Raw genomic sequence first — 57,671 nt, forward strand, 5'->3', positions numbered from 1 at the left:
ACGGGCGGGGGATCGGCCTCCTTGTGCACTCCGCATCCGGCCAACAATAAAAGACCGGTCCATATCACCATCGCACTCCATTTCGATTTCAATTGTCAACACCTCCTACTGTTGTAGTGGGTTTAGCATTGGAAAACGTTACAAAAAACGGCAGCAAAAAAAGCTTATCCAATGCTGGATAAGCTTTCTGTTACTGCGCTCACTGTCCTTTAACAGCCAGTTCGCGCAAATCTTTTTTGACGATTTTGCCGAGCCTGTTTTTCGGAAGGCTGTCGGTAAAAACGATTTCAGGAATTTTATAGTCGGACAGGCGCTCTTTGCAATACGCGATAATGTCCTCCTTCTTAAGGCCGGAGCTTTCGTTTTTCACCACATACGCCCTCGGAACTTCCCCGTACATTTCATCCGGGACGCCGATGACGGCCGATTCGACGACTCCGGGCACTTGATCGATGATCTCCTCCACCTGGTCAGGATAAATGTTGTCGCCTCCGTAGACAATGACGTCTTTATACCGGCCGGTAATATATAAAAATCCGTCTTCATCAAGTTTGCCGGAGTCCCCCATATAAAACCAGCCGTCTTTCAGCACCTTTTGCGTGGCGGAAGGATTTTGGTAATACCCTTCAAAAACATACGGGCTTTTGACGACGACTTCTCCGACTTCGCCCCTTGGCAGCTCTTCATGTGTATCAGGGTCTTCGATTTTTATGCTGACTTGCGGAATCGGCTTGCCGGCTGAATTGACTTTATCCCAGCCCATGTCAGGCCGCCATACGCTAACCGTCCATGCTTCTGTGCTGCCATACCCCTGCACCATCAGGATTCCCATGTCATTGTACTCCTTAATCAGCCGCGCCGGCACCTTGGTGCCGCCGGAGACAAGCATTTTCACAGACGACAGATCGAATGGATGTCTTTTCATTTCCTCCAGCATGTAAGTGTAGACGGAAGGAAACGCCATCATCATATGAATGTGTTTCTTCTCGATCTCCTGCAGGATTTCAAACGGTTCGGGGTCCCATAAGAAATGAAGCCCAATTCCTTCAAAAGCCGCCTGAAAAACATGGTTGAGCGAGCTCATATGATAAAGCGGATGGCTCGCTAAAAAGCGCATGCCTTTCAGCTTTTTCGATTTCACGTTCACCTCTGTCAAGTATGCGGCCAGACTGCCGTGGTTGACCATACAGCCTTTCGGATTTCCGGTCGTGCCCGAGGTGAACAGCATTAAAGCCAAATCATGCTCGGTCACCTGGTCGGCCTCCACCTCCAGCGGCCTGTTTTTAAATAGGCTCTCAAACTGTTCAGTCGTGTTCATTCCCGCACCCGCTTCAATCATCAGGCAGAACTGAAGCTGTTCGCGGAGCGGCGTTAGTATATCGGCAAATTCCAAGTCATAAAACATCACCTTCGGCCGGCAGTTGTTCAAGATTCCTTTTAATTCATACGATGTCAGCTGCCAGCTTAACGGCACGACTGTCGCCCCGATTTTAAGAGACGCCAGCAAAATGACGGGAAAATGATGATTATTTTTACATAAAACCGCGATGTGGTCTCCTTTTTGAACACCCTCCTCCAGCAGATAATGAGCCAGCTGGTTCACCCGTTGATGATACGCTTTGAACGTAAACGTTCGATCTCCTCCGGACAATGCTTCCAACCCATCTGACGTTTCCATATGATGATTGATTAATTGCTGAAGTGTACTCAAAATTTTCATCTCCAAATTTTCATTGTTTCTCACAAAACCTGGTGAGATTATGTGACGCACAAATTCATTCTAAAACAAAATATATCCATTGTAAAACTATTTCATAATAGAATTATTATCTTTATGAATTGATAACAAAAGAAATTAAATGACTCATGTTAAAATTCATAAAATCGTTTTTTGCGGAGCATTCGCTTATGATAAAATAGACCTATGTTTGTTTGACCAGCATAAAATTGCTGATCTACTACACGATGTCGGAAATGAGGAAACCTTCATGAATCACCATCGGATTGAAGCGAATCTATTGGATCATGCTTTCACGAAATATTTGCGGTCTTCAAAGAAATTGGACGAAGAAACGATTCCGAAAAGTATCACGAGCGGCAAAGGGTTTATTTTGCGTATCATTTACAGACACGGAACATGTACGATAAAGGAGATTTTACAGGAGGTCGCCCTGTCTCCATCAGCAACGACAACAGCTCTGAACCATTTGGAGAAAGAGGGCTTTGTGATCAGATCGAGAAATAACGATGACCGGCGCACCGTCTGGATCGAACTGTCGCAAGAAGGAACGAGGATCGCCGCACAAATGGTGGAAAACCGCCAGGCCTTGATCGACAAGCTCTTCGGCAAATTGTCAGAGGAAGAAAAAAAGGTTTTTTTTGCTATAATTGAAAAAATTATGATGTGAAACGGGCCGTCGATCGAAATCGACAGCCCTTTTTTTATTGTCTGACCCCAAGCGCGTCCAGCGCCATCTTCAAGTGCTCTTCTTGTTTTGTCTGCAGGGCGAACATGCCGATTTCGATGCCGTAGGCGGCCTGCAATTCCGTAATATGCTCTTTCATCCGCGGCCAGACCCGGCCCCCTTCTTTTTCATAATAAGAGATGAGCCGGGCGGTTTCGGCTTCTCCTAAAATCGTCTCGTATAATAGAAAATCTTTTGCCGGGTCGGCGATTTTCGCTTCCGTCCAATCCAACAGCCCAGTTATGCTCTGATGCTGGTCAATTAAAATATGCGGGGGATGCAAGTCGCCGTGGATAAACGCAGTATGTTCAGGCCAATACGAGTCGTCGGACAGCCACTTTTGCCATCTTTCCCAGAGCTCGCCGCTAACCCCGAGCTCTCTTTTGATCTGTTCCATCTGCTCTGCTTTTGACCGCCTGACGCCATCCGGATTCATCACATGCATGCCCGCTTCTTCTGCGGCTTTATGATCAATGCTGTGCAATAGCGCGAGCGTTTTCGCCAATGACTTGACAAAGGCTTCAGCCGGAGGCTCATGATCCATGTTCCATACGTAATTCTTCACCTCCATGTCAATGACCGCGGCAGGAACCCCCGGAAGCTCCGGATATGCAATCAGTTCGGGAGTATGAATGCGCCAATCCGGCACAGCGGCGGGAAGATGGTTTTGCAGCAGCTTCAGTACTTTCCCTTCATACACTGCTCTTTCAATCACATCGTCGCGCCGCGGTTTTCTCAAGACCCATCTCTTGCCTGCTTCATCTTCGGCAAAGACGACTTGAAAATCCATGCCGGACTCGTTGATTTCCGCATGCTTTCGTTTCAGCCGAAGGCCGTGTTTTTCCGCAAGTTTTAATATTTGTTCAATTTGTTCATTTACAATTGTCATATACGATTTTCCCCTTTACTGAAGGTTTTTAATAAAAAAAAGCACAGGTCGTCTGCCTGCGCTGGAAAGTAAACGGAAAAAGATATGACAAATAAACTGAAGGCAAGCTTCAGATAAGCTATTTTTAAAGGCAAAAAAAGAGGCGCTGGAATCCGCGCCTCTCCCTCTGTTATTGCATAAAGGGTCCCCTAAAAACAGGCAGACTGATCCCGATTACCCTGCACACAGGCAGAGACTTTGTTCACGATTTAGTTAGCGAGGACAAAGTTCAATCGGAATCTGATGTATGCCATTTGGGAAATCCCTCCGTTCTTTAAAGTTATCCTTATTTTAACAGGTGGCAGGGTGACCCGCAACGCAAAATTCAATTATTAAGAAAATCAACCTGATAGAGGAAACCCATATGTTCCTGCCTAACTAATAATTAACACCCGTTCGGCGCTTTAATTCTCTTAGCCAAGCCGTATCCCCGGTTCCATAGCTTTTCTTTTGCCCTGTATCCCGCAAAGATCCGTTGCTGTAGTCAATAGATAAGATAAAATCCGGAACAGAATCATATCCGGCTTCTGCAAGTCTGTTCAGCTCTGCTCCATAATGAGCGATTGCGAAATGAGCCGTTTTCTTTTGGACAGGGTCCTTCTCCAGCTCTTCTTTATACACATCTAACAAATCACGGCCGTCAGGTGTTACATATCGGCCATCAACCACTTCCAAGTCCTTCAGGTGATAGCCTGTCACCTCATATATCTCGCGAACCGTGTGATATTTTTGCTGCGCTTCTTTGGAATATTGGGCTGAATCGCTGCTCAAGCTTTTCATGATATGCAGAAATAACTGTTTGCTGTTTTCTCCTGATTGCAATATATGTTCAAGTTGATGGATGAGCTGCTCATCATCTGTTCCGCTCACTTTTACTTGATAATCAATCGGTGAAATTGTAAAGGTGAGCGCCGTATCCGCAGGAATGGCAATATGATATTGATCCAGCAGCGCTTGAAGCTGTTTGTTGACTTGGCTGCGCTGATATATTTTCTCATTCTCCGCCTCTACTTCCCCATTAAAATTCACATTTCGAAACGCGGCATCCTGCATATTATAGTTTTGCGCTTTTCCTTTGAACAGCCACTCAGTTTCATTGTCATATGCAGCTTGTCTTTCTGCTGCCGACAGGTCATTTCTGAAATAAGGGGAATTGGAATTTTTGTATTTATCCTTAATATAGCCTAAAGGATCAGGTTTCGTTTTGTTCATTGCATTGATTTTGCTGTATTTTTCATCTAAGATTTTTTTCCTGATATCACTTTCTGACTCATAGGGGTTTTGGGCATTGATCTTCGTTTCTTCCACAGTTTGATCATTTGCTGCTTCGTATGCCCGCCTGAAAGCTTCGGCATGATTCACAATACTGTCCTTTGAGTAGTTCAGCTTACTCAAACTTTCCTTCGATGGTCTTCCCGCTTGACTGCTGGCCTTCTTCGCAAAGGCAGTGATATCGGAAGAGACATTTTTTACAGTTGGATCAGCCGCATTCCTTTTCAACATATTCTGAATCATCAGCTGTGTACGGATGTATTGACTATTGAGACGCATTGGGTACCTCTCCTCAATTCTTTCTATAATCCCTATATCGGCTTGATTATGTTTATATTAACCTTATTAAACAGTAATTTACATAGCACCCTCATCAATTTGGATGAAAAATCAAAAGGCATCCGAAAAAACGGATGCCTTTCCTTATTTCTAATCTTCCCTATCACTTTTATTCCGTATCCGCTCAATCACCTCATGCAGTCCCTCAGGTTTATAAAATTCCACCGGAGAACTGCCCTTTTCAAAGGAAATCGTCTCGGCTTCTATCAGCGCGACATAGCGCCCGTTTACCTTGGCAAGGTGGATCGAATCTCCGAATTCAGCCAGCAGTCCTTTAATCTCGGTTGCTCCCAGCTTCATTTTCAGCTCTGCCTCAGGCATATGCTCAACGATCTGGGCGGAGGCTTCGATGACTTGATGGGTGTCGAGGCGTTCCTGAATCTCCCGCTTTTCGCTCGCTTCCCAGATTTCGAGATCATGTTCAAATTGCTGGAGTTCTTCGCTTTTGTCTTCAAATGCTTCGTACACATGCTCCTGCACCATGTTCATCACTTGGGACTTCATGATTTCCGGCATCGACTCGCCGTACTCGACGAATTTTAAGAAGTCTTCAAAGTAGCGGGCGTGCGAGGCCTGGTGGATTTTCACTTCGCTTTCCTCTGTCATGCCCTCTTCAGGCATGTGCGGATACTGGATCGATTTCATGTTTTTCGTCGTGATCGCCATTTCGACCTTGCGGATCAGCGATGATTCATCGGCGATCGAAGCGACCTTCGGTTCAAAGTCGCACTTCATGACAAAGACAAATGTATCATCGAAGTATTTGCGCGGTACGGCTGTCGCCACCAAAAAAACGCCTCCCCTGACGGCGCTCGTGTCGAGGTATGTGCGGACGAACTGTTCGCTCAGCTCATTGAATTCTTCCTTTGTCTCCGCCAGTTTTGTTTTGTGAAACAGATTGTAGTTCGGATTAGAATCAAGCTCATGCCCCGGTTCTGTGATGAAGCGGCCGATTTTCGTCGGCACCTGCTCTGATTTCGGATGGCGTTCGGCTTTCCGCTTCACGATTTTTTTCAATTCCCCGTCTAAGAAATCCTTCAGTTCGCTGGTTTCAAATTCCTCTGTATCCAGCGTCTGAAAATGTTTATATTGCTTGTTGGCCTGCTCATCCTTGCCGTCGACCTGAATGACGTAAAAAGAAATATAGCGAATTTCAAATTCCATGACATGTTCACCCGTTTTCCTTGTTGTTTCAGTTCTTCAAGTATAGGTAAATGCCTGGAATCCGTCAATTTGCACCTTCACTATATAATTGATCCATTATAATACATCTTCCCGGTCAATTTTTCGGATCGACCAAAACGCAATAACAATCCCGATTACAGCCAATGAAACAGGAATATAAATAATAGATGCAATTGAGAATCCAGGACTTTGCTGACCGATCAGCGCAATCAAAATGCAGGATGTCACAATAGTGGCAGGAACGGATTGTTTGCGCATCCCAAAGTATAATGGAATAAAACTCAACCCTGTCGAAGAAGCAGCGTAAATGAGCATACTGCCAATCTCATTTCCAATGGCTTGCAGCGTCAGTTTTTCCGGGCTGAATTGATAGATATCATTGAGCTGCGAGAAAATAAACGCAAGAATCAGTTCGGACACGATCATTGTCAAGAAGGTCAATCCGCCGGTGAGCAGCAGTTTTGCGGCGATCAGTTTTTTTCGGCTGACCGGATATGTAAACATGACCGTGATGGTTCTGTTTTTATACTCTCCGATGATCAGTTTGGCAATTAGCACGCCTGCAAAGACAATAAACACAGACCTTACAAAAGTTCCGAGAAGCAGCAGCGTGGATCCCGCGTCAGCCATCGCCATTTGGTCTTGAGTAAGATTTTTTTCCTCCGATCCGATCAGGCATAAAAAACCCAGTATACATAGATTTGCAATCACTGCACCTTTGTAATACCACCCTAGTTTCGTTTTTTTAAACTCCAATTTAATTAAATTCAGCATTGAACTTCAACTCCGTTAAAATACATCTATTTTTTCGATCCGCCTTACTGCCAAAAAGGAAAAAATCAGACCGACAGCGGCCAGAGATAAAGGAATATAAACAATTGAAGAAATGGAAAAGTCCGGGCTTGTGGAACTGATCAACATGCTGATCACGACAGACGAAATGATCGTTGCCGCAGCGGAGTGCTTCCGCATTCCGAAAAAGATGGGCACTAAACTCGTTCCTGCGGCGCCAAAAGCAAAAACGATCATTTTCAGAGCCTGCTGAGAAACCATAGAAGCTGTTAATTCGCCGGGGATGACCCCATAGATTGAATTCAGCAGAAAAAAAGCAGCGGCAACGCATGCATTTGATATCAATATCGTAATGAAAGTCAGCCCGGCTGCGATCAGCAGTTTAGCAGCCAGCAGTTTTTTTCGGTTGATCGGGTACGTAAACATCACAAGTATTGTCTTGTTTTTAAACTCTGAAATGATTAATTTTGAAATCAGCACGGCTCCGAAAATGATAAAAACCGCTCTGACGAAAGTGCCGATCACAAGAAATGTTTCATCAATCGTTTGGAACGTATCCTTGCCTTCTGTGAAGGTCACCATCCACAGAAAACCGAGGATGATGAAATTGGCAAAGGCGGCTCCGCGTACATACCAGCCAAGCTTCATCTTTTTCATTTCGATTTTCAATAAATTCAGCAAGTGTCTCCGCCTCCTTATGCGCTGGCCGCATTGCCGTTGATTAAGCTGAGGAAGTAGTCCTCAAGCGAAGTATGCTTTTTATTCATGGACTCAATTTCTATATCATTCAAAATCAGAGCTTTAGAAATGGCTGTTTGAGAAGCTTCGGCATCATAAATTCGGATCGTTTTATCATTTAGTATTTTAAAATTAGCAATCTGAAGCTCATGTTCAAGCACAAAGCAAGCCCGCAATTGATTCGGGGTCACGAGTTCAATGTACTCTGTGTTCCGGCCTCTTACGCTTTCCATCGATACTTCTTCAACAAGCCTGCCGTCCCGAATCACTCCGATTGTATCTGCAATCTGCTCTACTTCGTTCAGGATATGGCTTGAGATGAGCAATGTCATTCCATATTCTTTGCTCAATACTTGAAATAAGTTTCTGATTTCTTTAATCCCGATGGGATCAAGGCCATTAATCGGTTCATCTAAGATGAGCAAGTCGGGTTTGGTAAGAATGGCACGCGCGATTCCAAGACGCTGCTTCATACCAAGCGAGAATGTTTTTACAGGTTTGCTGTCGATATTTTTTAAATTCACCATGTCCAGCACTTCCTGAATCTTGGCTTTATTGTGATATCCCATATACTCACAGTGCAGATTTAAATTTTCATTGGCTGTCAGATTTTCATAAAAAATCGGGTATTCGATCATGCTGCCTATTTTGCCGAGAATCTCGTATGATTGATTTGTCAGCTTATGCCCGAGAATATTGATTTCCCCGCTTGTCGGTTTTACGAGGCTCGTCAGCATCTTCATGACGGTCGTTTTCCCGGCTCCGTTCGGGCCGAGAAAACCGTATATTTCTCCCTTTCGTATATGCATGCTTACATTTGACACAACTTCTTGACCTTTGAATGTCTTGGTAAGCCCGCTTGTTTGTACGATGTAAGTCAACTCTGTTTCCCCTTTCCTGTCTTTCTTATGTGTCTATTGTAGCGATGGACGCTGTCTTTTTTATTTCTTGTTTCTTAAGAAATTCTTACGTTTGCTAATAGGTCATTCGTTTTAGCGTGATGGAAAACGCTGTCCGTTCATACGGCTTGCTTTGGAGAGAGATGTCCCCTCCCATTTTCCCAATGAGCCTTTTTGTAATTGTTAAGCCGAGCCCGCTTCCCTGGAACGCTTTATTTCTCGATTCCTCAAGGGTGTACAGCCTTTCGAACACCCGCTGCTGATCATACTCGCCAATCCCTTTCCCACGGTCCCAAACCGTAATAACAATCTGCGTGTCATCATATGTAAGGGACAATCCGATCAGCTTTCCATCTGCACCATATTGAATCGCATTTGATAAAAGGTTTTGCAGAACCCGGTCAAGCGCTTCTTCATTTCCGTGTGCATAAACCGGGGTATCCGGGATGTCGATGACAGCTTTAAAACCTTTTGCCTGAACGGCATCATAGTGTTGGAGAATGTTTTTTCTGCATATTTCGTTGATATGTATTTTCGTGAGCAGTATTTGCTTATCTTCTGATTCGAGTTTGGCCAAGTCGAAGAAAGAATTCATCAGCTGAATGATTTCTCCTGTTTTTTGATAAAGTTTTTCCAGCAGCCTTTCACGCTCTTCTTCCGCCATATCCGAGTTATTTTGAATCGCCTCGATATATCCGAGCACAACAGTCAGCGGGGTTTTCAGATCATGGGACATATTGGTCAGCATTCGTTTCATTGACTGCTCCGTTTTTGCAAAGCGGGCTGTTATGCGTTGACGCTCCTCAACAAACAGGTTCATTTGCACGAGCAGATCCCGCAGTACTTTATCATCCGTTCCTAATAAAATTTGATCAGCCGCCTGCTCATTTAGCATCATACTGAGCTTTTCCGTGATGTACTTCAAGTTTTGGTCCCGCTGTTTTTTCATTTTATATTGAACGATATTGAGAGACGCCAAAATCATCAGCATGCCAATCCATAACATTGTCATGCTAAAACTCTCCTAATTTATAACCGATGCCCCAAAGCGTTTTAATATATTGCGGAGAGGAAGGATCATCCTCTATCTTTTCCCTCAAGCGCCTCATATGGACGTTAATAATATTTTGATCGCCAAAATAATCCTCATTCCAAACCGAACGATAGATTTGTTCTTTTGTGAATACTTTTTTAGGGTTTGTCACAAACAAGGTCAGCATCTTCCATTCCGTTGATGTCAGCTGAAGCGGTTCACCATTTTTTTGTACGGATACATTTTCTATATCAATCGTAAGCTTGTGAATACGTAGTTTTTGATTTGCCGGCTCACTGGCGGAATACTGCGTTGCGCGCCGAATGGCGGCTTTTATTCTTGCGGTCAGTTCGATCATCGAAAACGGCTTGGCAATATAATCATCCGCACCAAAACCCAGCCCCAGCGCTTTATCGACATCCCCGTCTTTTGCAGAAATCATTAAAACCGGGACCTTGCTCTGTTCACGGATCAATTTCAGAAAATCCATCCCGTTCAGTTTAGGAAGCATGATGTCGAGCAGAATCACATCATAATTGCCCTGCTGAAACAAGCGAACGCCCTCTTCTCCGTCAAAAGCAAGCACGACCTCAAACCCTTCTTTTGTTAAATAATGATCGACCATTTCACTGATCGAATGATCATCTTCAATAAGCAATATGCGCTGCATCTTGTTCACCTATCCTTTTCAACATAAAAACACACGTGCAAGTACACTCATTGTAATTGAAAAACGTGTGTTTTTTACAAAAATTATTTATATTTCTAGTTGAATCCTCTTGTAGCTTCCGGATCTATTGACGGATACCAATCTACTTTCCCACTAACACGGATCAAGTCACAGGCGCGGGGTTGTACAAACACAAGTCATTGGAACAAAAAAATGACCTCTGATGTCAGGGGTCATCTTTTATTGATCAAGGGGCTTATTCTTTTTATAGTAAAGTGTTACGTTTTGCTTCCGCAAAGTTTCAATCATGTCATGATAACTGTTTGCAAACTGCTCGTTGTCTGATTTCATCCGGGTGATGACGGTTTTGCGGTTTTCACTTTTGTGATCTAATTCTTCTTTAATTTTCGTGATCATCATACCTTTTTGCCCTTCGATTTCGCTTTTTAGCACTTTATCAAATTCTTTCAGTTCTTTTAAAACGCTTTTCAGCGGCGCGTTCAGCCGGGCCGCTTTATCCTTTGCTGAAATACTGCTTAAAAACATATATGTCGCTGAAACTGTTTCAGTTTCCTCCAATAACGGTTTTATCATCTTAATCCCCCTCCCCTATGCCTTAAAATCAAACAGCGCCGAAATTTGCTCATCTTCATCGAACAATTTTTCAATGCTGGCGCGAATGCTTTTTACAAATTTCTTTTTGCTGGAGGTTTGTTTTTTTAATTCGCTGACGACGCCGTCGCACTGAGGAAGCGGGGCCGTGTGGTACGAGTCGTGGACGACGATTTTATTCAGCTTTCCGTTTGATCCGGCGAAGCCTGAGGCGAGCTTGAACTGAATGTCGAATTGGTAGCGGGAAGGATTGGCTTCCATGTCATGAATGGCTTTTGTCAACTCAGATTTTTTAATTGCGAAATGATCGTGGATTTCATGGTGGAAAACACGTTGGTAGCGTTCAATTTCAGCCTCAATCTTTGAAATGGCAGCCATCCCCGCCTGGTAAATCCTGATGGCAGATGACAGATTGACCTTTATCTCTTTTCCGTCCTTGCCTTTCTTAGAAAAATAGATGTCTCCTCCTTTGTAGCTGATGCCTTTCTTTTTGGATAGGGCGTTTAGAAGCGGGGTGATGCTGTGGCCTTCGCCAATAAGATTGAGAAGGTCTTTTGTGTCTTGATCCAGTTTGCCTAAGGCTTCTTCCAATGCTTTATAAGTTGAATAAAATTCGATTAAATTTTTCATTAGTGATTGAGAGAGTTGTCTATTATTTAGAGTAAATATGACAGTCTTCCAGTCGACAAGAAATTTGATCTTTTCATATAAAACGTCAAGCCTTCCTGTCAGTCGCTCTACTTCGGCAATGTCTTTTTGAATGGTCTTTTTTTTCGCTTCATCAATATAACCGTTTGCTTCAAGCTGATTGAGAACAGGGCCGCTGTAGGCCTTGACTTTCGCAAAAAATGCTTTAAACTCTGGCAGCTTTTTATCAAGTGCACCCACCATATTCAAGAGGCGGGCCGGATGTTTCAAGCAATATGCTATTTGCTGAGCTGTACCCTCTTCATTCATTATTCCGTTTAAAAAATCCATATCTACGCCGATTGCTTCCATAGCAAAACCCTGAATGCCGCCCTTTCGATAATCAGCAGCATATTTTTGAAAGTACCCTTTCAGTTTGCTCACATCTTCATCAGGAATATGATCAATGACACTTCGGAATCCTTTTATATCCGGGTGTGTGTTCGTCATCTTCACATCGCCGAACGTAATAAAATCAGCCTTCCCGCTGACACCGTAGAGCGGATCGTCACTGGAAATGCGCTGGGTGATGTTGGCTGTGACGCCTTTGTCGTTGTAGTATTTGATGATGGCTTTTTTGAGTCTTGGGATTGTTGATAAATCGTTTACTTGATACTTCTTTCTTAGTTCCCTTGCCATTTTCTTATCAATCAACAATAAGTGATCTACACTTATTTGGGCCCCATTTACACCATAAACCTCATCAAATTCACCATTTACTAACTGCACTAAAACTTGGTTATTGTTTGCGAGAGAATGGCCCATAGCATAAGTTTTTAACTCTTTAGAGTTACCGACCTTTCTCTTGGAGGCCCTTGAAAATTCCCTTGTAGCCTTATATTGTCTGTTATCCATTCCCAAAAACAATCCAAAGAAATTATATTTCCAATCTTCATTATCGGCGCTGCCCTCGGAAATAATGTGGAGCTGATCGATATGTTTTGTCTTATCCTTTAGATGAATAGCTGTTCCATCATAGCCTGATTGACTGATTGTTTTATCCTTACTATGTTCTAGAATTTCTTTTGACGTAAAAATCTCTATATTTTCTTTAAGTTCATGATTTGTTTCCTCTTTATAAATTCTGCGGACATCTGCCTCGAAATTATCTTTAGCTTTTTTCACTTCATTTGGATTATTTGAAGCAAACCTATTTTTATAGCTGTATTCCAGGTTTATTATACGAAGTTTCACATTTTCATTTTCAAATATATTTTTAGTTGCCATCCTATTTCTCCTTACCAGTTAAAAATACGATGGATTTGACTAACTTCTTAGCTTTCTTTTCAGCAGAATCAACATCAAGTGAACAAGGTTTAGAACTTTTTAGACAAGTAAAGTCAAATGTAAATTGTATGCCAACATAATTCTGTTTATTTACATAACCAATATAGGAATGAGTCTCATTATTTTTTTGATTTGTATCGTCGTGAACAGTTTTCATATACGCAAAATAAATATCCTTATCTTTTTCCTCGAACTTTTCAAATTGTCCTTTATATCCATTTTCCTCCCTCACTTGTTCTAACATTTCATTTGGATTATTGATGAAAGATTGATTTAGGTAATATTCTACAGAAGCATTAAGAGAAACATTCGTTTTTTCATCGTAGCTATAAAAAGAGATTATCTCTTCATCTTTTCCGAGAGAGGATAAATTGTCATCATATCTCCCATTCTCCGGAAACAACATCGTAAACCCTTTCAGTTTAGACTCAAGCAAATAATAGCCCGGCTCGACTTCCTTTGTTGATGCCATGTATTCTCTTGTTTTCTCATCCTGGAACGCCGGAACCTGCGGGAGGTCTTTCGGGTCCATATTTTTCGGCTTGACCGCTTCTTCTTGATTGCCGTTCTTGCCGTTTTGGCTGTCGTTCATACTGCATCCTCCTGTAAAGATTAGTATTATAGAAAAACACAATATCATCATCTTTTTCATTTTATTAAACCTCCAAGGGCTTTTAAGTTAAGCTGCAAGCACTTCATTTTAATGCGAATGACATGCTTGAAAATGATACTTTTTTATGTTACAACATGGAATAAATTAGATAAATAGGAAATAAGAATCACCACCCTGCAAATCGTATGCCGGCCCTCTGAAAAAACAGGCAGTATGGTTGATGCGCCAAGGCTCCGAAAGGTACTGCGGTTTAGTTTACCAAAGAGGAAATATGAAAAAAGAACCACTTTATACTTCTTGTTAAAAACGAGTTCACAATTAAAAAAGCACCTTATCAAGGTGCTTTTCGATCAAGTCACAGGCGCGGGGTTGAACAAACACAAGTCATTGGAGAGCCCCCAATGTTCCGCCCATGTTTTCCTTCCGCTTGCGACGTTAAGGATCGTCCTGAAAATTTCCCAGCCGACTTCTTCTATTGAAGCTTCACCTGTTGCGATCCGTCCGGCGTTAACGTCGATTAAATCGCGCCAATCTTCTGATAATGACTGCCGGGTTGCCACTTTCATAACCGGAGCCATTTCAAGGCCGTACGGCGTTCCTCTTCCGGTTGTAAATACTTGCAAATGCATGCCCGAAGCCAGTTGCAGGGTGCCGCATACAAAATCGCTTGCAGGTGTCGCTGCAAAAGTGAGTCCCTTCTGTACAGCCCTTTCACCTGGCGCGAGTACGGCATTGATCGGGCTGCTTCCCGATTTCGCGATCGAGCCGAGCGATTTCTCAACCACGTTTGCCAGCCCGCCCCTTTTGTTCCCTGGCGACGGATTGGCGCTTCGGTCTGATTCGCCTCTTTCCAGATAGCGGTCATACCAAGCCATTTCCCGAATCAGGGCGCGGCCGACTTCTTCATTGACAGCGCGCGGTGTTAAGAGATGAACGGCATCGCGGACTTCGGTGACTTCCGAAAATAAAACCGTGGCCCCTGCCCGGACGAGTAAGTCGGCCGCATATCCCGCCGCGGGGTTTGCGGTCACTCCTGAGAAAGCGTCGCTGCCACCGCACTGAAGGCCAATCACCAGGTCTGAAGCGGGACATGTTGTCCGCTTCCGTTCATTCAGCCTTTTTAAGCGCTCTTCGGCCATTTCCATAATCGATTGTATCATTTGCTCAAACCCTCGCCGTTCCTGCAATGAAAGAATGTTTTCAGCGTCTCCTTCCGGCTCTATCCTCGTCGGAAGGAGCTTCTCGCAGCCGAGTCCGATCACCATCGCTTCCCCGCCGAAATTAGGGTGTCTGGCGATATTTTGAATCGTTCGGATCGGGATTTTGGCTTCCGGTGCATTAATCGCCACACCGCAGCCGTACTGATGATTTAATGCAGCGACACCGTCAACGTTCGGATATTTTGGAAGCAGTTCCTCTTTAATTCGTTTAACTGCGTAATCGAGAACGCCTGCGACGCATTGCACGCTTGTCATAATGCCAAGCACGTTTCTCGTGCCGACGCTCCCGTCTTCATTCCGGTATCCTTCAAATGTGTACCCTTCAAGAGGGGGAGCGGGTTTTGGAACTTTGTTGGCGATGGGCAGTTCATCGAGCGGCGGAGCTTCCGGAAGCATGATATGCGACTCGGAAATCCCCCCGCCTTTTTCGATTGGTTTGACGGCATAGCCGATAACCTCACCGTAGCGAATAACGGCTCCGCCCTGTGTAATGTTCGTTAAAGCCACTTTATGACCTTGAGGTATCCGCTCCTGCAGTTTAAGCCCGCAAGGAAACACCGTCCCTTTCGGCAGTCCGCCGGCATTGACGATGATTGCGGTATTGTCTTTTTCGTTCACCTTAATGTACAGCGGGGTTTCAGTTTGATTGACAAGCATAAGTATTGATCAACTCCCCTTTTCGATCAGCGCCTTTCCACAGCCCTTCTCCCGCTGCGGCACATGTTAGAAAGCGCTGTCAAACAACTTAATGATTGTTTTTTTCATCACGAAGACCATTCAGTATTTTGTCACGTACAAATTTTAAGTGCTCATACATATGGTGATAGGCTTGATATGGGTCCCTTTGTTGAAGGGCTTTCAAAATATTCGTATGATATTCGACAGTCCGGTCCCTTTCCCTGTATGGAATCTGGCTGTCGATTTTGGCGTGTGTGATCAAGAGTGATTGAATCATGCCCTCAAGCACCGGGTTGTTCGCGCTCAAAGCGATAATCCGGTGAAATTCTTTATCTGCTTCTCCATAATGATTATCCGTGCTGTTTGCAATGATATCGATCGTTTCCTGCAGCCTTTCGAGCTGACTGTCATTGATCTTTTCTGCGGCGATCGTGACAAGCCCGAGTTCCAGCGCCATCCTCGCTTCAATAATGGCCGGCAAATTATCAACCGCCAAAGCCAGCATGACAGAAAACGGCTGGATGCCAATTTTATCATTAAAATACGTGCCGTCCCGGGTTTTTCTTTTAATAATTCCGAGCGTTTCGAGTGATATTAAAGCTTCGCGGAGAACGGGTCTGCTCACATTCAGCTTTTCCATGAGCTCGATCTCCGTCGGCAGTTTGTCCCCCGGTTTCAATTGGCCGCTTGATAATAAATGGACGATTCGTTCTACAACCTGTTTCGCCAATGTCTTGCGATTGACTGATTCGACCTGCAATGTTTCCATATCTTCTTCCACGACTGTGGGCCCCCTTTCAGTTGTTCATATTGTAAGACAAAATATCGCGTATGACAATGTCGGCTAGGGGCCTCTCAAACCGTTGTTTCCGCAATTAACGAACAAGACAGGGACGTTTAGGGTCGAAACGCCAATTTTCAATCAAAAACTGCATGGCAACGGCATCATTCCGCTCGCCTGCTTTCATTTTCTCATACCGTTCATTTGCTTTTTCCACCTGTTCCATGTCGATTTCAATGCCGAGCCCCGGCTGATCAGGAACTTGGACATATCCGTCAGCAATTGAAAAAGGCTGTTTTGTCAGACGCTGTCCATCCTGCCAAATCCAATGCGTATCAATCGCCGTGATGTCGCCGGGAGCTGCTGCGGCAACGTGGGTGAACATGGCCAATGAGACGTCAAAATGGTTATTGGAGTGAGAACCCCACGTCAGCCCCCATTCATGGCACATTTGGGCAACGCGGACAGATCCCTGCATCGTCCAGAAATGCGGATCTGCCAGCGGTATATCAACAGCGTGCAGTTGTATCGCGTGCCCCATTTGCCGCCAGTCTGTCGCAATCATATTCGTCGCTGTCGGAATGCTTGTCGCACGGCGGAATTCGGCCATGATTTCCCGACCCGAGTATCCGGCTTCCGCTCCGCAAGGGTCTTCCGCGTAGGCGAGCACATCCCGTTTTCCCTTACAAAGCGCAATCGCTTCTTCCAATGACCACGCGCCATTCGGGTCAAGGGTGATTCTCGCCTCGGGAAACCGTTTTGCCAAAGCGGATGCCGCCTCGATTTCTTCTTCTCCCGAAAGGACGCCGCCTTTTAATTTAAAATCATGAAAACCGTATCGTTCTTGAGCTGCTTCAGCAAGACGGACGATCGCCCCGGGTGTCAACGCTTCTTCGCGGCGGAGGCGGAACCAATCGTCACTTGCCTCTTGCTCACTAATATAGGGAAGCGTTGTGCGCTTTCGGTCGCCGATGTAAAACAAATAGCCGAGCATCTTCACTTTTTCCCGCTGCTGGCCTTCCCCCAAGAGCGACGCTACAGGGACGCCGAGAAATTTCCCGAGCAAATCGAGCAAAGCCGCTTCCAATGCGGTCACTGCGTGTATTGTCGTCCGCTGGTCAAAGGTCTGCACCCCGCGTCCTCCGGCATCCCGGTCTTTAAAACGACGCCTGACAGACTGCAAAATCGATTGAACAGCGCCGAGCGGCTGACCGATGACAAGCGGCTTCGCCTGCTCCAGCGTCTGGCGGATCCGTTCGCCGCCCGGAACTTCGCCGACACCGAGAGCGCCTGATGAATCTTTTAAAATCACGATATTCCGTGTGAAAAAGGGGCCGTGAGCTCCGCTTAAATTCAAAAGCATACTGTCGCGCCCTGCCACGGGTATGACCTTCATATCAGCAATTGACGGTGTTTGCGATGCTTGCTCCTCTTTTACATGCTGGTGGATGTTTGTATTCATATCGATTTAGCCTCCCTCTTGTTAAAGCGCTTACATTTCATATGGATAAAGTGGTGTCCGCAGGGTCTTCCTCTTTCTGCAGTTCGATGCGCTTGATCGGCCCGACGAGAAACAGATAACTTAATACCGCGGCAATCGCGTTGGCACCGACAAACACAAGCGCTCCGTTAAATGAGCCTGTCGCATTCACGATATATCCGATGATAATCGGTGTCGTGATGGACGCAATATTTCCAAAGGTGTTGAAGATGCCGCCGCTCAAGCCGGCACACTCCTTTGGCGAGGTATCTGACACAACCGCCCAGCCCAGCGCGCCAAATCCTTTTCCGAAAAAGGCAAGCGACATGATGGAAACGACCAGCCAAGATGAATCTGCATAGTTGCATACGATCATCGAGCAGGACATCAGCATGCCGAGGATGATCGGTGTTTTTCTGGCAACCGTTATCGAGCAGCCCTTTTTCAAAAGGAAGTCTGACACGAACCCGCCCAGCAATCCTCCTAAAAATCCGCAGATTGCAGGAAGCGATGCGACAAAACCCGCTTCAAGGATCGACATGCCGCGTGCCTGAACGAGATAGACCGGAAACCAGGTCAGAAAGAAATAGGTCAACGTTGTGATGCAGTATTGGGCGATATACACCCCGAGCAGCATCCGGCTTCTTAAAAGCTGCTTAATGTAAGGCCATTGGGACTCCTTTTCCTTCTTTTCCGCGTTCTTTCCCTCATCCATCGAGACAAGCGCGCCGCCTTCTTCGATGTACGCCAGTTCGGCGGCATTGATTCTCGGGTGTTTTTTGGGTTCGTAAATCGTTTTCAGCCAAATAAACGACATCGCAATCCCCAGAGCACCCATAATGACAAAAACCGTATGCCAGCTGAATGAGTGGGCGAGCCACCCCATCAGCGGTGAAAAAATGACAAGTGCAAAGTACTGCGCCGAGTTGAAGATCGCCGATGCTGTTCCGCGTTCAGAGCTTGGAAACCAGGAAGCCACCACCCGGCCGTTGCCCGGGAAGGACGGCGCTTCTGACAGACCGACGAGAAACCGGAGCGCAAATAAAAGGATAACGGCCGTTCCCGCGGCGAAAAAGCCAAGCGTTCCCTGCAAAAGGGTAAACAATGACCAAAAGAAGATGCTGGCGGCGATGATGATTTTCGACCCAAAGCGGTCGAGCAGCCAGCCTCCGGGAATTTGGCCGACAACATACGCCCAGCCAAATGCGGAAAAGACATACCCCATCGCCACCGAACTCAGCCCAAGCTCATGCTGCACAGAATCGCCGACGATCGAGAGTGTCGCACGGTCGGCATAATTAATGGATGTGACGAGAAACAGCATAGACACGACAAACCAGCGGACAGAACTTCTTTTCCCCGCGGTATGGGGGGAGGCTGCACGATTTTTTTTCATAGCATCTTCTCCTTTATTCATTTGTACCGAAACGATTGATTTACGGTTTGACAAATACGGTTTTCACAGCTGTAAAAAATTCTTTTGCTGCCTCCCCCTGTTCCCGTGAATGCGAGCTCGATTGTTTAACGCCGCCGAATGGCGCCTGCAGTTCGACACCGGCGCTTTCGGCGTTGACGCGAATGAGCCCCGCTTCAATTTCATCTATGAATGACAGCATCCGGCCGATGTTTTGCGTAAAAATGGAGGCGCTCAGGCCAAATTTGACGTCATTGGCCGTCTCCAAAGCTTCCTCAAGTGTATCCGCCTTGATTAATGCGATGACCGGGCCGAAAATTTCTTCTTGGGCAATCGTCATGCCGGAAGTGACATTGTCAAAAATGGCTGGCCTGATATAATAGCCGTTTTCGTATTTTCCATCTGCCAGCCTATCGCCGCCGAAAATGAGGTCCGCTCCTTCTTGCTTTCCTTTTTCAATATAGGACAGGCAGTTGTCAAGCTGCTGTTTGTTCGCAATCGGTCCCATCCAGACATCTTCTTTTAAGCTGTCGCCGATTGTAATTTCTTTTGTTTGTTGAAGCAGCTTTTCTTTAAACCGGTTATAAACACCGTTTAAGACGATGACGCGGCTTGTCGCCGTACACTTTTGACCCGTCGACCGAAACGCTCCGCTGATGACCGCTTCAACCGCACTATCAAGGTCGGCGTCATCTGCTATGATCACCGGGTTTTTGCCGCCCATCTCAAGCTGATACTTCGCCCCTCTTTCAAACGCCGTCCGGCCGATAATTTTTCCGGTTTGGTTCGACCCTGTAAATGTAATTCCGTTCACATCCGGGTGTTCGGCAAGCCTTTGGCCGGCCGATGATCCCGGCCCTGTCACCGCATTGACCACGCCTGACGGAATCCCTGCTTCTTCAAAGCACGAGATAATTTTAAGGCAGGTGACTGCGGTTTCTGTAGCCGGCTTGATGACGACCGTGTTTCCATAGATGAGGGCAGGCGCCATTTTCCAAATTGGGATGGCAATGGGAAAATTCCAAGGCGAGATGACGCCGACGACACCGAGCGGCACCCTGTCGGTGTACATGAAAGCGGATGTGTCGGTGGAGGGAATCACATCGCCCGTTTTCCGCATTCCCTCTCCGGCATAGTATCTGAGAATCGCGATTCCCCGCGCTGTTTCTCCTTTTGCTTCAGGCAGTGTTTTCCCCATTTCACGCGTCGCACACTCGGCAATTTCATTGAGGCGCTGTTCCATGATATCAGCGGCCTTGTAAAGAAATTGACCGCGCTCCGCTCCCGACAGCTTTCTCCAAGCCTTTTTGGCCTGCTTGGCCGCTTCAACCGCCCGGTCTACATCCGCAATCGAAGATTTTTGCACAAGCCCGACGATATCCCGTGTATCTGCCGGGTTCAAGCTCTGTTCCATCCCGCCCGATTCAGCCTTCACCCAGCGGCCGTTGATAAAGTTAAAATACGTTTTATTTTCAGCTGCAACAGACATCTTCAAATTCCTCCTTTTGTTTATAGGGCAGCGGTCGTTTTCGGATAACGCCCCATCGCGTTTTTCAGAATGTTTTCGAGCTGCCGGCAATGTTCTTTTTCCACCGGAACGATCGGCGGTCTCGCCGTGTTTTTCACATGAAGGCCCATGATTTCCATACCGGCTTTGATCAAAGACACGGCATAGCCCTTCCGAAGTTTGCGGATCTCGTTAATCGGCATGATGACATGCTCATAAATCTCTTTGACAAGCTGGTCGTTGCCGTTTAATAATGCCTCATAAAACATCCTTGAAATATGAGGAATATAATTGGATATCGCCGAAGAATACGACGTGAAGCCAATCGGAGCATAGGCCGGCATCGTGACTTCAGCCATCGGCATTCCGTTGAGCCAGCCCAGCCTGTCTCCTATCGTATACGACAAACTGATATTCAACGCCATATCTCCTATGCCGTCTTTGAGCCCGACAAGCTGCTCGAGATCGGTCAGCCGCTGAATCTGTTCAAGTGTCAAAACCGCATTGTCTCGCTGATAAATGATGGCGTTTAAATCCGTGCTTTCAATGATTGTTTTCGTATACTGATAGAGGCCTTCCTGCTCTCCGTGTATCAAGTATGGCGGGAGAATCAGATAGCCGTCAGCCCCTTTTTCCTCGGAAATCCGCGCCCATTCCAAAGCGGTGCTCAAGTTGCCGCCCACTCCTGTGTAAACAGGCACCTTCCCGCCCGCCGCCGAGACGGCAATTTCGACCATTTGCTCATATTCCTTTGCGCTGAGAGACTGAAATTCTCCTGAGCCGCAAGCGATAAAAACCGCCTCAAGCCCTTCATCCAATAAAAAGCGGATGTTTCCGTAAAGTGCTTCTTCCTCCAGTTTTCCTTCCTTGTTGAAGGGTGCCACCGGGAAACCTAATATGCCTTCCGGCGCCTTCCGTAATTGACTCATCTCCGTCATCCCCCTGTCGTTCATTTCCTGAGAAAGCGTTATCATTCAGTTGAAATGCGATGTTTCTGTTTTAGAAAATCCCTCCATTCATCTTTTTGTTTAATTGTAAGACAAATAAACAAATTGTCAATATCATTATTTTCTGATTTTTTTATATCAAGCAAAAAAAAGAGACTGAAGACACGGTCCGTCTTCAGCCTTGGGCCTCAGCCCCTGGTTGCACAGCGGTTTTTTTCCGGTAAATAAATGCCGATAAAGAGATGCTTAATTCGTATAATACAAGCAGCGGGACGATCACCAACACATCCGAGATAAAATCGGGCGGCGTGATCACAACTGATACGACGATCAGCGCAAAATAAGAAATTTTTCTCATTTTACTGAGCTTGGCCGGATTTAAAATCCCGAGGCTCGTTAAAAACATCACGATGAGGGGCATTTCAAACAAAAACCCGAATGGCAGTGTCAGGTTCATCATAAAGCGAAAATAATGCTCCGCCGTAAACATCGTTTGAAAATGGCCGGCGGATAATCCGATTAAAAACTGAAGAACGAGCGGAAAGAGCACAACATAACCGAATACAATCCCCAAAATAAAAAAAGTGAACAGCCCCGGAATATAAAATAATGCCGCCCTCCGTTCGCGGTCGGTCAGCGCAGGCGCCACAAACCGCCATGTCTGAAAAGCGGCTACCGGTATGGTGGCTGCGATCGCCAGCACCCCCGCAATCATCATATATACCCAAAGAATATCCCCCGGCCCCAGTACAGCAAGCTTTTCATCAAGGTCTCTGATCAGCCAGTCATAAATGTCCTGAACAAACAAAAAGCCGGTGATGAGAAACAGAATAAACGTGAGAAGCGTTTTAATGATTCGCTGGCGCAGCTCTTCAAGATGGGCAATCAAATGTGTTTCCCTTTTTTTCACCTTCGCCTTCCTCCCCTTCACATGCTAAACAGAAAAAAAGAACAGACGGGTTCACCCGCCCGCTCTATTGATCATCTATTTTGCCGATGGATCGCTTTGCTTTTTCACATTAGTCTCTTGTCCGATCTCATTGTCATCGGCAGATACTAAAGACTTTGTCGCACTTTTGAATTCGGTCAGCGTTTTTCCAAAAGCCCGCCCGATTTCCGGAAGCTTTGAAGGCCCGAAAATGATCAGCGCAATTACCAGAACCAGGATGAGACCAGGAATACCGATATTTGAAAGCATTTGTTGTCATCCTTTCATTGATTACTGGGTTACTTTTTTCTCTTTTTGCTTCACTTGCTTCTGATGGGCTCTTGTATGTGCGAGGAAACGGTCTTCTTCGACTTCGTTTGACTTCTTCACGCCTCCAGGCACAATGTTGGAAGCGGTCCGTTTCAGCCCTGTGTAGTCTTTATGATAAACATAGGAAGCTCTTGTCGAAATCGCGGCACCCGGTTCTGTCACATATGGGACCACGCGGTAATCTGTCCGCCATTCTTCCGGTGTGACCGTACAGCGCACATAGCCGCGGTAATCATTGAAAAACTTGATATGAGGATTGTTCGATAAAATCTTATCCGTATCCGCTCTTTTATCAGCGCCGTTTCCTCCAGATGTAATCGACGTCCCGACGAATTCCACACCGAAGATGTCCGATTTTGGATTGTCAAAGTCAACGAGCAGGTTATTTGCCCAGCTGGCATGCACATCACCGGTGAGGACGACGATGTTGTTCAGTTTTTGAGATTTGATGAAGTCGATCACCCGCTTGCGCTGAGCGGGGTATCCATCCCACGAATCCATGCTGTAAATCGGCGCCGCGCTTGTTCCAAAGTTCCATTGCGCAAAGAAAATCTGCTGTGCAATGATGTTCCATTGCGCCCCAGAACGACTCAGGTTGTCAAACAGCCAAGCCTCCTGTTCGGCTCCAAGCAGTGTCCGCTTCGGATCATTCGATTCATCAGAAGGAGGCTTATTGCCATCTCCATTGGCTTGGTCATCGCGATACTGACGGGTATCAAGCACGCTAATGTCCGCCAGATTTCCGTAGGAAAAATTCCGGTACAATTGCATATCAGGACCGTTCGGCAGGGATTTGCGGCGGAGCGGCATATGCTCGTAATAAGCTTGGTATGCGGCGGCGCGCCGTTTAATAAACGCTTCTACTGACTGGCCTTTTTCAGGGATGACATTCGCGTAGTTGTTCTCCACTTCATGGTCGTCCCATGTGACAACCCACGGGAAGGCGGCATGCGCGGCTTTCAAGTTTGCATCTGAACGGTATTGGGCATGGCGGTTTCGGTAATCAAGCAGCGACATGATTTCAGGACCGCTGTGTGTCCTGACATTGCCTGTTTTTGAAACATATTCATTCGGACCGTACTCATAAATATAGTCGCCGAGATGAAACACAAGATCGAGCTTTTCCTTCGCCATATGCTGATAGGCGGTATAATAGCCGTGTTCGTACTGCTGGCATGAAGCAAAAGCGAATGTGAATGTAGCAACATCTGCCCCTGCCGCCGGAAGCGTTTTTGTCTTGCCGACGGGGCTCAGCTGGCTGCCGCATTTAAAGCGGTAATAGTACACATGATTCGGTTTCAGTCCGGATACCTCAGCATGTACCGAATGTGCAAGGTGCGGTGTCGCTTTTTCGGTTCCCCGTTTGACGATACGGCGGAAGCGTTCGTCTTCCGCGATCTCCCATTTCACGGATACAGCTTCATTCGGCATCCCGCCCCCGTTTAGCGGATCGGGCGCCAGCCTTGTCCACAACACGACGCTGTCAGAAAGCGGATCTCCCGATGCTACGCCAAGTGTAAACGGATATTCGGAGAATGTCGGTGCTGCATTGACTTCGATTGCCCCCATCGATTGCGCAATTGCAAGTCCGAGCGAAAGCCCGGCTATTTTGCCGGCCCCTTGAATAAAACGGCGGCGGTCAAACGTATTGTCCTTGAGGCTTTCCTCGCTCAGCTTTTTCATCCATTCCTCCAGCGGTCCTTCATGTGTCATTCGTATTACCCCTCTCTATACAAATGATTGATCGGGTTCTATTATAGGCAGAGTTTATTAACGAACTGTAAAGTATTGTAAACAGGAGGAGAGACGCGGTTGATGGTCCATCAAGTCGCACCGCCAGTAGATGTGTCGAATTTTGTCACAATCCAACCCATTCGCCTATGATTTCGACAAAAACCCGGTCCTTTCCCGCAGACCGATTTTCCCGTTTTTCTTCACATGATCTTTAAAGATAGAAAACAAAAAAAGCCCACACCATTGCCGGACAATGATATGAGCTTGATCACCAAGTGACTTTATGTAAGATGATGTTTTGACGGATTCATCGCAATGTTTTTATTTGCCGTTCATGTTTAAGGCTTTCATTACCACCTTTGTTGCCTCTGCAATAAGTTTATCATCATACTTGGCGTCCTTTTTATCCCTGCTGGATAATACTGCAAGAACGACAGGATCTCCTTTTGGCGGCCAAATGATGGCAATGTCATTCCGGGTTCCATATGATGCCGCTCCAGTTTTATCAGCCACTTCCCAACCGTCCGGCACACCGGCACGGATTAAGGCGTCTCCAGTGGTATTTCGTTTCATCCAATCGATTAAAAGCTTGCGTTTTTCACTTGGAAGTTTATCTTCAAGAGCAAAAGCTCGAAGGCTTGTGACAAGTGCTCTTGCTGTACTGGTATCCTGAGTTTCACCCGGATTCACTTCATTTAACTCTGGTTCGAATCGTTCGGGATTTGTAACCTCATCACCAATCTTCCTCAGTTCCTTTTTCAAACTTTCAGGTCCGCCAATTTGTTTAAGAATGAGATTCTGTGCCGCATTGTCACTATATCGAAGCGAAGCATCCGCAAGCTCTTTGAGCGTCATTCCCGTATCAACGTGCTTTTCCGTAATCGGGTTGTAGTTTACAAGATCATCACGTGTATATGTTATTCTCTGGTTCAGATCTTCTATTGATTTCTGTTGCAAAAGCACGCCTACAGTTAAAGCCTTAATCGTCGAAGCAAAAGCAAAACGCTCATCCGGCCGATACGCTACCGTCCGGTTTGTACCTGTATCCAATGCAAAGATCCCGAGTTTTGCATCAAATTGTTCCTCAAGTTTTGCAAAATCATCTTTCATCTCCGTCTTTTCATTCTTCTCGGCAGGTTGCGAGGCATTCGTTTGATTGTTAGCGCATCCTGCAAGCGCGACGCAAGAGAAAAGCAACACTGCTGCAGCCTTTTTCAGTTTTAAAGTACTGAACCATAATTTCATCAAAATCGTCTCCCTCCGTTTGAATATTTGATTGATCGTAACCAGATGAAGCACTCTTTCCACTATCCCTACAGTGTTATGGCTTGAACGATCACGAAACAATAATTGGTACGTACGATCTTTCAGCCGACTCAAACATCAAATCTTACAAATGTAGTCTTTGAAAGTATTACATATGTAAGATTTAAATGCAACCGTTTTTTCGGAAGGAAATGATGACCTCGTTTCCACCGGGGACAAATGAACGGAGGGAAGTGATGGAATTAAAAATGCAGAAACTGCATGTTCACTCCAGTTAAATTGACTTCTTAAAATGGCAAACCTATAATGAGAGTATTACATTTGTAAGTATAGGATGATTAAAATGAAAAAAATACCTCAAATCTCTGATGCGGAATTAGAAGTGATGAAAGTCATCTGGAAGCATTCTTCGATCAATACCAATGAGGTAATTAAAGAGTTATCCAAAACCAGTACATGGAGCCCTAAAACCATCCAAACCATGCTGCTGCGCCTCATTAAAAAAGGCGCATTAAACCACCATAAAGAAGGACGGGTTTTCGTTTACACACCAAATATAGACGAAAGTGATTATATAGAGGTTAAGAGCCACAGTTTTTTAAACCGGTTTTACAATGGAACTCTTAATTCGATGGTATTAAACTTTTTGGAGAATGATCAGCTGTCAGGTGAAGAAATTAATGAATTGTATCAAATATTAGAAGAACATAAGAACAGAAAGAAGGAATGAAATGAGCAGTTCTTTCTTTATTCCCTTTTTGGTTAGTCAAATTCTATTGTCTCTGTTTTTTTCTATCATCATACTCATTAAAAAACTGCTCAGGACTCAAATCACTGTAGGCACCCACTATTATATTAGCGTGATTTCTCTTTTGGCATTGATCGCTCCTTTTATCCCCTTTCATTTTCTAAAAAGCCATCATTTTGACTGGATTCTGAATTTAGGAGGAGCTCAATCGGCATTATCCCAATCCCACTCCACAGACAAGACGACAGAAGCAATCGGCCAACATGTAAACTGGGTGCAGGACTTTTCGATGTCGATTGAACAATCGTCTTCCAAAATGATAGATTCAGCCTTTTTCGCAGTTTGGATATTGGGCGTTGCCGTTATGCTTTTGGCTACTCTTTATAGCAATCTAAAAATCGGCAAAATAAAAAAGAACCTGCAAATTGTTAACAACAAAGAGCTATTATCCCTTTTTCACACATGTAAAGAGGAAATACGCTTTCATCAAAAAGTCATTTTGGGCCGTTCTCCATTGATAAAATCCCCCATTACATTTGGGGTCATTCGTCCATATATTATCTTGCCAAAAGATATTTCAATGTTTTCAGCCGACGAAATGAAATGTGTTTTGCTTCATGAACTGTACCATTGCAAACGAAAAGATATGCTTATCAACTATTTTCTTTGCCTGTTGAAAATCGTCTATTGGTTTAATCCTCTCGTATGGTATTTATCAAAGGAAGCGAAAACGGAGATGGAGATTTCTTGCGACTTTGCCGTATTAAAAACGCTTGATAAAAAGTTGCACCTCAAATATGGCGAGGTGATTTTAAAATTCACTTCAATTAAGCAAAGAACATCGTCTTTGTTAGCCGCTTCTGAATTCAGCAGCTCATACAAACATATCAAAAGACGGATTGTTACAGTTGTCAACTTTCAGACGGCATCACCTTTGCTAAAGGCGAAAAGCGCCTTAGTGTTCACTCTTGTTCTTGGGGCCATATTAGCCGGTACTCCTTCTGTGTCTATATTGGCCATGCAAAAAGAAACACGCTTTTTACCCGGCACCAATGTAGAATACGAAGATTACAGCACTTTTTTTGATAAATTTTCAGCCTCAGGGGGCTTTGTCCTGTTTAATTCTAATAGGAAAAAGTATACAATATACAATAGGAAAGAAAGCACCTCCAGATTCGCACCTGCTTCCACCTACAAGGTGTTTAGCGCATTGCTCGCACTGGAATCCGGGATCATCACGAAGAACGACTCTCACATGACTTGGGATGGGACTCAATATCCGTATAAAGAATGGAATCAAGACCAGGATTTATTCTCTGCGATGAGCAGCTCCACAACATGGTATTTTCAAAAATTGGACCGGCAAATTGGGGAGGATCATTTACGTCATTATCTCAAATCTATACATTATGGAAATGAGGATTTTTCAGTCCCAGCCGATTATTGGCTGGATGGCTCTCTTCAAATTTCCCCACTTGAACAGGTCAATATATTAAAAAAGTTTTATGATAACGAATTTGATTTTAAACAGTCTAATATTGAAACTGTGAAAGATTCAATACGTTTAGAAGAATCAAATGGCAGGGTTTTATCCGGTAAAACCGGAACCTCGGTAATCAACGGGGAACTCCATGCCGGTTGGTTTATCGGGTATGTAGAAACTGCCGATAATACTTTTTTCTTTGCTGTTCATATTCAAGGTGAAAAACGGGCTGCCGGAAGCTCCGCTGCCGAAATTGCACTTTCCATTTTAGATAAAAAAGGGATTTATCCCTCCGTTTCCCGATAACAGTTTACTTTTTATTCTATGAACATGAATGATGCGCAAATCGATGAATGGTCCTTTCACATTCCTAATAATACGGAACTTGGAGGCAAGAACATGGAAACCCTTTATACAGAAAGATTGACTTTGAGAAAAATGGAATTGGAAGATGCAGATGTCCTCTGTCAATACTGGTCAGATCCGGAAGTCACAAAATATATGAATATCACGCCTTTTACAGACGTCTCACAGGCGCGGGACATGATCCAAATGATCAATGATTTAAGCCTTGAAGGGCAGGCAAACCGCTTTTCAATCATTGTGAAAGAAACGGATGAAGTCATCGGGACGTGCGGTTTTAATATGATCGACCAGGAAAACGGCAGAGCTGAAATCGGCTATGACTTAGGGAGAAATCATTGGGGAAAAGGCTTTGCTTCCGAAGCTGTTCAAAAGCTGATCGACTACGGCTTTACAAGCTTGAACCTCAACCGGATCGAAGCGAAGGTAGAGCCCGAAAACACGCCTTCAATCAAACTCCTCAACTCGTTATCCTTTCAAAAGGAAGGACTGCTAAGAGATTACGAGAAAGCGAAAGGAAGACTGATTGACGTATACATGTTTTCGCTGCTGAAAAGAGAATACGCTGGGTAACCGGCATGCAGAAGAGCTTCCTCTAAGGTGAGGAAGCTCTTTTTAACCCCTTTTTCCGGCGCTTTCGCTCAACCGCTTGGCTTCCAAAAAGAAAACCTGAATAAATTTCTTCGTGTTGACGCGGGCGGACGGCAAGGCGGCGGCAGAGTCTTTCTGCAGCTCTTTCATTTTTTTGCTGATGACAGTAAAGTCAAAAAAACGGGACGCATAGCTTTCAAACCGCGGATTTGAAAAATCTGTTAAACCGAGTGATGCGAAATGGTTTAGCGAATGGCTGACCGCCCGCCGTATCCGCTGCTCAGACGCTTTAATCTCCCTGTTGATCTCCACGGGTGAAGCAGCCGGCCCGAGCTTTTGCTCGGCAATCTGATGAAAAATCTGTTTGAGCGGCGGAAAGTCCTTTTCATATAATGAAGTCTGTTCATCATCAAACAAATACTGAAGGATGGCGAGTAAATCCTGGGACCCGCTCTCCCCGACGATTCCGAGTTCAGAAAGGAGAAATTCGCCCGTTTCCTGAATGCTTTTTTCCCTAAAGCCGTTTTTTCGTCCGCTGCCGAGACTCACGAGCCGGTTCAGCGAAGATTGTATGTCATGGATCGACCTTTCCAGCTCGATGCGCTCCTTGACTTTTTGAATGACGTTCAAGATTTCAATGCGGTTAATCGGTTTATGTATATAATATTCAATCCCCAAAGAATAGGCTTCACCGATCATTTCCTTCGATTCCACCTGGGAAATCATGATGATCTTCCCTGAGAAAGCGCCATACAAATGACGAACCGTCTCAATTCCGTCGCGGAGCGGCATTAAAAGATCGACAAACAAAATATCAATTTGCTGCAAATTCAGGACGTGGCCTTCCAAATCGCAGCCGTCTTCCGCTTCTCCGGCCACTTCTCCCAAATCTTCGTCTTCAATGATTTGTTTTAAAATCGATCGCACAGCACGGTCATCATCTGCAATAAAAAAACGCACAGGCCTTCACCCTTTCTGAATCAATTGTTGGACCGGAAGTCTGATCGTAAACACAACACCGCTTGCATCACTCTGAAATCGAATGCTCCCCCCGAGCTCCTCGACAGTTTCCTTCACATAAGACAAACCGATTCCGGTTGAAGGGGTTCCGAATTCATCATATTTTGACGTGTATCCCGGCTCAAACACCACATCCCCGACTTTCTCTGGAATGCCCGGTCCGTCATCTTCCACGCGGCATTCCAGCATGTCATCGGCGCGCCTATAGAGGCTGAGGCGGATGGAGCCCTGTCTTTGAATCGCTTCCACCGCATTCGCCATAATATTATTAATCACGGATAATACAGTATACACGTGGTATTTTGGATGTTCTCCGCCTATCGAATAATGAAAGTCAATGTCTTTTTCGAGCGATTCGGCATACTTTCGATTAATGCCGGTCACAAGCCGGACCAGATCTTCTGCCGCCATGTAGTCTCTGAAGCTTTCTTTCGAAATTAGTTTTGAAAGCCCGGCGAAAATGCGCTGGTTGTCTTTTTTGACCTCGTGGATTTCACCGGCGAGGCGCAGCACCTTCTGGCTGATCTGCCGGACAGAGGAATTGTTATCGCTCTGTCTATTTAAGAGCCTGTACAGCTGATAGGATTCGTTCGTAATCTCTTCAGTATTCTTCAACGTCTTTTTCAAATGAACGGTTTCTTCGTATAAATTTGAAACGATCATCAGCATGTGCTCATTTTGTTCGCGGATCTGCTTTTCCCGCGATTGCGTTTCATACAGCTTCATGACATTAAAAAAGCTCAGCACAATAAAGCTGTGGGAAAAAGCAATCGCCATCATGTCGCGGATCTTTCCCGGGGTGACGGTAGACTCGAACATCATATATTGAACGACCAGTTCGGCTCCATCGGCAATCAGTTCAATTCCGAAGCCCAGAAACCCGATGTAGAGCGGGCGAAATTGAAATCGCTTCACTTTTGCCAAGTAGAATAGAAACGCATATGTGAAATAAAAGAAAAAAGTCGGATAATGGTGATAAAAGGATGACAACCAATCGATCTGCCCCGGGCCGAATGCATCAAGCAGCACCCGAAACCCGACGACGGCCGCTCCCGTTAAAAAGCCGGACAGCACAGCCGGGACATTCCGCAGCAGCAACAAAAGAAAGAAAAAAGTTGGAACGCCGAAGCTGACCCGGAAGGTCTCGTTCAACGGATAAAACTTCAGCTCTCCTGCGAGCGGCACCGTTAACATCATCACTGTTAAGATATAGCCGTCTTTCTTTACAAGCCGGGCCGCCTTTTTCATCACGCTTCCCCAATTTCCACCCATCATGCTGATCCTCCATTACAAACGTGTTGCTTTATTTTGACTTTAACCGCACGTTTTCCGCAACTCCCATTTTACCCACAGTCGATTTGATTTTTAAATCAATTGGCTTATTTTTTAAATATTTTTGTCGCTTTTTGTAGGTTTATGTAGGTTCTATTATAAATTGAATGTATATTTTCTCTATTTGAAAACGCTTATATTTTCCCGCAACTCACTCCCTTGCGCAACCCAAACCCCTTTTCCCAGGAAAGAACAGGCTTTAAAACAACTTGTGCGGCAGAGGCTTATACCCCTTTGCCTTCTGCCGCCATGCCCTAATCACCGCTTTTTAGAGCCTCGTATTTTTTCAGCAAACCTGCAAGCTTTAACAGGTCAGATTGGAGGAAATTCGATGAATGAAGTATTGGAAGAACGCTATGACGCCCGCTTCTGGCAATCCCGCCTTGAAGATTTGGTTGAACATTACCGTCCTTTTTCCGCAAGCGGACGCAACGCCGAATACATTCCCGCTTTAGGAAAAATCGACTCTAACCAGCTCGGCATCTGTGTGATCGGTTCTGATCAAACGGTGATCAAAGCAGGAACTTGGGACGTATCATTCACACTCCAGAGCATCTCAAAGGTGGTCAGCTTTATCGCAGCGTGTTTGACGAAAGGGATTTCTTACGTATTAGACCGTGTTGATGTAGAACCGACGGGAGACGCGTTCAATTCAATCATCCGCCTTGAAATGCACAAGCCGGGAAAGCCGTTTAACCCGATGATCAACGCCGGAGCGCTGACCGTTGCGTCGATCCTACCCGGTGAATCGGCACTGGAAAAAATGGAGTCGCTTCATGAAGTCATTGAAAAAATGATTGGAAAACGGCTTGAAATCAATGAGGAAGTATTTCGGTCAGAGTGGCAAACCGCCCATCGGAACAGAGCATTGGCCCATTATTTAAAGGAAACCGGCTTCCTCGAAGCAGACGTCGAAGAAACGCTTGAAGTCTATTTGAAGCAATGCTCCATGGAAGGAAGCACTGAAGACATCGCCTTGATCGGCATGATTCTCGCAAATGACGGATATCACCCTCTCCGCCAAGAGCAGGTGATCCCGAAGGATGTCGCCAGGCTGACAAAAGCTTTAATGCTGACGTGCGGCATGTACAATGCTTCAGGAAAATTCGCGGCCTTTGTCGGCATTCCGGCAAAGAGCGGCGTCTCCGGCGGAATCATGTGCGCGGTGCCTGCCAGCATGAAAAGAGAACAGCCTTTTCGGCATGGATGCGGCATCGGCATCTACGGTCCGGCGATTGACGATTACGGCAACAGCATGACGGGCGGAATGCTGTTAAAACATATAGCCCGTGAATGGGATCTCAGTATTTTTTAAAATCACAAAAAAGAGGTGAAAGCATGCAGCAATTCCTTCAAGAAGTCATTGTTGTCACAAATGATTTTCTTTGGTCAAAACTATTAATTATTATGCTTCTGGCTTCAGGACTGTTTTTTACTTTTAAATCGAAGTTCTTTCAAGTTCGCTTGCTGAAAGACATGTTCCGGGTTTTAAAGGAAGGAGCACCCGACAAAAACGGAATCTCTCCTTTTCAGGCTTTTTGCATTAGCATGGCCGCGAGAGTAGGCACAGGAAATATTACGGGGATTGCGATCGCCATTGCCTTGGGCGGACCCGGCGCTATCTTTTGGATGTGGATCATCGCCATCATCGGTTCGGCGTCAAGCTTTGTCGAAAGCACGCTGGCGCAAATTTATAAAATAAAGGATAAAGACGGCTTCCGCGGCGGCCCTGCTTACTATATGGAAAAGGGTTTGAAAAAACGCTGGATGGGTGCGCTGTTTGCCGTCTTGATTACATTATCCTTCGGAATCGTGTTTAACGCGGTCCAGTCCAATACGATAACGGTCGCTTTTGAAAACTCATTCGGCACAGACCGTCTTACACTGGGGATTATTATTACCATTGCCTTCGGCATCATTACCTTCGGCGGTATCAAACGGATCGCCAAGCTGTCCGAATATATTGTCGTATTTCTCGCCGTCTTATATATCGGCGTCGCCGTTTTTGTCATGCTGATGAACATTACGAAACTGCCGGACGTCATCTCTTTGATTGTCGGTCATGCGTTTGGCCTTGAACAAGCGGCAGGCGGAGCCATCGGCGCAGCGCTAATGAACGGAATCAAACGCGGCCTCTTCTCGAATGAAGCCGGGATGGGCAGCGCGCCGAATGCAGCAGCCGCAGCGACAACGAGCCATCCTGTCAAACAGGGTCTTGTCCAGGCTTTAGGGGTTTTCACGAGCACTTTGGTGATTTGTTCAAGCACAGCTTTTATCATTTTATTTTCCGATGCGTATCAAGAACCGGGGCTGAGCGGAATCGAGTTGACGCAAGCATCGCTCAGCACGCACATCGGAGCATGGGCCTCAGGCTTTCTTGCCATTATGGTGTTCCTGTTTTCTTTCAGCACCTTAATCGGAAACTACTACTATGGAGAAACGAATATCGAATTCCTGCACACGAACAAAGCATGGCTCTTCATTTACAGAATCTGTGTGCTTGCGATGGTTATCTTCGGATCGGTATCAAAAGTCCAGCTTGTGTGGGACCTCGCCGACTTGTTCATGGGCTTGATGGTCATCGTCAACTTAATCGCGATTTTCCTGCTGTCAAAAGTGGCATTTGCCGCCTTGAAAGACTATGTGAAACAGCGAAAAGCTGGAAAAGATCCGGTCTTTTATAAAGATGTTCTTGAAAACCATGAAGGCGTCGAATGCTGGGAACGCTCCGGCACCGAACAAAAAACCGAAAGCAAAAATGCGATATAACACAAGCCGCCGTATCCGGCGGCTTTTTTCGTTCATTTTAAACCGTCCAAAATAATAAAACGTTTTTCCTCTTGTATCCGTCATGTCTCCGAAGATTTACTTCACCTGCTTTGGCAGAAAAGGGGTCCAGCCATGAATATGAAAAGAAGCCGTATCCGCCGGCTTGCGCTGATATTCGCAGCGATGGCGGCGGGGCTTGCTTCAAGAAAGGCGGCCGATATGCTGCCGGACATCGTGAATGCCTATTTAGGGGATGCGCTGTGGGCGCTGATGATTTTCTTCGGCGCAGGCTTTTTGTTCAAAAACGCGAAGACAGCTTCAGTGGCGCTGATTGCGCTCGCATTTTGTTTTTTAATCGAATGCAGCCAGCTGTATCACGCTCCATGGATTGATGATATCAGAGCCGTTCCGCTCGGCGGACTCATTCTCGGTTATGGATTTTTGTGGAGCGATTTATTGGCTTATGTGCTCGGCGTTTCCGCAGGTGCCGTGGGCGAAGTGCTGTTCCGCAAACGAAAAAGACAGCCGTAACGCTGTCTTTTGGGGAATATTTACGCACTTTGATTTTGAGTCTTTTTACAGTTTAAAACAAACATAGCAAGTCCGATAATAAGAAGGATGGGTCCAATGAGTAAAGCACGGTACAGGCGATTATTTCCTGTATTCGGCAGCGGGTTGCCTCCTGTTTTTTTTGACATGTCCAATGTCTCTATCCTTTTTGGCAGGAGGAGCTGCGGTATTTGTCTCTTCCTTATGATTTTCTACCGCATGCTTTACGATTTGCCCATCTTTTTTGAGTTTCAAATTCGAACGTCTCTTCATTTAAAATAGATCTCTTCGGGGCAATCGTTTCCGTGTGTGTCAAAGCGAGCGATCCCGTTTTCATCGTTTTTTCTCCTTGCAATTTCTGCGCATTTTTCGTTATGACTGTGGCAATAATAAAAAGCCGGCAGCAGAAGAGAAGCGCTAATATTATTCGTTAAGCTGTATGATAACGGTTACTAATGCAGCCAACATTAAAAGAATGATAATGGCGAAATAAGTCCAAATAATGGAAGTAAAGGGATTGAGCGGCCTTTTTGTCCTCTCATTCCAGTTTGCGTTTTTACGGTTATTGGATTTGAGTTGTGCCAGCTGAAATATATTTAAAAACACAGATATAACTAATGCAACTGCCAAAGATAGATTCAAAGTTTCAACCTCCCTTAAAATAGAGCTCTGTCGAGGAGTCAGCCAAGGCAAGCTGACCGTAAATTTCCTCCTCTAAATGAATCATTTCCTTTGTTTTTTAGAGATGAAAATGGTAATCGTCTTGAACGCTTCCTAAAACCTATTCCATTGCTTTATTAGCCGTTATCTCCCCATATCCTCTTTTTTAGTTTCAGACCGTCGCCCATAAATATTATCCCGTTTTTTAGACAGACTACCTGAATAAAGGAGGCAGGTCATATGAAATTAAGCAACAAACTCATCCTCGGGTTAACGGTTTCGTCACTCGCCGGGAAGTTTCTTGAAAAGCTGCTGATCCAAGACAATGTCAGTCCCAATATTACCGCGTCATTTAATCAAGAAGCAGATATTCCGGATATTGATGCGTCCTCATACATCCATCATTTCGCCTCGGTCATCGGCAGTGTGGTCATCGGGCGAAACGTTTTCATCGGGCCTTTCTCTTCGATCAGAGGAGACACGGGATTAAAAATCTACATCGGCCATGATTGCAATATCCAGGACGGAGTTGTCTTGCACGGTATGAAAAACTATGAGTACAACAGCCCAGTTACTGAACAATCCGTTTTTAAGGATCGTGAATCGTATTCCATTTACATAGGCGAGAAAGTCTCACTTGCCCCGCAATGTCAAATTCACGGCCCCGTACGAATTGACAACAATGTTTTTGTCGGAATGCAAAGCCTTGTTTTTGATGCCTATATCCAAGAGAATACGGTGATTGAACCGGGAGCAACAGTAATCGGTGTTACAATTCCCCCAAAACGGTTTGTTTCGGCGGGTCGTGTGATTTCAAACCAGGAGGATGCCAACCGGCTTCCTGAAATAAGCGATTCTTATCCATATCATGACCTCAACTCGAAAATGACGGCCGTCAATCTTGAATTGGCAAAAGGCTATAAAAAGGAAGCGAGAAAATGGAAACTATGAAAGAAATTTTGGTTGTCTACGGGCGAATCATCACCATCCTTCCGCTTTTATTGGCTGTTACATTGCTAATGGGAAAACGCTCAATCGGCGAAATGCCTGTATTTGATTTTTTAATCATTATTACATTGGGGGCTGTGGTCGGAGCTGACATAGCCGATCCGAGGATTGAACATTTGCATACCGCCGCTGCGGTGGCTGCGATTGCCCTATTGCAAAGACTCGCTTCAAAAATCATGATCAAAAACAGAACACTCGGACGTCTGATTACATTTGAACCGACCATCGTCATCAAAAATGGAACGTTTATTGTCGGCAATTTAAAACGAATCAGATATTCGGTGGATAATGTTCTGCAAATGCTTCGTGAAAAAGATGTTTTCAATGTCAGCGACGTAGAAATGGCGTTTATAGAGGCGAATGGAAATTTAACGGTATACAAAAAGCCAAATAAAATGGAAGTCACGGCTGAAGATATGGGGATTCAAAAAAGCGGCGGCGAATTTTCATATCCGGTCATCATTGAAGGGAAAGTGTACACATCTGTCCTTCACCAATTGAATGTAACGGAAAACTGGCTCAAAAACCAGCTGAAGAAGAAAGGGCTTGAACGAATGGATGAAATCTTTTTCGCTTCTGTTAATCAAAACCATCAACTGCATGTTTCGCTTGATAATGAAACGGCGAAAATTGAGCCGGAGCTTTTGCATTAAAAGCTCCGGCGGATTTTTTCATCGGCCGTTTTCGGGACAGAAATCGTTGTGAATCATGTAATATTCGAACACCTGCTGCAGCCACTCATCCTCTTCTTTTGTAAAAGGTGAAGAAAACTTCTCTGCCAGCTGCTGCGATTCGATTGTCTCCATCTGTCCTAAAGCCGACAGCACGCCCTCTCCGACAAATTCCAAACTCGTCTTCATATATCGGTCCGCCATTTCCTGCACTTCGGGGTCATCAACCGGTTTTCCCATGAGCCGCTTGGCTTCCTTAGATAAACGAACATACTCTTGATCCAATTTGGCCATCTCATCTTCTGATTTGCCGAATACATCATCGGCAAAACGTTTGGACACCTGCTGTTCAAGCCATATGCGCTGCTCCTTCTCAGTCTGGATGCTGTTCAGCAGGCTCATGAAAACAGAACTGTCGATTTCCTCTTCCTCCTCCAGAAGACCGATTGTCCTGTTTATCGCTTTCAGCCCTGTTTCAATATGTTCCTTTTTCTCCTCCAGCACCTTTTTCTGCTCCTGCAGCGCCTCAATCAGACCGGCATCAAAGCATGCATCCTTCATGAAAGCACGAATTTGTTCAAGACTGTACCCCAGAAACTTAAAACATGTGATTTTCTGCAACTCTCTCGCATCTCTGTCTGTGTAGAAACGGCGGCCTGTTCCCGGCTGTTTTTCAGGCTTCAACAGGCCGATTTCATCGTAATAATGGAGCGTCCGAATGGATGTCCCTGTCATTTCTGAAAAAACACCGATTGAATAATATCCGTCATTTTCCATAAAAATCCCCTCCAACTGACGATTTATTCCTATCATAACGCCTCACGCTGCTGGAGGTGCAAGCTTATTTTTCGCAGACTCGTGATTTTTCCAAAAGGTACGGGACAATCAACTCCAGTTTTTAATCCGGCGGAGTCTCCCCGATTAAGTTCTGCAAATCTTTTTTCACATTCCCAGCATCCGTTCCGATCACAATCTGGATATGATGCTGGTCAATTTTGACCACACCGTGCGCTCCTAATTGCTTTAATTGCGCTTCATCCGCAAAGGACGTGTCTTTTAATTTCATTCGCAAACGGGTTATACAGTTTTCGCAAGTCACGACATTCTCACGGCCGCCGATATGCTTAAGAATGCCTTCAGCCATAGACTGATGCAGCCGGTTTCCTTCAGGTGTTTCCTGTTCCCTTCCGATCACCGGAATGTTTCGCTTTATAATCACAAAGTAAAACGTAACATAATAGAGAGCAAAAAAGGCAAGGCCGACGGGTATGATCCATAATCCGCCGTCTGATAAATTAAGGTTCAGCAAATAATCGATTGCGCCTGCTCCCCATGAGAAGCCGTGACGAATCCCAAGCAAACAGAGCGCCGCTCCGGCAAGTCCCGTATAGACCGAGTGAAGAAAGTACAATAAAGGCGAAGTAAATAAAAACGTGAATTCAACTGGTTCCGTAATCCCGGTGATCAGTGATGTGGCTGCTCCTGAAGACATGAGCGCTTTCGTTTCCTTTTTTCTCGTTCTGGCTGCATGCGCGATTGCCAAAGCGATCGCCGGAATGCCAAACATCATCGTGATAAAAAAGCCGCCGAGAAAGTAGCCGGCTGTCGGGTCTCCATTCAAAAACCGCGTAATTTCCCCTGTCACCGCTTCGCCGGATGCCGTCTCATAGCGCCCAAGCCCAAAATAAATATACGTATTCATGACATGGTGAAGGCCGAACGGCAGCAAAAACCGATTCAGAAATCCGAATACAAACACCCCGAAAGCGCCAAGACCTACAAGCGACTGGCTAAAAGTGTCGATCGCCGCTTCTGCATAAGGCCAGACGATTGAAAAAAAGCCTGCCACCGGAATCGTCACCAATACGATCATCGTAATCGGAAACTTCTCTCCGCCAAAAAATGAAAACATGCTTGGCAGTTTCGTATGTTGAAACCGGTTATAAATGAAAGCCGCCATCAGGCCGGCGAGCACCCCGCCGAAGACGCTCATATCAAGATCAGGATTCAAGATGCCGAGCCCCTCTTTTAATACGGTTATCGCTAAATATCCTGTCAGCGCAGGAATTCCTTTATCTTTTGAACGGGCAAAGCCCATGGCGATGCCGATTGCGATCAGGACATCCATATTGTTCAATATCACGCCTGACGCTTGAAAAAGCGGTATATTCAGCATATCTTCCGCAGAAAGACGCAGCAGCAGGCCGGCGATCGGAAGAACGGTAATCGGAATCAGCAAAGACTTTCCCAGCAGCTGAAAAATATGTTTCATTCCGGCATTCTCCTTATGTCAAATTCCTAAATGATACGAGCTGGACATCAGTAAGCTTATTCAAACGGATGACAACGTCCGGATCGGTTAAAAATTCAAGTTCATCGACTCTCGGATAAGTATAAGAAGAGTTCGTCAAAAGCTCCTTATCGAGGTATGCCGGGTGGGTCATGACCTCCACAGTATCATGCTCTTCAAACAGTTCAGAGACGGCTTCTTCATCCTTTAAAGCCGCTTCGAGGACAGGTGAAAAAAAGTCTGTTGTTTTCACTCCTTTTTCCGTGATCACAGCACTCTCCATATTGCGCCTGACAGGCAAACGGTACTCTTTGGCGAGCGTCAAAAATGCGTCTGAGATGCCCGGGGAAGCGTTGATATGATGGTGGCTGTCCAAATGATCGGGTTCCAAGCCCATGTTGATGCATGTTTCAATCTGCGCTTTCCACTCGCGGTATACTTCATCAGTATCAATTGTAAAAGCACCTTGATAAAATGCGAGATTGCGAAAATTCCCCTTTGCATCGACGATCGTCCGGTGATCAGACAAAAGCGGTCTTCCGCAGGTCAGCACCAAATGTACGCCGATCCCGAGCCCGGGCGATTCGCGAGCCAGCCGCGCCGCATGACCTGCGCCCGGCATATTTGTCATGAACGTCGCTGATGTTAAAATCCCCAGCTTATAGGCATCAATAATTCCATAGTTCACGCCTCTTGAATATCCAAAATCATCAGCATTGATAATCAGTTTTTTCATCCATCCAATACCCCTTATCAGTCTTTTTTTAAAAAAATATGCGGAGACGTACCGTTTTACCCTAAATAGAAAACGACAAAAGCTACTAGTAAAAAATGATTTTTGGTAGATTGACAAAAGCTACTGAAGTCTTTTAAACTATTTTTCATATATTTTTAAAAACTCTAAAAAAGGAGGCCGGGGTCTCAAACGACAGATCCTCAACAATGAGATGACCAATCCGATCCAATCGATTTTAGAACAATTTCCTATCATCACACTTGACGGCGCGATGGCCACCGAGCTTGAACGGTACGGCTGTGATTTGAACGACAGCCTGTGGTCTGCAAAAATGCTCATCGAAAACCCCGAGCTTATCAAACAAGTGCATCTGGATTATTTCCGTGCGGGCGCCGATTGCGCGATGACAGCCAGCTATCAGTCGACGGTTGAAGGTTTCACAAAACGCGGCCTCAGTGAACAAGAAGCGCTCCACCTTATCCGGGAGTCTGTACGTCTTGCTGTAGAAGCACGCGATGAATTTTGGGCGGTTCCGGAAAACCGCAAAGGCCGGCCCAAACCGTTTGTAGCCGCTTCAGTAGGCCCTTACGGCGCTTTTTTAGCGGATGGTTCCGAATATCGGGGGGATTATGACGTCACAGAAGACGAATTGGCCGATTTTCACAGGCAGCGAATGGCCGCTTTAATCGATGCAGGCGCCGATATGTTAGCCTGTGAAACAATACCGTGCCTTTCAGAAGCAAAAGCAATCGTTCATTTATTGAAAGAATTCCCTGACACACATGCGTGGATCAGTTTCAGCGCTAAAGACGGACGTCATATCAGCGACGGCACGAAAGCCGGCGAATGCGCGAAATGGCTCGATCAGCATGACCAGGTTGCGGCAGTTGGCGTAAACTGTACGCGACTGGAGCATGTCTCTTCGCTCATCGGCGGCATCAAAAAGCATACAGCTAAACCGATTATCGTCTATCCGAATTCCGGTGAACAGTATGATCCGGAGACAAAAACATGGCATGGTGCGGCATGCAAAGCTTCCTTCGGAGAAAGCGCCCGCAGCTGGTACAACCAAGGAGCACAGCTGATTGGCGGCTGCTGCAGAACAACACCTGAAGACATAAAAGCCGTCGCCGACTGGGCGAGAAAGCTGGAGATATGATGGAACAGTCAAACAACAATCGTCAGAACTTTCAAAGAAAAATGCAAACGAGACACCTGATCATGCTCTCCCTGGGAGGCGTTATTGGCACGGGTCTTTTCTTAAGTTCCGGCTATACGATCTCACAGGCGGGTCCTGCCGGAACGATTTTAGCCTACTTAGTCGGGGCTCTGATCGTCTACCTTGTCATGCTCTGCCTCGGCGAATTATCGGTTGCCATGCCTGTCACCGGATCGTTTCATATGTATGCCTCTAAATTCATCGGGCCGGGCACCGGATTCACCGTCGCCTGGCTTTACTGGCTGACCTGGGCTGTCGCGCTGGGTTCGGAATTTACCGCTGCCGGGTTATTAATGCAGCGCTGGTTCCCCGATACTTCGGTGTGGATGTGGAGCGCGGTTTTCGCTGCACTGATTTTCGTGTTCAATGCTGTCTCAGTGAGATTTTTTGCCGAGTCCGAATTTTGGTTTTCGAGCATTAAAGTGCTTGCCATTATATTGTTTATTATTTTAGGCGGAGCGGCGATATTCGGCATCATCCCGTTACAAAATACAGATTCCGCACCGCTTCTTTCAAACTTTGCAGGAGAAGGCGGGCTCTTTCCGAACGGTTTCCTTCCAATTTTTATGGCGATGCTCTCCGTGAATTTTGCGTTTTCGGGTACGGAGCTGATCGGGATTGCCGCCGGAGAAAGCGCCGAACCGGAAAAGAACATTCCAAAAGCGATCAAGACAACACTCTGGAGACTGGTGCTTTTCTTCATCGGAACGATTTTCGTGCTCTCATGCCTCATTCCGGTCAAAGAAGCCGGTGTGATCAAAAGCCCGTTCGTCGTCGTTTTTGACCGTATCGGTGTTCCTTATGCGGCCGACATTATGAATTTTGTGATTCTGACGGCTCTGCTTTCCGCGGCCAACTCAGGCTTATATGCTTGCTCCCGGATGCTCTGGTCACTGTCAAAAGAAAAAACGTTACACCCCGTTTTTCAAAAGCTGACTTCACGAGGAATTCCGTTGAACGCGCTGATTTTCAGTATGATCGGCGGCATTCTGTCGCTGCTCTCCAGTGTTTTTGCACCTGATTCCGTCTATATCGTTCTTGTATCAATTTCAGGCTTTGCCGTTGTTGCCGTCTGGATGAGCATTGCAGCCTCGCAGTTCATGTTCCGCAGACGCTTTTTGGCTGAAGGAAACACCGCAGACGGCTTAAAATACCGGACACCGTTTTATCCGGCAGTACCGATTGCCGCTTTTCTATTATGTCTGGCATCCTGCATCGGCATTGCCTTTGATCCGAACCAAAGAATCGCCCTTTTTTGCGGTGTTCCATTTATGGCGTTATGCTATATCATCTACTATGCAAGAAACAGAAAGAATGGCGGAAAAATGTCTGAGCCCGTTAAAAAAGCAAGTTTGCATGTTTCGTTTTCTGAATACGAGGAAAAGAAAAACTAAAATCTCGTATAAAGGAGCGAATTGTTATGGAACATGTGAAAGCCCTTGCCATTAAAGGCATCATGACAATTGTGATACTGTACCTTGTTCTCGGGCTCGGGTTTAGTTTCAGTTTTGAAAAAACCCTCTTCATCACAATTGTTCTTGGCGCGGTATCCTATTTGCTGGGTGATTTGTTTATTTTGCCGAAGACCAATAACATCACAGCCACTTTAGCCGATTTAGGCGTCGCTTTTCTTGTCGTTTGGCTGATGGCTCTTGCGACGGGAACGGCTGCAAACACCGCTGCATTGGCCGCGTTTTTTGCAGCAGTCGCTATGGCAATCGGTGAATACATTTTCCATTTTTACTTGATGAATAAAGGCCTTGGCTCTCCCAACCGCAGAATGGAAACGAGAACGGAATAATATATAAAAAAACGTCCAGCAAACTGGACGTTTTTTAATCAAGAATAGAGATTTTCCCAATACGGCCGCACTCTTCTGCAAACCAGATCGATTGGGCTGGTCCGGCCGCTATCCCGTGCGGTTCAGACTCGGCCGTCGGAATTGGATATTCCGTAATATCCCCGTTGACTGTAATGCGGCCGATTTGACCCGCACCCCATTCCGTAAACCACAGGGCACCATCGCCGCCGGCGGTAATCGCGTGCGGGCGGGCATTGGCTGTCGGAAGCGGGTATTCGCTGATCTTCCCTGAGACCGCAATTCTCCCAATTTGATTTCCGTTTATTTCTGTAAACCACAAAGCTCCGTCCGGGCCTGCAGTGATTCCGACCGGTCCGGATTGTTCTCCAGGAAGCGGATACTCGCTGATGTCTCCATCTGCCGTTATTCGCCCGATGGAGCCGCTTTGATTTTGTGTAAACCAGAGTGCATCGTCTGCTCCCCTTGTAATAAATGACGGGAAGGCTCCCGGTTTGGGCAGTTTATATTCAGTTATTTCGCCTGAAGATGACAGCCTGCCGATTTGATGTCCGGCCATATCGGTATACCACATGGCATCGTCACAGCCTACGGCGATCCCAAACGGGGCAGTACCTAGAGGAAGGGCATACTCGATTATTTCCCCTTGAGGCGTCATTTTTCCGATTTTCCCCGCTTTATACTCCGTAAACCATAGCTCACCGCTAATCCCGGGAGTAATAATCGAGGCGCCTGCGCTCTTCGTCGGAATCGTATATTCGGTAATATCTCCAGACTCTGTGAGCATACCGATCCGGTTTCCCTTTTGTTCAGTAAACCAAATGCGCCCGTTTGCACATACGGCGATCCCGTACGGACCCGACTCGGGGTTGGGAACATGATATTCAGTCATGCGAATCTGCATGAGCGACCCTCCCTTTATTCCATTTTCCTTGAGCATCTGATCTTTCAGAACGCTCCCAGGCATTTCTCATTTTCATGTTACCTCAGGCGGAGTATGCAGTGAAACAGAAAGTTCCATTAAATATAAACTGTACAGGCATGCTCTAGTATCATAAGATTGTTTTAAAGCATAAACTTATTTTTCTATATATGGTTCAATAAGGAACCGCCTTCCAGATCTTATCATTTTGAAATATATTCATATTATCGCCCTATCAATTCATTGGTGACGGCATACTTTGTGTATAAAGGCAACCGCTGTCTCAGGCGGACCAAAACAAAGAAAGAAGTGGATGTGTTCTGCATGTTTGAAGATGAGAGACTGAATCGCTTGATTTACCTTTATACCCCTCTTTTTGCGAAAGATTTTCCGATCATTCTGTTCTGGATTCCAAAAAGCGGCTGCACGACGCTGAATCGCTGGTTCTTTTTCCAAAACGGACTGCTTGAAGATGTTGGCCGAAGATGCGCGGGGGAGGTTCATCACTACAGAAATACGATCTATACGCAGCAGCCGGATTATGTGAAGGATCTTCTGGCAGAATTAAGAGAGGGAAAAAAGGACACTTACAAGCTTGTGCGTAACCCTTTCCGGAGAGCAGTCAGTTCCTTTCTGGCGGCAATTTGCTCCCCGAATTTTATCTGTCTGTTCAACAGTGACATGAATACAGGGCTGTCTTTCACCCAATTCTTGCATCATTTAAAAGATTTGGGGCCGGAAATCAGCGCCATTGACCGGCACCTTGGTCCTCAGTATCTCGAAGGAGAAGAAGAGTTTGTCACCAATTATATTTACCTCGAGCAATTCAGCGCGCAAATCAGAGAGATTGAAAACAAATACAAATTATTGAAATCTCCGATATCACAGCTGTCGAAATCACCGCACCATCTTTCCGATACTATGCTCAAAAAAGGAAAATTCGCGGACACCGTTTTCACCATGTCATCCTTCGACTGGGTGTTACCGACTTTTGAGAGCTTTTACAATGACGAAACAAAAGAGCTGGTGCAGGAGATATTTGCGAAGGACTTCGAAGTCTACGGCTTTGATCCGAAACATATCAAGTAAACCGGAACTCGGCCATCACATTACGATCTCCTTTCAATTCGATTACATTTTGGAAAATTGATTCCAAATGGTTTCTTTTTTAGAGCCGATCGTTTAGAATGCCCACTAAAGGTCATTTTAAGATTCACTTCTGTTTGAAGAAAGGAGATATATTATGAAAAAAGGCATATCATCTCTCATGATCGGATTATTGGCTGTCGTATTGGGCGCCTGCACTTCAAATCATGATGATCAGCAATCCAAGGCAAACAATCAAGAAAAAACAGCCCAAAGCGGGCAGCAGGATCAAGAAAAGCAAATGAAAGCCATGCAGAAAAAGCTTGATCAGCAAAAAGTCGATGAAACAAAAACAGTGGCTGTCGTTAACGATGAAAAGATCACAGGCAAGGACTATAACAGCGTATTATCAACCGCACAAATGCAGTATCAGCAAACAGGACAGGATCCGACTTCAAAAGATGCGGCACAGCAAATCAAAAAGCAGGCCATCGACAGCCTGGTCGGACAGGCTTTAATTACCCAAGAAGCGGACAAAAAAGGCTACAAAGCATCTGAGAAAGAAATTGAAAAACAGCTGGACGAAAGCAAAAAGCAGTATAAAAATGAACAAGATTTTGAGGAAGCTGTCAAGAAAGCCGGCTTAAACATGAACACGCTGAAAAGTGACATTGCCGACAATATCAAAACAGAAAAATATATTGACAAAGAACTGCCGGCAGATCAGGTCACAGACAAAGAAATCAAAGATTACTATGATCAATTTGCCGCACAGCAAAAAGACAGCGGACAGAAAAACACACCTGCGTTTGACGATGTCAAGAAACAAATCCAAGACATGCTCAAACAGCAAAAAAGACAGGAAAAACTCGGACAGCAGGTTGAAAAACTGAAAAAAAGCGCCGATGTGAAAGTGGAAATTTAACAAAGTCAGCCATCCGTTACAGGATGGCTGACTCGTTTTATTTATCAGGTTTATTCAAGCGACTCTATCGCCGCCATCACATCAGCTTCATGAAAAGATCCCATCAAACATAAAGATTCATCCGGCCGCGCGGCATGAGCGGCAACGGTCCGTTTTGCCTCTTCAACGTTTTCTAAAATGCCTAAATCGCTAAGTCTTTTCGGAAAACCGAGCCCTTCATAAAAGGGAATCAGTTCGGCAATTTCATCTGTCCGTCCTTCTAAAGCAAGCTGCACGAGTATCCCGTAGGCTACCTTTTGGCCATGCAGCACACGATGGGTTTCGGGGATGAACGTTAAGCCGTTGTGAATGGCATGGGCTCCGGCCATTCTGCCATAGCGTCCCGCATATCCGCCTACTGTGCCAGCCAGCGCGATAACCGCTTCGAGGACATGTGCGAAAGATGAGGAGGTTTCGCCTTTTTCAAGACTTTCTATGGCTTTCAGACTTTCTGTCAACAAAATATCCCGAATATAGACAGACTGTCTCAGCCCTGTCTGAACCATGATGGAAAGCGAATCGGCCGTATTTCTGATGATCGCTTCGGCCTCATACCATTTCGCAAGCGTATCACCGATTCCGCTTTTCACATAAGCGACCGGCGAAGAAAGGAGAAGCAGCGGATCGACCAGCGTCAAATAGCTTGAGCGCTTATGGTATTGGACGCCCGAAAAGTTGCCGTCATCATCATAGATCACGCTTAACGGCGTGCTTGCCGCGCATGTTCCCGGGATCGTCGGAATCATCATGACTTCAATGTTCAACAAATCGGCGGCTGCCTTCGCCGTATCTAAGACGGTTCCCCCGCCTATCCCGATGATGACATCTGCCGATTCTGCTGCTTCTGCTGCTTTTTTAATCTTATTTAGGGAACTGCAGCCCGTATGCTGAACGACTTTCCAATTGTTTGGAGGCGTCGTATAACTCGTAAAAGCTTTAAACGATTTGACTCCAGTAATGATGACGGGCCGTTCGAATGCATTCGCAAATGACGGCAGTTCTTTCGCGATCCCCTCTCTGCAAACGTACTGGTTCGGACCGCTTCTGACAATATCTTCAGGCTGCATATTTCCCACTCCTTCTATTATTTTCTAATATTTATCATCTCACTTTCTAACAAGATGTCAAACGATATCACAAACCGGTCACCGGTTTCTTTCTGAATTAAGCAAGACTCTCTTCCTTCCCATTCAAGCTCAAACAGCTGTTCCAAATGAAATATTCCGTGTGGAAAGCTTCCGGTATACAAAGCTGACGCGGCTGCAGCGGCTGTCTGTGCGGTAATGAATGATTCATTTTCGCCGAACAGCGCGATGCCTGTCCCGGCGCTCCGGCCGTTTTTCAATCCTTCAGCATCCACCTTTACCGCGTATTGCGCTGATCCGATGTTGAGCGCCCCCAGCATACGGACCGCCAGATTTCGAATTCCCTTATTGTTTAAGAGCTTGACTGCGCCGATTTTTTGCATGGCCGCAATCAGCACAGTGGCAGGCCTTGGATCAAAGCAAAGCCGGGTAGAAACAGAAGGGACGGCTAATGTGCCTGGCAATGTCACCTGATCGGAAAAAGGAAACCGGTACGCTGTCCGGCGCCCTAATCGCCCGCCGAAGTTTGTCCGCCGGCCGTCTGTAAAACTGCTGACTTCCATCAAGCGTCCATTTTCTTTCACATCATACACCGTATTCAGATGGTCAACTGTCCACTCGATCGCCGCTTGTCCGTGGCTGTCACCTAAACCGAGCATAATCGCAATATCAATCCGGCTCGTTTCATCGAGAGCCTGGGCGGCTTTCTGCGCAAGTAAATTGGTAAGCCCCGGAGCCAGGCCGACGCTTAATAATCCAGTGCCGCGGCATGCTTTGTCATTCAGCTGTTCAAGCTGAGCTAAAAATGAACCGTTCGCCGTAATGTCGATATAATCCGTGCCGCTCGCCAGACAAGCCTCTGCCAACTCAGTGTTTTCCTGATCGATGCACACGATCACCAGCTTCGTCGTCTTGAGCCAATCCCAGTCAGCCGGTGCATCTCTGTTGAAACGCATCGGCTTCACTTGGCCGCCCGTTTCCTGACTAAAACGCTCGGCGTGATCCAGGTTTCTTCCGGCAGCATACACACGGCCCGGATATTTTTCTCCGAGACTCCGGCAGATTTGGGCGCCGACATGACCGTACCCGCCGATCACGACAATATGTTTCTTCATTGTTTGCCGCCTCCTTTCACAGCAAACCAGCCGTCGATTACATAAGCGCTGAAAAATCTCGTTACGTTTGTAAAGCCTGCTTTGCCGAGCAGATCCTCCACCTCTGAAGCCGGCACCGGATGAGAGCGGCTGCCGATTGAAGCGGAAAAGCTCTCCCATTCCTGTTCAGAAATCCCGCCTGCCAGCATATGCTCCTTCCAGGCACACATCTGCCACTTGAATGCCTCTGACGTCATGTTGCCTTGAATGGCCGCAATGAAAAACGGAGCGCCATCCGCCAATCTTGAGGCGATCTGCTGCAAAAATTCAAGCTTATGGCGGACAAAGTGAAGCACAAGCATGCATGTCGCAGCATCATATTGAAATCCGCACTCAAGCTGATGTACTTCTCCTTCAATCAGATCGGCTTGAGGCTGAATTCCGGCGAGCTCCAGCCTTTTTCTCGCCAAACCGAGCATGCTGGCAGACGGATCGACTCCTGTATATGACCAATTCGGGTGTCTTTTTGCAAGCGTCACGAGCTCCTGCCCGCCTCCGGCCCCGACGACCATCACATTAGCCGCATCTTCAGAAAGCCGGACCGTCAACAAGCGATCCATCATATCGTAGAGCATTTCATAGCATGGGATTTTTAAAGGGATTTTCTTTTCGTATTGATAGACATCAGGATGATTCCAGTCCATGTTCATGACAAGCCGTTCTCCTTTTAGTAAAATTAATTAAGAATTGTTCTCAATTATAAAGGAGTTTCAACAAACCACCATCCCTTAAACCTGGGATTTTTAAAGAGGAGGACCGACATGAACCGGCCGTTAAAAGACATACTGAACGAACTGCAGCGCACAACCCGTTCTTCGCCCCAATATATCGAAGCCATGCTGTCTGCATTAAAACAGGCGATTCCGTTTGATGCATCATGCTGCACGGCTGTAGACCCCAAGACCTTACTGTCCATCGGAGCCGTCACAGACGATCAAATTGAAGCGATCCATCCGCAATTATTCGAGCTTGAGTACACGCAGGAGGATGTGAATCGATTCGAAGCCTTAATTCAGACACGGCAGACAGCGGCTATATTAAGTGAATCGGTCAAAGGAGACTTCCGGCAAAGCAAACGCTACAGCAACATTCTTGGGCCTGCAGGCTATGAAGATGAATTGCGCGCCGTTCTGCTCAGCAAGGGGGCGTGCCGGGGATACCTTACCCTGTTGAGGAAAAGAGGACAGCCGCTGTTTACAGAAAAGGATAAGAGCTTGCTCGCTTCACTCGCACCGCTTATCGGCCGGCACCTTCAGCAATTCAGACACCACCTGTCAAAAAAAGACGTGTTTCACATGAAACATGTCGGAGGCATTCTGATTTTGTCGGAAGACCTGCAGCCCTTGTCATGCAACCGAGCGGCCCTCCATTGGCTAAATATCTTGCGCGGCTGGGAAAGGATCGGCAGCGATGCCGTGCCGAGACCTGTCCGGGCCGTCTGCACGCGGGCAGCGGCTGAAACTGCCGATCCGGCAAAAACGGTCATCTCGATTCCGGGTCATTCCTGCCTATCCATTAAAGCGAGTCGTTTAGACGGCTTTGGTCCATCAGGCCAGATCGCCGTTTCATTCGAGCCTGCTTCACCGGCAGAAACCATACCGCTGATAGCAGAAGCCTACAGCCTGTCCGACCGGGAAAAAGACATCGTGTACCGGGTCATCCGCGGACTTTCAACAAAAGCCATCGGAGACGAATTGCATATATCGGCTTACACCGTTCAAGACCACTTGAAATCGATTTTTTTGAAGACGGGCGCAGGAAACCGGAGGGAGCTGATGTGGAAGCTGCTTGATGATGTGCTGGAGTGAAAATAAAGCGGGTGGAAAACTGTTCTCAACTCCGATTCCACAGACGAGACACGAAGTGTTTTTCACTATGTCTTATCTTGTAGGAATGAAGACCAGCAAATTCAGAGGACTTAACTTTTTCTTCATTCCACCCCATCCTGTTCATTGAACAGCTCGTCCAAACGCGCCACAGCATCCTGTTTTTCAAAGGTGCTGAACCATAGGTCGTCATACGAATCCAAAATGCGGTAATGGTGAGAAATCAAGTTTTGCTGAAGGCGAAACTCGCCTTTTTTCTCAATGTCCCGCCACCACACTTTTCCGCCGAGCGTCTTCCCTTTTGGTCTGTCGATGCTTCGGTGAGTGACAGTCTCCACCACCTCAAGGGGCTCATCCCCGAGCACGGCCTGCAGCACCTCACTGTTCCGAAAAAGCGCGCATACCGCGACAACATGCGCCCACCCCGCTGCCGACCTGCCCTTTTCAATTTGCACGAGCGTTTTCTTCGACATCCCGAGCACGTTCGCCATTTTCTCCTGCGTATAGCCGCTTTCCGCACGGATTAATCTTAACTTGGATGAAATGAGTTCGGTTATGTATTCTTTATCCATGGAGGAACCTCCGATGTTCTTTTTAGTGTAATATTACACTAAAAGTTACAATGGTTCAATTTTTATGACCCTGTAATTGCTGTCAGTTTAACACTCTCCTTATGATCTTCACCATTGTGATTCCATTCCACGACAGCTTTAAATTGCTCATTCTTTTCACAAAATACGATTTTTTCATTAAGCAACATCATACAAGAAATTTCTCAAAAACATGATAAACTTAAACATCATCACACCAAGGAGGCCCGACATGCGAAATGAAACCCGCACGCTTTTCCTCGACCCTGATCTAAATGTTGAAGCCTACCGCTTTAAAGGCATTATGCAGAAGTTTCCGAATCACTTTCACGAGTACTTTGTGATTGGTTTTATTGAGAAGGGGCAGCGCTATTTGCTTTGCAAAGGAGAAGAATACATCATTAATCAGGGCGACCTCGTGCTTTTCAATCCTTATGACACGCACAGTTGCGAGCAGATTGACGGAAAGGCGCTCGATTATCGCTGCATAAATGTGATGCCTGACGTTATGAGAAAATTTGTGAAGGAGATCACCGGAACCGACAGCCTCCCATATTTCACGGAAAATGTCTTGTTCCGTCATGAGCTGAACGCCAGCTTGAAGGAGCTTCACATTCAAATATTGCAGAAAGAAAAAGCCTTGAAAAAAGAGGAGCTTTTTCTCAACCTCCTCGAGGAGTTGATTCGGACGTATTCTGATGTTGCGTTTCTCGAAAATGCGCCTGAACCGTCCGACGAAGTCAAAGCGGTGTGCGGTTATTTGGAATCCCATTACCAGGAAAACATTACGCTTGAACATTTAAGCAAGCTGGCAGGCTGGAGCAAGTATCACCTCCTGCGGTCGTTTACGAAGCAGAAAGGAATTTCCCCCTACAGCTACTTGGAAACCGTCCGTATCAATCATGCGAAAAAGCTGTTGGAAGAAGGCGTAAAACCAATCGATGCCGCTTTCCAAACAGGCTTCAGCGATCAGAGCCATATGACGAAATTTTTCAAGCGGCAGGTCGGGCTGACGCCGAAACAATATATGAAAATCTTTGAATATGACAGGCAGGAGATCAAAGGATGAAGACAAGACGCGAAACCGCCGGACACCTCGCAGCTGTTATCACGATCATCATCTGGGGTACCACTTTTGTCTCGACAAAGGTGTTGCTCGAGGATTTTGCGCCCGTAGATATATTGTTTTACCGGTTTCTCATCGGATTGATCGTGCTGATTATGGTGCATCCGCATGTGCTGACATTCCGGAGCTGGAGGCAGGAAGCGCTGTTTGCGGGAGCAGGCTTATGCGGGGTGACGCTTTATTTTCTGTTGGAAAACATCGCGCTTACCCTTACCTACGCCTCAAACGCCGGCATGATCGTCGCGGTTATTCCGATGATCACCGCGGTATTGGCGCATTTTTTCCTTTCGGGCGAAAAGTTGGAGCCCCGATTCTTCATTGGATTCGCCGCTGCTTTTACAGGACTTGCGCTCATTTTCTTTAACGGACAAATGATGCTCAAGCTGAATCCGCTCGGCGACATTCTTGCTGCTGCCTCTGCATTCGTCTGGGCAGCATATGCGATTTTGATGAAAAAAATCAGCACTTTCGGTTATCATACAATCCAATGCACACAGCGGATCTTTCTGTACGGCTTGCTATTCATGGTTCCCGCTCTGTTCCTGTTTGATTTCCGCTTCGACGCAAGCCCTTTCGCCTCCCCCGCCAATTGGCTGAATATCCTGTTCTTAGGTGCGGGCGCATCTGCGCTTTGCTTTGTGACATGGAACTGGTCGGTCGGTGTGCTTGGGGCGGTAAAAACGAGCGCTTATATCTATATGGTACCCGTCATCACCATTGCCGCATCCGTCGTCATTCTGCAAGAAAAACTGACATGGGTTGCTTTTTGCGGAGGAGCGCTCACATTGGCCGGTCTTTATATTTCTGAAACAAAACCAAAACCGCAGCTGAAGGAGGAACAAATTTGATAGAAGAGACAAAATGCGCATTGATCATCGATGAAAGCCTGCCGCTCGGGCTAATTGCCAATACAGCTGCAATCCTGGGGGCTGCACTCGGCAAAAACAACCCCGGCCTGCTCGGAGAAAATGTAACGGACGGCTCGGGAATCGACCATTTGGGTATCGTCAAACTTCCAATCCCCATTTTAAAAGGCAACGCCGAGCTGCTTCATCAATTAAGACAAAAGCTGTTGACCGACGAATTCAACGATATTCTGACTGTCGATTTCACCGATGTCGCGCAAGGCATTCATACATATGAAGAATTTATTGAAACATTTCAAAGCACCGCAGCTTCCGATTACCGCTATTTTGGAATCGGCGTTTGCGGCGATAAGAAAAAAGTCGCGCGGCTGACAGGAAGCTTGGGGCTGTTGAGATAAACAAAATACGGAAATTGACTTCGCTTCATTTAATGAAGGAGTCAATTTCCGTATTTTTTTATGTCATACGTTTGCCACCTAATAGTGAAAGCACAATGAAAGAAAGAGGGATCATAAATGGATGAAATGGTGTTGAAAACGCAGGAATGGCTAAACCAAACCTACAGCGGGAAACACGGTTACAACAAGGTGGAGGAGAACGGAATACCGAATTGGAATACGATTTACGGTCTAACGAGAGCATTGCAGATCGAGCTCGGAATCGCGGAGCCCGCTGATAATTTCGGACCGGCAACAGAGAGTAAGTTTATTCCGCTCAAACGGCAGGCCAAAAATGAAAAACCGACAAACCTCAATTACATTCTACAAGGCGCTTTTTGGGTGAAAGGAAGCGGGTTTAATCCCGGCGGATTAACAGGTCAATTCTTTGAAGGTACAGAGGAAGCCGTGAAAAAATTTCAAAAAGCTGCGGGCCTGGCCAAACAAGATGGTGTTGTCACAGCACAGATCATGAAAGCATTGCTCAACATGAGCGCTTTTACATTGGTTTCAAACGGCGATACGAAAATCCGTCAAATTCAGCAAAATCTAAATCGGGATTACAACAATTATTTCGGACTAATGCCTTGTGACGGTGTTTATTCCCGAGAGACAAATAAGGCGCTCATTTATGCCTTGCAAAAAGAAGAAGGTATGAGTACAAGTGTGGCTAACGGCTTTTTTGGACCAGGTACAACAAGCAAATGCCCGACACTCTCACCCGGAGACTCCCGAACCAAGCTCGTGCAGATTCTTCAGTACGCACTATATTGCAATGGCTATCCTTCTGGTGAATTTGACGGCAAATACGATGCTGAAGTAAAATCTGCCGTCTCACGTTTCCAAAGTTTCATGTGTTTGCCGGTAACAGGAATTGCCAATATGGCAACGATTAAAGCCTTATTGGCAAGCTCCGGCGATACTTCACGTGCTGCTGCGGCATGCGATACTGCCACAATCTTAACGGCGGACACTGCGAAAACTTTACGGACAAACGGATATAAAGTGGTCGGCAGATATTTGACTGGCAATGTGCGGACAAGCAGTGGGCTTAAATCAAAAGCGATGACTCCTGCCGAGCTTTCAATCATTTTTAATGAAGGTTTGAGAGTGTTTCCGATTTACCAAGACGGCGGCTATGAATCCTCGTATTTTGTAGAAAATCAAGGAACAACAGATGCGTATGCCGCTGTCAACGCAGCGCAAGGATTAGGCTTCCCATCCGGCACAACCATTTATTTTGCCGTTGATTTCGACGCGTATGATTATGAAGTAACAAATAAAATCATCCCGTATTTTAACGAAATCAGAGCAGCGTTTGATAAAATGCAAAGCATTCCGAATACCCCTAAATATAAGATCGGTGTATATGGCCCAAGAAACATTTGTATCAGAACAGCAGACGCCGGATTAACGGAATACAGCTTCGTCGCCGACATGTCGACCGGCTTCAGCGGCAACCTCGGGTATACGATGCCGCAAAACTGGGCCTTTGACCAATTCTACGAATATTCAATCGGCACAGGCAGCGGCGCCATCGGCATTGATAAAGACGCTTATTCTGGCAGAGACAAGGGAACAGCTAGTGTCACCCCGTCGTCAGATCCGGTCTATGACGCACGAGTTAGAATGTTGAGAAATGTTTTGGCAAATATCCCGGCACTGAGCAGTATTTCTGAACTATTTACAACAATGTTTATTTTTGATAAAACTGAGACAGTTTACGAGTCTCTATACTTAGATATTACGTTATCTACTTCACTGAGATTTAAAAAGCCAAGTGAAACATCACCGGGCACACTACAAGTTAAATACGGAAAGGTCGGAGCATCCATTACCGAAGTATTAGGAAACTCAAAAACATCATTGAGTTCTTCACAAATTCATTCGTATGATGAGCTTTTAAAGAATATCGGCTTGTCGGTTCGTAACGGATATATCATGGTAAACGTTTCACCTTCTGTTGAATCTTTGGATCTTTCATTAACAATATTCAGCGATGAAATTCCGGTAGTCGATGGTACAAAAACTGAAATGTCGGCTACAATTACCTTTAAAATTAAGAAATTATATGTCTCACCTAACAAACCAGTTGCAGCTCCTGTAGAAGCGTTACCAATCGATTGGGGAGCAATTGGGGTTGCAGTCGGAGGGTTTATGGTAGCTGCTGTGGGTGTAGCAGCTGTTGTCATAGCGGGAATTGCAGCACCTGAAATCGCTATTGGCACGGCAGTGTCCGCTGTGTTATTTGCAATATTTGGTGAAACGACTGATTAATTTGTTTATTTAATGAAAACTGCATAAATACATAATATAATGTATTTATGCAGTTTTTCCAAATCTTTAATATATAAAATATCGTGGAGGTATTCATATTGAACACAGACAAACAAGTATTCATTGAAACGCAGAAAACAGCCAAAACCCTTAAAACTTACCGCGATAAGAGCGACGAAGAGCTATTAGCCTTTCTCGCTAAACAAGATTCACTGACCTTAAATCAGCTGAAAGTCTATTACTCAGATCCTTCATTTGCGCTTCATTATTTCATCAGTGCAGCATTTTTCAGTATAATATTGGCTTCGTTCATAACTGCAATTCTTTCTGGTCAAGCAGATTCGATATTCCCTTTCATTTCCGGCATCTCCATTCTAATATTAGCTGTCATATTTACGGGGTGTTTATTCTGGGTGCTTAAACAGCTTGTCATCCTGAAAAAAAAGCCGATTCAATTCATTACACACTTTTCCAAGAAAGCCGAGTTTGCACGTATCGTAAAAATGATTGATTATGTTTTACAACAAAAATACAAAAAGGCATTAAAAAATATACCGAACCAATAAAATCTCATGTTTTTTATGAATAGGAGTGACAATCCAATGAGAAACGAAAAACAATTATTTCAAAAAGCTGAACATACAGCCAAACTTCTTGAGTCTCACAAAAGTGACGAAGAGCTGCTTACATACCTTGCAAATCAAGAATCTGTTACATTAAATCAGCTAAAAATCTATTACTCAAATCCAAGTTTTACATTAACGTATTTGATTAAAGGGATTTTTTTTAGCAGTATGACTGCTGTCATTATGGCAGCCTTTTTATCTGGTCAGATCTCCTCCCTCAACCATGGTCTTTCAAGGCTATTTTCATTCTTCTTCATGTTCTATCTGATCTTCTCTTTTCTTTGGATCGTCAAGATGCTGATCTCCTCACGAAAAGGACCGATGCAAACAATCCTGCACTTCCAAAAAAGAGCGGAATATTCCAGAATCACGGGTATGATTGATTTTATTTTAGATGAACGTTTTAAAAAAGAATTTGATTAAAAAGCAGAGAAACATTACCTCTGCTTTGGTTGGTCTATTAAACAAAAAAGAAGGACAAAAGACATGCAAACAGACAAACAATTATTCGAAGAAACAAAACAAAAAGCTGAAGCTATATTGTCATCGAAAGCTGAAAACGATGAAGAGCTGATGGCATACCTCGAAAAACAAGATTTATCCACGTTAAACCGGCTGAAAGTTTATTTTTCAGGTCCTACGCTAAAAATCAGCCACGTGATCAAAGCTTCGCTCGCCAGTTCCATATTCGCCTCCATTGTAACTACTGTATGTTCGGGTCAAGCCAATTCCATTTTACCCGACGTTTCAAAAGGTTATTTTCCGGCTTTGTTATCGATATTACTTATCATGAGCTCCATCTGGGTGTTCGGCACGATCACTAAATCGCAAAGAAACAAAGACCAAAACTTTTTACACTTTAGAAAAAAATCAGACCATGCAAAAATCATCGGGATGATGAATGTCATTCTGGAAAATAAATATAAGGATATGTTAACCACAAAAAAATAAAGAAGGCATCCTCTGATGCCTTCCTCCACAATCACTCACCACTAGACAAATTCTGTCTTCTCTCCTGCTCCGCGATGATTTCATTGTCCTCAGCGTTGTCTCTCGTCACTTTCTGCGTCAAAATCGCGCCGACCGCCACTAAAATCATCACAGCTATGTAATAGCCTTTTTCATTGAGCTGCAGGTTGTCCGCATTGTAAAGGCCGATACCGAACAAAAAGACCCCCGCAAAAAATGTGAAATATGACATAACCGTAAAGGCCGTTGTGTTTCTTCTTCTGTGTTTCTGCATCTTAATACCTCCTAAAGAATAAAACTATTATACTTTATTTAGGTCAACAGAAGAAGAATGTTCTTCCTTCCCACACATAATTTAGTATATATGTCACACAGTGATAAAAAAGGCCTACAAAATAAAAAACCGGGAATGACTCCCGGTTTTTAATGCTTTTCTTCGCCTAAAACAGCTTCTGCAATATTGACGGCATGGTCGCCGATCCTTTCCAGATTGCTGGTGATATCGACGAAGATCACGCCTGCTTGTCCGCTGCATAATCCGTCGTTTAAGCGAAGAATGTGCTTTTTGCGAAGCTTGCGTTCCATTTTATCGATTTGATTTTCTTTTTCGACTACACGTCTTGCGGCATCTTCGTTATTTTCTCCAAGAGCTGTGATAGACTCCTTAACAGTGGAAATGG

The 57,671-nt window shown here is 45.5% G+C and carries 58 protein-coding genes (2 of these 58 cut by a window edge); 22 read left to right on the forward strand and 36 right to left on the reverse strand.

What is annotated here, in order from left to right; genetic code table 11:
- Positions 1–92, reverse strand: the 5' portion of a protein-coding gene (locus tag M1E03_RS20040) for a serpin family protein (RefSeq protein ID WP_023857768.1). It extends 1,123 nt beyond the left edge of the window; only the first 92 of its 1,215 coding nucleotides appear in the window; its start codon is at positions 90–92; its stop codon lies off the left edge, out of view.
- A gap of 107 nt (positions 93–199) precedes the next feature.
- Positions 200–1,711: a class I adenylate-forming enzyme family protein gene (locus M1E03_RS20045; protein ID WP_396278955.1), complete on the reverse strand. Its 1,512-nt coding sequence runs from the start codon at positions 1,709–1,711 to the stop codon at positions 200–202.
- A gap of 277 nt (positions 1,712–1,988) precedes the next feature.
- On the opposite strand from M1E03_RS20045, the gene M1E03_RS20050 reads away from it, so the two are divergent.
- Entirely contained in the window at positions 1,989–2,408 is a 420-nt protein-coding gene (locus tag M1E03_RS20050) for a MarR family winged helix-turn-helix transcriptional regulator (protein ID WP_020450012.1), read from the forward strand.
- A 34-nt stretch (positions 2,409–2,442) separates the two neighbouring features.
- Here M1E03_RS20050 and M1E03_RS20055 read toward each other — a convergent pair whose 3' ends face one another.
- From M1E03_RS20055 to blaP, 21 genes are all read right to left on the reverse strand, one after another.
- Complete coding sequence (locus M1E03_RS20055) at positions 2,443–3,354, reverse strand: macrolide 2'-phosphotransferase (protein ID WP_023857765.1); 912 nt, start codon at positions 3,352–3,354, stop codon at positions 2,443–2,445.
- 417 nt (positions 3,355–3,771) lie between these two features.
- Positions 3,772–4,944 carry a DUF4885 domain-containing protein gene (locus M1E03_RS20060; protein ID WP_026580472.1) on the reverse strand — a complete coding sequence of 391 codons (1,173 nt, stop codon included), beginning with the start codon at positions 4,942–4,944 and terminating at the stop codon, positions 3,772–3,774.
- A 150-nt stretch (positions 4,945–5,094) separates the two neighbouring features.
- Complete coding sequence (locus tag M1E03_RS20065) at positions 5,095–6,168, reverse strand: DUF3900 domain-containing protein (RefSeq protein ID WP_020450009.1); 1,074 nt, start codon at positions 6,166–6,168, stop codon at positions 5,095–5,097.
- A 96-nt stretch (positions 6,169–6,264) separates the two neighbouring features.
- Positions 6,265–6,963 (reverse strand): ABC transporter permease, encoded by a 699-nt coding sequence (locus M1E03_RS20070; RefSeq protein ID WP_023857763.1) that lies wholly within the window; start codon positions 6,961–6,963, stop codon positions 6,265–6,267.
- A 15-nt stretch (positions 6,964–6,978) separates the two neighbouring features.
- Positions 6,979–7,662, reverse strand: a complete 684-nt coding sequence (locus tag M1E03_RS20075) for an ABC transporter permease (RefSeq protein WP_026580469.1) — start codon at positions 7,660–7,662, stop codon at positions 6,979–6,981.
- Between the two features lie 14 nt (positions 7,663–7,676).
- Positions 7,677–8,600 carry an ABC transporter ATP-binding protein gene (locus M1E03_RS20080; protein ID WP_095292799.1) on the reverse strand — a complete coding sequence of 308 codons (924 nt, stop codon included), beginning with the start codon at positions 8,598–8,600 and terminating at the stop codon, positions 7,677–7,679.
- A 94-nt stretch (positions 8,601–8,694) separates the two neighbouring features.
- Entirely contained in the window at positions 8,695–9,630 is a 936-nt protein-coding gene (locus M1E03_RS20085; RefSeq protein ID WP_145929792.1) for a HAMP domain-containing histidine kinase, read from the reverse strand.
- 1 nt (position 9,631) lies between these two features.
- The gene (locus tag M1E03_RS20090; protein ID WP_095292866.1) at positions 9,632–10,309 is read right to left on the reverse strand and encodes a response regulator transcription factor; all 678 of its coding nucleotides are present in this window, start codon (positions 10,307–10,309) and stop codon (positions 9,632–9,634) included.
- Positions 10,310–10,561: 252 nt separating this feature from the next.
- Positions 10,562–10,915, reverse strand: coding sequence for a hypothetical protein (locus tag M1E03_RS20095; protein ID WP_145929791.1), 354 nt, complete (start codon positions 10,913–10,915; stop codon positions 10,562–10,564).
- A gap of 15 nt (positions 10,916–10,930) precedes the next feature.
- Positions 10,931–12,847, reverse strand: a complete 1,917-nt coding sequence (locus M1E03_RS20100) for a DUF6792 domain-containing protein (RefSeq protein WP_458110581.1) — start codon at positions 12,845–12,847, stop codon at positions 10,931–10,933.
- Between the two features lies 1 nt (position 12,848).
- The gene (locus M1E03_RS20105) at positions 12,849–13,559 is read right to left on the reverse strand and encodes a lipoprotein YvcA (RefSeq protein ID WP_458110582.1); all 711 of its coding nucleotides are present in this window, start codon (positions 13,557–13,559) and stop codon (positions 12,849–12,851) included.
- Positions 13,560–13,870: 311 nt separating this feature from the next.
- Positions 13,871–15,397, reverse strand: a complete 1,527-nt coding sequence (garD, locus tag M1E03_RS20110) for a galactarate dehydratase (RefSeq protein ID WP_033155080.1) — start codon at positions 15,395–15,397, stop codon at positions 13,871–13,873.
- 88 nt (positions 15,398–15,485) lie between these two features.
- On the reverse strand, positions 15,486–16,187 hold the full coding sequence (locus M1E03_RS20115) for a FadR/GntR family transcriptional regulator (RefSeq protein ID WP_154495802.1): 702 nt from the start codon (positions 16,185–16,187) through the stop codon (positions 15,486–15,488).
- A gap of 106 nt (positions 16,188–16,293) precedes the next feature.
- Positions 16,294–17,661: a glucarate dehydratase gene (gudD, locus tag M1E03_RS20120; protein WP_224146499.1), complete on the reverse strand. Its 1,368-nt coding sequence runs from the start codon at positions 17,659–17,661 to the stop codon at positions 16,294–16,296.
- 37 nt (positions 17,662–17,698) lie between these two features.
- Entirely contained in the window at positions 17,699–19,075 is a 1,377-nt protein-coding gene (locus M1E03_RS20125; protein ID WP_035337354.1) for an MFS transporter, read from the reverse strand.
- Between the two features lie 40 nt (positions 19,076–19,115).
- Entirely contained in the window at positions 19,116–20,582 is a 1,467-nt protein-coding gene (gene gucD, locus M1E03_RS20130; protein ID WP_023857758.1) for an alpha-ketoglutaric semialdehyde dehydrogenase GucD, read from the reverse strand.
- Between the two features lie 20 nt (positions 20,583–20,602).
- Positions 20,603–21,529, reverse strand: a complete 927-nt coding sequence (kdgD, locus tag M1E03_RS20135) for a 5-dehydro-4-deoxyglucarate dehydratase (protein WP_458110583.1) — start codon at positions 21,527–21,529, stop codon at positions 20,603–20,605.
- A 193-nt stretch (positions 21,530–21,722) separates the two neighbouring features.
- Complete coding sequence (gene tatC / locus M1E03_RS20140; RefSeq protein ID WP_458110584.1) at positions 21,723–22,457, reverse strand: twin-arginine translocase subunit TatC; 735 nt, start codon at positions 22,455–22,457, stop codon at positions 21,723–21,725.
- Between the two features lie 75 nt (positions 22,458–22,532).
- Positions 22,533–22,745, reverse strand: coding sequence for a twin-arginine translocase TatA/TatE family subunit (locus tag M1E03_RS20145; RefSeq protein ID WP_020449994.1), 213 nt, complete (start codon positions 22,743–22,745; stop codon positions 22,533–22,535).
- A gap of 21 nt (positions 22,746–22,766) precedes the next feature.
- A complete protein-coding gene (locus M1E03_RS20150) occupies positions 22,767–24,518 on the reverse strand; it encodes an alkaline phosphatase D family protein (RefSeq protein WP_143261176.1) in 1,752 nt (583 codons plus the stop codon).
- Positions 24,519–24,860: 342 nt separating this feature from the next.
- A complete protein-coding gene (blaP, locus tag M1E03_RS20155) occupies positions 24,861–25,784 on the reverse strand; it encodes a class A beta-lactamase BlaP (protein WP_224146501.1) in 924 nt (307 codons plus the stop codon).
- A gap of 364 nt (positions 25,785–26,148) precedes the next feature.
- Between blaP and M1E03_RS20160 the strand changes: the two genes are divergently transcribed.
- The 3 genes from M1E03_RS20160 to M1E03_RS20170 all read left to right on the forward strand — a co-directional run bounded on the left by M1E03_RS20160 (position 26,149) and on the right by M1E03_RS20170 (position 28,972).
- A complete protein-coding gene (locus tag M1E03_RS20160) occupies positions 26,149–26,535 on the forward strand; it encodes a BlaI/MecI/CopY family transcriptional regulator (RefSeq protein WP_020449991.1) in 387 nt (128 codons plus the stop codon).
- Between the two features lies 1 nt (position 26,536).
- The gene (locus tag M1E03_RS20165; protein ID WP_075212974.1) at positions 26,537–28,342 is read left to right on the forward strand and encodes a BlaR1 family beta-lactam sensor/signal transducer; all 1,806 of its coding nucleotides are present in this window, start codon (positions 26,537–26,539) and stop codon (positions 28,340–28,342) included.
- 93 nt (positions 28,343–28,435) lie between these two features.
- On the forward strand, positions 28,436–28,972 hold the full coding sequence (locus tag M1E03_RS20170; protein ID WP_020449989.1) for a GNAT family N-acetyltransferase: 537 nt from the start codon (positions 28,436–28,438) through the stop codon (positions 28,970–28,972).
- A 42-nt stretch (positions 28,973–29,014) separates the two neighbouring features.
- On the opposite strand, the gene M1E03_RS20175 is transcribed toward M1E03_RS20170, so the two are convergent.
- Both M1E03_RS20175 and M1E03_RS20180 read right to left on the reverse strand, forming a co-directional pair.
- The gene (locus M1E03_RS20175; RefSeq protein WP_020449988.1) at positions 29,015–29,950 is read right to left on the reverse strand and encodes a DNA-binding domain-containing protein; all 936 of its coding nucleotides are present in this window, start codon (positions 29,948–29,950) and stop codon (positions 29,015–29,017) included.
- Positions 29,951–29,956: 6 nt separating this feature from the next.
- Positions 29,957–31,285 carry a sensor histidine kinase gene (locus tag M1E03_RS20180; RefSeq protein ID WP_031305214.1) on the reverse strand — a complete coding sequence of 443 codons (1,329 nt, stop codon included), beginning with the start codon at positions 31,283–31,285 and terminating at the stop codon, positions 29,957–29,959.
- A gap of 388 nt (positions 31,286–31,673) precedes the next feature.
- On the opposite strand from M1E03_RS20180, the gene M1E03_RS20185 reads away from it, so the two are divergent.
- The 3 genes from M1E03_RS20185 (at position 31,674) to M1E03_RS20195 (ending at position 34,642) form a co-directional block, all read left to right on the forward strand.
- Positions 31,674–32,657 (forward strand): glutaminase, encoded by a 984-nt coding sequence (locus M1E03_RS20185; protein WP_020449986.1) that lies wholly within the window; start codon positions 31,674–31,676, stop codon positions 32,655–32,657.
- Between the two features lie 23 nt (positions 32,658–32,680).
- Positions 32,681–34,111: an alanine/glycine:cation symporter family protein gene (locus tag M1E03_RS20190; protein WP_020449985.1), complete on the forward strand. Its 1,431-nt coding sequence runs from the start codon at positions 32,681–32,683 to the stop codon at positions 34,109–34,111.
- Between the two features lie 132 nt (positions 34,112–34,243).
- Positions 34,244–34,642 carry a ribosomal maturation YjgA family protein gene (locus M1E03_RS20195; RefSeq protein WP_023857752.1) on the forward strand — a complete coding sequence of 133 codons (399 nt, stop codon included), beginning with the start codon at positions 34,244–34,246 and terminating at the stop codon, positions 34,640–34,642.
- Positions 34,643–35,083: 441 nt separating this feature from the next.
- On the opposite strand, the gene M1E03_RS20200 is transcribed toward M1E03_RS20195, so the two are convergent.
- A complete protein-coding gene (locus tag M1E03_RS20200; RefSeq protein WP_212791772.1) occupies positions 35,084–35,302 on the reverse strand; it encodes a hypothetical protein in 219 nt (72 codons plus the stop codon).
- 258 nt (positions 35,303–35,560) lie between these two features.
- Here M1E03_RS20200 and M1E03_RS20205 point away from each other — a divergent pair, with 258 nt between their 5' ends.
- Positions 35,561–36,271 carry a gamma carbonic anhydrase family protein gene (locus M1E03_RS20205; RefSeq protein WP_023857749.1) on the forward strand — a complete coding sequence of 237 codons (711 nt, stop codon included), beginning with the start codon at positions 35,561–35,563 and terminating at the stop codon, positions 36,269–36,271.
- Positions 36,259–36,981: a DUF421 domain-containing protein gene (locus M1E03_RS20210; RefSeq protein WP_023857748.1), complete on the forward strand. Its 723-nt coding sequence runs from the start codon at positions 36,259–36,261 to the stop codon at positions 36,979–36,981. The genes M1E03_RS20205 and M1E03_RS20210 overlap by 13 nt, the downstream gene beginning before the upstream one ends.
- A gap of 18 nt (positions 36,982–36,999) precedes the next feature.
- Here the strand turns inward: M1E03_RS20210 and M1E03_RS20215 are convergent, their stop codons facing one another.
- The 3 genes from M1E03_RS20215 to chbG form a co-directional block, all read right to left on the reverse strand.
- A complete protein-coding gene (locus tag M1E03_RS20215; RefSeq protein ID WP_023857747.1) occupies positions 37,000–37,776 on the reverse strand; it encodes a MerR family transcriptional regulator in 777 nt (258 codons plus the stop codon).
- 121 nt (positions 37,777–37,897) lie between these two features.
- On the reverse strand, positions 37,898–39,271 hold the full coding sequence (locus M1E03_RS20220) for a PTS transporter subunit EIIC (protein WP_020449978.1): 1,374 nt from the start codon (positions 39,269–39,271) through the stop codon (positions 37,898–37,900).
- Between the two features lie 13 nt (positions 39,272–39,284).
- Complete coding sequence (chbG, locus tag M1E03_RS20225; RefSeq protein ID WP_023857746.1) at positions 39,285–40,025, reverse strand: chitin disaccharide deacetylase; 741 nt, start codon at positions 40,023–40,025, stop codon at positions 39,285–39,287.
- A 211-nt stretch (positions 40,026–40,236) separates the two neighbouring features.
- On the opposite strand from chbG, the gene mmuM reads away from it, so the two are divergent.
- Genes mmuM through M1E03_RS20240 form a run of 3 tightly spaced genes read left to right on the forward strand, consistent with a single transcriptional unit; the run spans position 40,237 to position 43,045 of the window.
- Positions 40,237–41,184 carry a homocysteine S-methyltransferase gene (gene mmuM / locus M1E03_RS20230; protein ID WP_023857745.1) on the forward strand — a complete coding sequence of 316 codons (948 nt, stop codon included), beginning with the start codon at positions 40,237–40,239 and terminating at the stop codon, positions 41,182–41,184.
- Positions 41,184–42,638: an S-methylmethionine permease gene (mmuP, locus tag M1E03_RS20235; RefSeq protein WP_020449975.1), complete on the forward strand. Its 1,455-nt coding sequence runs from the start codon at positions 41,184–41,186 to the stop codon at positions 42,636–42,638. Before mmuM ends, mmuP begins: the two co-directional genes overlap by 1 nt.
- 26 nt (positions 42,639–42,664) lie before the next feature.
- On the forward strand, positions 42,665–43,045 hold the full coding sequence (locus tag M1E03_RS20240; RefSeq protein ID WP_023857743.1) for a DUF2512 family protein: 381 nt from the start codon (positions 42,665–42,667) through the stop codon (positions 43,043–43,045).
- Between the two features lie 34 nt (positions 43,046–43,079).
- On the opposite strand, the gene M1E03_RS20245 is transcribed toward M1E03_RS20240, so the two are convergent.
- The gene (locus M1E03_RS20245) at positions 43,080–43,967 is read right to left on the reverse strand and encodes a Vgb family protein (RefSeq protein WP_023857742.1); all 888 of its coding nucleotides are present in this window, start codon (positions 43,965–43,967) and stop codon (positions 43,080–43,082) included.
- Between the two features lie 342 nt (positions 43,968–44,309).
- On the opposite strand from M1E03_RS20245, the gene M1E03_RS20250 reads away from it, so the two are divergent.
- Entirely contained in the window at positions 44,310–45,074 is a 765-nt protein-coding gene (locus M1E03_RS20250) for a sulfotransferase family 2 domain-containing protein (RefSeq protein WP_023857741.1), read from the forward strand.
- A 154-nt stretch (positions 45,075–45,228) separates the two neighbouring features.
- Entirely contained in the window at positions 45,229–45,996 is a 768-nt protein-coding gene (locus M1E03_RS20255) for a SurA N-terminal domain-containing protein (RefSeq protein ID WP_023857740.1), read from the forward strand.
- Positions 45,997–46,046: 50 nt separating this feature from the next.
- Here the strand turns inward: M1E03_RS20255 and M1E03_RS20260 are convergent, their stop codons facing one another.
- Genes M1E03_RS20260 through M1E03_RS20270 form a run of 3 tightly spaced genes read right to left on the reverse strand, consistent with a single transcriptional unit; the run spans position 46,047 to position 48,924 of the window.
- A complete protein-coding gene (locus M1E03_RS20260) occupies positions 46,047–47,102 on the reverse strand; it encodes an iron-containing alcohol dehydrogenase family protein (protein WP_023857739.1) in 1,056 nt (351 codons plus the stop codon).
- 17 nt (positions 47,103–47,119) lie between these two features.
- Positions 47,120–48,235 carry a saccharopine dehydrogenase family protein gene (locus tag M1E03_RS20265; RefSeq protein WP_023857738.1) on the reverse strand — a complete coding sequence of 372 codons (1,116 nt, stop codon included), beginning with the start codon at positions 48,233–48,235 and terminating at the stop codon, positions 47,120–47,122.
- Complete coding sequence (locus M1E03_RS20270; RefSeq protein WP_049937907.1) at positions 48,232–48,924, reverse strand: class I SAM-dependent methyltransferase; 693 nt, start codon at positions 48,922–48,924, stop codon at positions 48,232–48,234. The genes M1E03_RS20265 and M1E03_RS20270 overlap by 4 nt, the downstream gene beginning before the upstream one ends.
- A 111-nt stretch (positions 48,925–49,035) precedes the next feature.
- On the opposite strand from M1E03_RS20270, the gene M1E03_RS20275 reads away from it, so the two are divergent.
- Positions 49,036–50,082 carry a helix-turn-helix transcriptional regulator gene (locus M1E03_RS20275; protein WP_234026553.1) on the forward strand — a complete coding sequence of 349 codons (1,047 nt, stop codon included), beginning with the start codon at positions 49,036–49,038 and terminating at the stop codon, positions 50,080–50,082.
- 122 nt (positions 50,083–50,204) lie between these two features.
- On the opposite strand, the gene M1E03_RS20280 is transcribed toward M1E03_RS20275, so the two are convergent.
- Positions 50,205–50,672 (reverse strand): helix-turn-helix domain-containing protein, encoded by a 468-nt coding sequence (locus M1E03_RS20280; protein ID WP_020449967.1) that lies wholly within the window; start codon positions 50,670–50,672, stop codon positions 50,205–50,207.
- Between the two features lie 250 nt (positions 50,673–50,922).
- On the opposite strand from M1E03_RS20280, the gene M1E03_RS20285 reads away from it, so the two are divergent.
- The 7 genes from M1E03_RS20285 to M1E03_RS20315 all read left to right on the forward strand — a co-directional run bounded on the left by M1E03_RS20285 (position 50,923) and on the right by M1E03_RS20315 (position 56,973).
- A complete protein-coding gene (locus M1E03_RS20285; RefSeq protein ID WP_023857734.1) occupies positions 50,923–51,759 on the forward strand; it encodes an AraC family ligand binding domain-containing protein in 837 nt (278 codons plus the stop codon).
- Positions 51,756–52,664 (forward strand): DMT family transporter, encoded by a 909-nt coding sequence (locus tag M1E03_RS20290; RefSeq protein WP_020449965.1) that lies wholly within the window; start codon positions 51,756–51,758, stop codon positions 52,662–52,664. Before M1E03_RS20285 ends, M1E03_RS20290 begins: the two co-directional genes overlap by 4 nt.
- A complete protein-coding gene (locus M1E03_RS20295) occupies positions 52,661–53,080 on the forward strand; it encodes a DUF2000 domain-containing protein (protein ID WP_023857733.1) in 420 nt (139 codons plus the stop codon). The genes M1E03_RS20290 and M1E03_RS20295 overlap by 4 nt, the downstream gene beginning before the upstream one ends.
- Positions 53,081–53,197: 117 nt before the next feature.
- Positions 53,198–55,396 (forward strand): glycoside hydrolase domain-containing protein, encoded by a 2,199-nt coding sequence (locus M1E03_RS20300; protein ID WP_458110585.1) that lies wholly within the window; start codon positions 53,198–53,200, stop codon positions 55,394–55,396.
- A gap of 98 nt (positions 55,397–55,494) precedes the next feature.
- Positions 55,495–55,962: a hypothetical protein gene (locus M1E03_RS20305; protein WP_023857731.1), complete on the forward strand. Its 468-nt coding sequence runs from the start codon at positions 55,495–55,497 to the stop codon at positions 55,960–55,962.
- Between the two features lie 36 nt (positions 55,963–55,998).
- Positions 55,999–56,445: a hypothetical protein gene (locus M1E03_RS20310; protein ID WP_023857730.1), complete on the forward strand. Its 447-nt coding sequence runs from the start codon at positions 55,999–56,001 to the stop codon at positions 56,443–56,445.
- A gap of 63 nt (positions 56,446–56,508) precedes the next feature.
- Positions 56,509–56,973 carry a hypothetical protein gene (locus tag M1E03_RS20315; protein ID WP_023857729.1) on the forward strand — a complete coding sequence of 155 codons (465 nt, stop codon included), beginning with the start codon at positions 56,509–56,511 and terminating at the stop codon, positions 56,971–56,973.
- Between the two features lie 31 nt (positions 56,974–57,004).
- On the opposite strand, the gene M1E03_RS20320 is transcribed toward M1E03_RS20315, so the two are convergent.
- Together M1E03_RS20320 and M1E03_RS20325 are read right to left on the reverse strand one after the other, a co-directional pair.
- Entirely contained in the window at positions 57,005–57,265 is a 261-nt protein-coding gene (locus M1E03_RS20320; protein WP_020449960.1) for a YiaA/YiaB family inner membrane protein, read from the reverse strand.
- Between the two features lie 149 nt (positions 57,266–57,414).
- Positions 57,415–57,671, reverse strand: partial view of a Na/Pi cotransporter family protein gene (locus M1E03_RS20325; protein WP_023857728.1) — the end only. It continues 1,378 nt past the right edge of the window; only the last 257 of its 1,635 coding nucleotides appear in the window; its start codon lies beyond the right edge, outside the window; its stop codon occupies positions 57,415–57,417.

Source organism: Bacillus sp. PK6-013 (assembly GCF_054161445.1).

Coding starts and splice junctions, on each gene's coding strand:
- M1E03_RS20050 (WP_020450012.1), top strand. CDS start 1,989: ATGAATCACCATCGGATTGAAGCGAATCTATTGGATCATGCTTTCACG.
- M1E03_RS20055 (WP_023857765.1), bottom strand. CDS start 3,354: ATGACAATTGTAAATGAACAAATTGAACAAATATTAAAACTTGCGGAA.
- M1E03_RS20060 (WP_026580472.1), bottom strand. CDS start 4,944: ATGCGTCTCAATAGTCAATACATCCGTACACAGCTGATGATTCAGAAT.
- M1E03_RS20065 (WP_020450009.1), bottom strand. CDS start 6,168: ATGGAATTTGAAATTCGCTATATTTCTTTTTACGTCATTCAGGTCGAC.
- M1E03_RS20070 (WP_023857763.1), bottom strand. CDS start 6,963: ATGCTGAATTTAATTAAATTGGAGTTTAAAAAAACGAAACTAGGGTGG.
- M1E03_RS20085 (WP_145929792.1), bottom strand. CDS start 9,630: ATGACAATGTTATGGATTGGCATGCTGATGATTTTGGCGTCTCTCAAT.
- M1E03_RS20095 (WP_145929791.1), bottom strand. CDS start 10,915: ATGATAAAACCGTTATTGGAGGAAACTGAAACAGTTTCAGCGACATAT.
- M1E03_RS20100 (WP_458110581.1), bottom strand. CDS start 12,847: ATGGCAACTAAAAATATATTTGAAAATGAAAATGTGAAACTTCGTATA.
- M1E03_RS20105 (WP_458110582.1), bottom strand. CDS start 13,559: ATGAAAAAGATGATGATATTGTGTTTTTCTATAATACTAATCTTTACA.
- garD (WP_033155080.1), bottom strand. CDS start 15,397: ATGCTTGTCAATCAAACTGAAACCCCGCTGTACATTAAGGTGAACGAA.
- M1E03_RS20115 (WP_154495802.1), bottom strand. CDS start 16,187: ATGGAAACATTGCAGGTCGAATCAGTCAATCGCAAGACATTGGCGAAA.
- gudD (WP_224146499.1), bottom strand. CDS start 17,661: ATGAATACAAACATCCACCAGCATGTAAAAGAGGAGCAAGCATCGCAA.
- M1E03_RS20125 (WP_035337354.1), bottom strand. CDS start 19,075: ATGAAAAAAAATCGTGCAGCCTCCCCCCATACCGCGGGGAAAAGAAGT.
- gucD (WP_023857758.1), bottom strand. CDS start 20,582: ATGTCTGTTGCAGCTGAAAATAAAACGTATTTTAACTTTATCAACGGC.
- kdgD (WP_458110583.1), bottom strand. CDS start 21,529: ATGAGTCAATTACGGAAGGCGCCGGAAGGCATATTAGGTTTCCCGGTG.
- M1E03_RS20145 (WP_020449994.1), bottom strand. CDS start 22,745: ATGCTTTCAAATATCGGTATTCCTGGTCTCATCCTGGTTCTGGTAATT.
- M1E03_RS20150 (WP_143261176.1), bottom strand. CDS start 24,518: ATGACACATGAAGGACCGCTGGAGGAATGGATGAAAAAGCTGAGCGAG.
- blaP (WP_224146501.1), bottom strand. CDS start 25,784: ATGAAATTATGGTTCAGTACTTTAAAACTGAAAAAGGCTGCAGCAGTG.
- M1E03_RS20160 (WP_020449991.1), top strand. CDS start 26,149: ATGAAAAAAATACCTCAAATCTCTGATGCGGAATTAGAAGTGATGAAA.
- M1E03_RS20165 (WP_075212974.1), top strand. CDS start 26,537: ATGAGCAGTTCTTTCTTTATTCCCTTTTTGGTTAGTCAAATTCTATTG.
- M1E03_RS20170 (WP_020449989.1), top strand. CDS start 28,436: ATGGAAACCCTTTATACAGAAAGATTGACTTTGAGAAAAATGGAATTG.
- M1E03_RS20180 (WP_031305214.1), bottom strand. CDS start 31,285: ATGATGGGTGGAAATTGGGGAAGCGTGATGAAAAAGGCGGCCCGGCTT.
- M1E03_RS20185 (WP_020449986.1), top strand. CDS start 31,674: ATGAATGAAGTATTGGAAGAACGCTATGACGCCCGCTTCTGGCAATCC.
- M1E03_RS20190 (WP_020449985.1), top strand. CDS start 32,681: ATGCAGCAATTCCTTCAAGAAGTCATTGTTGTCACAAATGATTTTCTT.
- M1E03_RS20195 (WP_023857752.1), top strand. CDS start 34,244: ATGAATATGAAAAGAAGCCGTATCCGCCGGCTTGCGCTGATATTCGCA.
- M1E03_RS20205 (WP_023857749.1), top strand. CDS start 35,561: ATGAAATTAAGCAACAAACTCATCCTCGGGTTAACGGTTTCGTCACTC.
- M1E03_RS20210 (WP_023857748.1), top strand. CDS start 36,259: ATGGAAACTATGAAAGAAATTTTGGTTGTCTACGGGCGAATCATCACC.
- M1E03_RS20215 (WP_023857747.1), bottom strand. CDS start 37,776: ATGGAAAATGACGGATATTATTCAATCGGTGTTTTTTCAGAAATGACA.
- M1E03_RS20220 (WP_020449978.1), bottom strand. CDS start 39,271: ATGAAACATATTTTTCAGCTGCTGGGAAAGTCTTTGCTGATTCCGATT.
- chbG (WP_023857746.1), bottom strand. CDS start 40,025: ATGAAAAAACTGATTATCAATGCTGATGATTTTGGATATTCAAGAGGC.
- mmuM (WP_023857745.1), top strand. CDS start 40,237: ATGACCAATCCGATCCAATCGATTTTAGAACAATTTCCTATCATCACA.
- mmuP (WP_020449975.1), top strand. CDS start 41,184: ATGGAACAGTCAAACAACAATCGTCAGAACTTTCAAAGAAAAATGCAA.
- M1E03_RS20240 (WP_023857743.1), top strand. CDS start 42,665: ATGGAACATGTGAAAGCCCTTGCCATTAAAGGCATCATGACAATTGTG.
- M1E03_RS20245 (WP_023857742.1), bottom strand. CDS start 43,967: ATGCAGATTCGCATGACTGAATATCATGTTCCCAACCCCGAGTCGGGT.
- M1E03_RS20250 (WP_023857741.1), top strand. CDS start 44,310: ATGTTTGAAGATGAGAGACTGAATCGCTTGATTTACCTTTATACCCCT.
- M1E03_RS20255 (WP_023857740.1), top strand. CDS start 45,229: ATGAAAAAAGGCATATCATCTCTCATGATCGGATTATTGGCTGTCGTA.
- M1E03_RS20260 (WP_023857739.1), bottom strand. CDS start 47,102: ATGCAGCCTGAAGATATTGTCAGAAGCGGTCCGAACCAGTACGTTTGC.
- M1E03_RS20265 (WP_023857738.1), bottom strand. CDS start 48,235: ATGAAGAAACATATTGTCGTGATCGGCGGGTACGGTCATGTCGGCGCC.
- M1E03_RS20270 (WP_049937907.1), bottom strand. CDS start 48,924: ATGAACATGGACTGGAATCATCCTGATGTCTATCAATACGAAAAGAAA.
- M1E03_RS20275 (WP_234026553.1), top strand. CDS start 49,036: ATGAACCGGCCGTTAAAAGACATACTGAACGAACTGCAGCGCACAACC.
- M1E03_RS20280 (WP_020449967.1), bottom strand. CDS start 50,672: ATGGATAAAGAATACATAACCGAACTCATTTCATCCAAGTTAAGATTA.
- M1E03_RS20285 (WP_023857734.1), top strand. CDS start 50,923: ATGCGAAATGAAACCCGCACGCTTTTCCTCGACCCTGATCTAAATGTT.
- M1E03_RS20290 (WP_020449965.1), top strand. CDS start 51,756: ATGAAGACAAGACGCGAAACCGCCGGACACCTCGCAGCTGTTATCACG.
- M1E03_RS20300 (WP_458110585.1), top strand. CDS start 53,198: ATGGATGAAATGGTGTTGAAAACGCAGGAATGGCTAAACCAAACCTAC.
- M1E03_RS20310 (WP_023857730.1), top strand. CDS start 55,999: ATGAGAAACGAAAAACAATTATTTCAAAAAGCTGAACATACAGCCAAA.
- M1E03_RS20315 (WP_023857729.1), top strand. CDS start 56,509: ATGCAAACAGACAAACAATTATTCGAAGAAACAAAACAAAAAGCTGAA.
- M1E03_RS20320 (WP_020449960.1), bottom strand. CDS start 57,265: ATGCAGAAACACAGAAGAAGAAACACAACGGCCTTTACGGTTATGTCA.